The 55059-nt window shown below is 60.1% G+C and carries 58 protein-coding genes, 1 tRNA gene and 1 pseudogene (2 of these 60 running past the window's edge); 22 read left to right on the top strand and 38 right to left on the bottom strand.

Annotated elements, in window-relative coordinates:
- The 5 genes from NPS56_RS04020 to NPS56_RS04000 form a co-directional block, all read right to left on the bottom strand.
- Window positions 1-546 carry the start of an aldehyde dehydrogenase (NADP(+)) gene (locus NPS56_RS04020; protein ID WP_274073567.1) on the bottom strand. 1035 nt of this gene lie to the left of the window's left edge, so only the first 546 of its 1581 coding nucleotides appear in the window; the start codon lies at window positions 544-546; its stop codon lies off the left edge, out of view.
- A gap of 121 nt (window positions 547-667) precedes the next feature.
- Window positions 668-1663, bottom strand: a complete 996-nt coding sequence (gene araD1, locus NPS56_RS04015) for an AraD1 family protein (protein ID WP_274073566.1) — start codon at window positions 1661-1663, stop codon at window positions 668-670.
- 51 nt (window positions 1664-1714) lie between these two features.
- The gene (locus NPS56_RS04010; protein WP_274073565.1) at window positions 1715-2890 is read right to left on the bottom strand and encodes an L-rhamnonate dehydratase; all 1176 of its coding nucleotides are present in this window, start codon (window positions 2888-2890) and stop codon (window positions 1715-1717) included.
- Between the two features lie 320 nt (window positions 2891-3210).
- The gene (locus tag NPS56_RS04005) at window positions 3211-4215 is read right to left on the bottom strand and encodes a 4-hydroxythreonine-4-phosphate dehydrogenase PdxA (protein ID WP_274073564.1); all 1005 of its coding nucleotides are present in this window, start codon (window positions 4213-4215) and stop codon (window positions 3211-3213) included.
- On the bottom strand, window positions 4212-5168 hold the full coding sequence (locus tag NPS56_RS04000; RefSeq protein ID WP_274073563.1) for an amidohydrolase family protein: 957 nt from the start codon (window positions 5166-5168) through the stop codon (window positions 4212-4214). The genes NPS56_RS04005 and NPS56_RS04000 overlap by 4 nt, the downstream gene beginning before the upstream one ends.
- Before the next feature lie 582 nt (window positions 5169-5750).
- Between NPS56_RS04000 and NPS56_RS03995 the strand changes: the two genes are divergently transcribed.
- The 4 genes from NPS56_RS03995 to NPS56_RS03980 all read left to right on the top strand — a co-directional run bounded on the left by NPS56_RS03995 (window position 5751) and on the right by NPS56_RS03980 (window position 9890).
- Entirely contained in the window at window positions 5751-6767 is a 1017-nt protein-coding gene (locus NPS56_RS03995) for a Bug family tripartite tricarboxylate transporter substrate binding protein (protein ID WP_274073562.1), read from the top strand.
- Between the two features lie 52 nt (window positions 6768-6819).
- Window positions 6820-7353, top strand: a complete 534-nt coding sequence (locus NPS56_RS03990) for a tripartite tricarboxylate transporter TctB family protein (protein WP_274073561.1) — start codon at window positions 6820-6822, stop codon at window positions 7351-7353.
- A complete protein-coding gene (locus NPS56_RS03985) occupies window positions 7350-8879 on the top strand; it encodes a tripartite tricarboxylate transporter permease (protein ID WP_274073560.1) in 1530 nt (509 codons plus the stop codon). The genes NPS56_RS03990 and NPS56_RS03985 overlap by 4 nt, the downstream gene beginning before the upstream one ends.
- Window positions 8880-8948: 69 nt before the next feature.
- On the top strand, window positions 8949-9890 hold the full coding sequence (locus tag NPS56_RS03980; protein WP_274073559.1) for a LysR family transcriptional regulator: 942 nt from the start codon (window positions 8949-8951) through the stop codon (window positions 9888-9890).
- Window positions 9891-9998: 108 nt separating this feature from the next.
- Here NPS56_RS03980 and NPS56_RS03975 read toward each other — a convergent pair whose 3' ends face one another.
- The 6 genes from NPS56_RS03975 to cysK form a co-directional block, all read right to left on the bottom strand.
- Window positions 9999-10862 (bottom strand): DMT family transporter, encoded by an 864-nt coding sequence (locus NPS56_RS03975; protein ID WP_274073558.1) that lies wholly within the window; start codon window positions 10860-10862, stop codon window positions 9999-10001.
- A 350-nt stretch (window positions 10863-11212) separates the two neighbouring features.
- Window positions 11213-12091 carry a glucose-1-phosphate thymidylyltransferase RfbA gene (gene rfbA, locus NPS56_RS03970; RefSeq protein WP_274073557.1) on the bottom strand — a complete coding sequence of 293 codons (879 nt, stop codon included), beginning with the start codon at window positions 12089-12091 and terminating at the stop codon, window positions 11213-11215.
- A gap of 2 nt (window positions 12092-12093) precedes the next feature.
- A complete protein-coding gene (gene rfbD, locus NPS56_RS03965) occupies window positions 12094-12990 on the bottom strand; it encodes a dTDP-4-dehydrorhamnose reductase (RefSeq protein ID WP_274073556.1) in 897 nt (298 codons plus the stop codon).
- Window positions 12987-14057, bottom strand: a complete 1071-nt coding sequence (rfbB, locus tag NPS56_RS03960) for a dTDP-glucose 4,6-dehydratase (RefSeq protein WP_274073555.1) — start codon at window positions 14055-14057, stop codon at window positions 12987-12989. The genes rfbD and rfbB overlap by 4 nt, the downstream gene beginning before the upstream one ends.
- A gap of 332 nt (window positions 14058-14389) precedes the next feature.
- A complete protein-coding gene (locus NPS56_RS03955) occupies window positions 14390-15328 on the bottom strand; it encodes an aspartyl/asparaginyl beta-hydroxylase domain-containing protein (protein WP_274073554.1) in 939 nt (312 codons plus the stop codon).
- A 228-nt stretch (window positions 15329-15556) separates the two neighbouring features.
- On the bottom strand, window positions 15557-16531 hold the full coding sequence (gene cysK, locus NPS56_RS03950) for a cysteine synthase A (protein WP_274073553.1): 975 nt from the start codon (window positions 16529-16531) through the stop codon (window positions 15557-15559).
- Window positions 16532-16660: 129 nt separating this feature from the next.
- Here cysK and NPS56_RS03945 point away from each other — a divergent pair, with 129 nt between their 5' ends.
- Window positions 16661-17737, top strand: coding sequence for a DUF748 domain-containing protein (locus tag NPS56_RS03945; protein ID WP_274073552.1), 1077 nt, complete (start codon window positions 16661-16663; stop codon window positions 17735-17737).
- On the opposite strand, the gene NPS56_RS03940 is transcribed toward NPS56_RS03945, so the two are convergent.
- Window positions 17734-18234, bottom strand: coding sequence for a DUF2442 domain-containing protein (locus NPS56_RS03940; protein ID WP_274073551.1), 501 nt, complete (start codon window positions 18232-18234; stop codon window positions 17734-17736). The genes NPS56_RS03945 and NPS56_RS03940 overlap by 4 nt on opposite strands.
- Window positions 18222-18451, bottom strand: a pseudogene (locus NPS56_RS03935) (DUF4160 domain-containing protein). Before NPS56_RS03935 ends, NPS56_RS03940 begins: the two are co-directional and overlap by 13 nt.
- 231 nt (window positions 18452-18682) lie before the next feature.
- On the opposite strand from NPS56_RS03935, the gene NPS56_RS03930 reads away from it, so the two are divergent.
- Together NPS56_RS03930 and NPS56_RS03925 are read left to right on the top strand one after the other, a co-directional pair.
- Entirely contained in the window at window positions 18683-19528 is an 846-nt protein-coding gene (locus tag NPS56_RS03930) for an AAA family ATPase (protein WP_008055443.1), read from the top strand.
- Window positions 19529-19540: 12 nt separating this feature from the next.
- The gene (locus NPS56_RS03925; protein ID WP_046816791.1) at window positions 19541-20719 is read left to right on the top strand and encodes a vWA domain-containing protein; all 1179 of its coding nucleotides are present in this window, start codon (window positions 19541-19543) and stop codon (window positions 20717-20719) included.
- A gap of 87 nt (window positions 20720-20806) precedes the next feature.
- On the opposite strand, the gene NPS56_RS03920 is transcribed toward NPS56_RS03925, so the two are convergent.
- From NPS56_RS03920 to NPS56_RS03905, 4 genes are all read right to left on the bottom strand, one after another.
- The gene (locus NPS56_RS03920; RefSeq protein WP_274073550.1) at window positions 20807-21730 is read right to left on the bottom strand and encodes a biotin-dependent carboxyltransferase family protein; all 924 of its coding nucleotides are present in this window, start codon (window positions 21728-21730) and stop codon (window positions 20807-20809) included.
- Entirely contained in the window at window positions 21727-22431 is a 705-nt protein-coding gene (pxpB, locus tag NPS56_RS03915) for a 5-oxoprolinase subunit PxpB (protein WP_274073549.1), read from the bottom strand. The genes NPS56_RS03920 and pxpB overlap by 4 nt, the downstream gene beginning before the upstream one ends.
- Window positions 22428-23180 carry a 5-oxoprolinase subunit PxpA gene (locus tag NPS56_RS03910; protein WP_274073548.1) on the bottom strand — a complete coding sequence of 251 codons (753 nt, stop codon included), beginning with the start codon at window positions 23178-23180 and terminating at the stop codon, window positions 22428-22430. Before NPS56_RS03910 ends, pxpB begins: the two co-directional genes overlap by 4 nt.
- Before the next feature lie 73 nt (window positions 23181-23253).
- Window positions 23254-24540: an MFS transporter gene (locus NPS56_RS03905; protein ID WP_274073547.1), complete on the bottom strand. Its 1287-nt coding sequence runs from the start codon at window positions 24538-24540 to the stop codon at window positions 23254-23256.
- Window positions 24541-24687: 147 nt separating this feature from the next.
- On the opposite strand from NPS56_RS03905, the gene NPS56_RS03900 reads away from it, so the two are divergent.
- A complete protein-coding gene (locus NPS56_RS03900) occupies window positions 24688-25602 on the top strand; it encodes a LysR family transcriptional regulator (protein WP_274073546.1) in 915 nt (304 codons plus the stop codon).
- A 76-nt stretch (window positions 25603-25678) separates the two neighbouring features.
- Here the strand turns inward: NPS56_RS03900 and NPS56_RS03895 are convergent, their stop codons facing one another.
- The 4 genes from NPS56_RS03895 to ltrA form a co-directional block, all read right to left on the bottom strand.
- Window positions 25679-26221 carry a DUF2937 family protein gene (locus tag NPS56_RS03895; protein ID WP_130906676.1) on the bottom strand — a complete coding sequence of 181 codons (543 nt, stop codon included), beginning with the start codon at window positions 26219-26221 and terminating at the stop codon, window positions 25679-25681.
- Window positions 26222-26233: 12 nt separating this feature from the next.
- A complete protein-coding gene (locus tag NPS56_RS03890; protein ID WP_274073545.1) occupies window positions 26234-27010 on the bottom strand; it encodes a class II glutamine amidotransferase in 777 nt (258 codons plus the stop codon).
- Between the two features lie 32 nt (window positions 27011-27042).
- On the bottom strand, window positions 27043-27540 hold the full coding sequence (locus tag NPS56_RS03885; RefSeq protein ID WP_274073544.1) for an MFS transporter: 498 nt from the start codon (window positions 27538-27540) through the stop codon (window positions 27043-27045).
- 95 nt (window positions 27541-27635) lie between these two features.
- Window positions 27636-29333, bottom strand: coding sequence for a group II intron reverse transcriptase/maturase (gene ltrA / locus NPS56_RS03880; RefSeq protein ID WP_274073543.1), 1698 nt, complete (start codon window positions 29331-29333; stop codon window positions 27636-27638).
- 1235 nt (window positions 29334-30568) lie between these two features.
- Here ltrA and NPS56_RS03875 point away from each other — a divergent pair.
- Both NPS56_RS03875 and NPS56_RS03870 read left to right on the top strand, forming a co-directional pair.
- The gene (locus NPS56_RS03875; RefSeq protein ID WP_274073542.1) at window positions 30569-32623 is read left to right on the top strand and encodes a S9 family peptidase; all 2055 of its coding nucleotides are present in this window, start codon (window positions 30569-30571) and stop codon (window positions 32621-32623) included.
- 101 nt (window positions 32624-32724) lie between these two features.
- Complete coding sequence (locus NPS56_RS03870) at window positions 32725-33198, top strand: cyclic nucleotide-binding domain-containing protein (protein WP_274073541.1); 474 nt, start codon at window positions 32725-32727, stop codon at window positions 33196-33198.
- Here the strand turns inward: NPS56_RS03870 and NPS56_RS03865 are convergent.
- Window positions 33195-33485: a hypothetical protein gene (locus NPS56_RS03865; protein WP_274073540.1), complete on the bottom strand. Its 291-nt coding sequence runs from the start codon at window positions 33483-33485 to the stop codon at window positions 33195-33197. The two genes, NPS56_RS03870 and NPS56_RS03865, sit on opposite strands and share 4 nt — an antisense overlap.
- A 95-nt stretch (window positions 33486-33580) precedes the next feature.
- On the opposite strand from NPS56_RS03865, the gene NPS56_RS03860 reads away from it, so the two are divergent.
- From NPS56_RS03860 to NPS56_RS03845, 4 genes are all read left to right on the top strand, one after another.
- On the top strand, window positions 33581-34267 hold the full coding sequence (locus tag NPS56_RS03860) for a spermidine synthase (RefSeq protein WP_046816779.1): 687 nt from the start codon (window positions 33581-33583) through the stop codon (window positions 34265-34267).
- Between the two features lie 48 nt (window positions 34268-34315).
- Window positions 34316-34687 (top strand): YajD family HNH nuclease, encoded by a 372-nt coding sequence (locus NPS56_RS03855; RefSeq protein WP_110966870.1) that lies wholly within the window; start codon window positions 34316-34318, stop codon window positions 34685-34687.
- Between the two features lie 189 nt (window positions 34688-34876).
- Window positions 34877-35347, top strand: coding sequence for an RNA methyltransferase (locus tag NPS56_RS03850; RefSeq protein ID WP_046816778.1), 471 nt, complete (start codon window positions 34877-34879; stop codon window positions 35345-35347).
- 80 nt (window positions 35348-35427) lie between these two features.
- The gene (locus NPS56_RS03845) at window positions 35428-35805 is read left to right on the top strand and encodes a YgaP family membrane protein (protein WP_274073539.1); all 378 of its coding nucleotides are present in this window, start codon (window positions 35428-35430) and stop codon (window positions 35803-35805) included.
- Window positions 35806-35935: 130 nt separating this feature from the next.
- On the opposite strand, the gene NPS56_RS03840 is transcribed toward NPS56_RS03845, so the two are convergent.
- Both NPS56_RS03840 and NPS56_RS03835 read right to left on the bottom strand, forming a co-directional pair.
- Window positions 35936-37165 carry a hypothetical protein gene (locus NPS56_RS03840; RefSeq protein ID WP_274073538.1) on the bottom strand — a complete coding sequence of 410 codons (1230 nt, stop codon included), beginning with the start codon at window positions 37163-37165 and terminating at the stop codon, window positions 35936-35938.
- Window positions 37166-37201: 36 nt separating this feature from the next.
- Window positions 37202-37651, bottom strand: a complete 450-nt coding sequence (locus tag NPS56_RS03835) for a YcgN family cysteine cluster protein (RefSeq protein ID WP_020797823.1) — start codon at window positions 37649-37651, stop codon at window positions 37202-37204.
- 164 nt (window positions 37652-37815) lie between these two features.
- Between NPS56_RS03835 and NPS56_RS03830 the strand changes: the two genes are divergently transcribed.
- Window positions 37816-38409 (top strand): nitroreductase family protein, encoded by a 594-nt coding sequence (locus tag NPS56_RS03830; RefSeq protein WP_274073537.1) that lies wholly within the window; start codon window positions 37816-37818, stop codon window positions 38407-38409.
- 124 nt (window positions 38410-38533) lie between these two features.
- On the opposite strand, the gene NPS56_RS03825 is transcribed toward NPS56_RS03830, so the two are convergent.
- The 4 genes from NPS56_RS03825 to NPS56_RS03810 form a co-directional block, all read right to left on the bottom strand.
- Entirely contained in the window at window positions 38534-39466 is a 933-nt protein-coding gene (locus NPS56_RS03825) for a D-2-hydroxyacid dehydrogenase (protein WP_274073536.1), read from the bottom strand.
- Window positions 39467-39587: 121 nt separating this feature from the next.
- A complete protein-coding gene (locus NPS56_RS03820; RefSeq protein WP_274073535.1) occupies window positions 39588-39881 on the bottom strand; it encodes a YcgL domain-containing protein in 294 nt (97 codons plus the stop codon).
- The gene (gene rnd / locus NPS56_RS03815; protein ID WP_274073534.1) at window positions 39878-41011 is read right to left on the bottom strand and encodes a ribonuclease D; all 1134 of its coding nucleotides are present in this window, start codon (window positions 41009-41011) and stop codon (window positions 39878-39880) included. Before rnd ends, NPS56_RS03820 begins: the two co-directional genes overlap by 4 nt.
- A gap of 153 nt (window positions 41012-41164) precedes the next feature.
- A complete protein-coding gene (locus NPS56_RS03810; protein WP_274073533.1) occupies window positions 41165-42814 on the bottom strand; it encodes a phosphoethanolamine transferase in 1650 nt (549 codons plus the stop codon).
- 319 nt (window positions 42815-43133) lie between these two features.
- Here NPS56_RS03810 and NPS56_RS03805 point away from each other — a divergent pair, with 319 nt between their 5' ends.
- Window positions 43134-44312: a cyanate transporter gene (locus NPS56_RS03805; protein WP_274073532.1), complete on the top strand. Its 1179-nt coding sequence runs from the start codon at window positions 43134-43136 to the stop codon at window positions 44310-44312.
- A gap of 82 nt (window positions 44313-44394) precedes the next feature.
- On the top strand, window positions 44395-45330 hold the full coding sequence (locus NPS56_RS03800) for a LysR family transcriptional regulator (protein ID WP_274073531.1): 936 nt from the start codon (window positions 44395-44397) through the stop codon (window positions 45328-45330).
- Window positions 45331-45333: 3 nt separating this feature from the next.
- Here the strand turns inward: NPS56_RS03800 and NPS56_RS03795 are convergent, their stop codons facing one another.
- Both NPS56_RS03795 and NPS56_RS03790 read right to left on the bottom strand, forming a co-directional pair.
- Complete coding sequence (locus tag NPS56_RS03795) at window positions 45334-45699, bottom strand: 5-carboxymethyl-2-hydroxymuconate Delta-isomerase (RefSeq protein WP_274073530.1); 366 nt, start codon at window positions 45697-45699, stop codon at window positions 45334-45336.
- A 52-nt stretch (window positions 45700-45751) separates the two neighbouring features.
- A complete protein-coding gene (locus NPS56_RS03790; protein WP_274073529.1) occupies window positions 45752-46678 on the bottom strand; it encodes a LysR family transcriptional regulator in 927 nt (308 codons plus the stop codon).
- 243 nt (window positions 46679-46921) lie between these two features.
- On the opposite strand from NPS56_RS03790, the gene NPS56_RS03785 reads away from it, so the two are divergent.
- On the top strand, window positions 46922-47128 hold the full coding sequence (locus NPS56_RS03785; RefSeq protein ID WP_274073528.1) for a hypothetical protein: 207 nt from the start codon (window positions 46922-46924) through the stop codon (window positions 47126-47128).
- A 61-nt stretch (window positions 47129-47189) separates the two neighbouring features.
- On the opposite strand, the gene NPS56_RS03780 is transcribed toward NPS56_RS03785, so the two are convergent.
- The gene (locus NPS56_RS03780) at window positions 47190-47618 is read right to left on the bottom strand and encodes a hypothetical protein (protein WP_274073527.1); all 429 of its coding nucleotides are present in this window, start codon (window positions 47616-47618) and stop codon (window positions 47190-47192) included.
- Between the two features lie 319 nt (window positions 47619-47937).
- On the opposite strand from NPS56_RS03780, the gene NPS56_RS03775 reads away from it, so the two are divergent.
- Window positions 47938-48150 carry a hypothetical protein gene (locus tag NPS56_RS03775; RefSeq protein ID WP_274073526.1) on the top strand — a complete coding sequence of 71 codons (213 nt, stop codon included), beginning with the start codon at window positions 47938-47940 and terminating at the stop codon, window positions 48148-48150.
- A 97-nt stretch (window positions 48151-48247) separates the two neighbouring features.
- On the opposite strand, the gene NPS56_RS03770 is transcribed toward NPS56_RS03775, so the two are convergent.
- From NPS56_RS03770 to dapA, 5 genes are all read right to left on the bottom strand, one after another.
- Window positions 48248-48337 (bottom strand) — tRNA-Ser (locus NPS56_RS03770).
- 84 nt (window positions 48338-48421) lie between these two features.
- Window positions 48422-49135 (bottom strand): phosphoribosylaminoimidazolesuccinocarboxamide synthase, encoded by a 714-nt coding sequence (purC, locus tag NPS56_RS03765; RefSeq protein WP_274073525.1) that lies wholly within the window; start codon window positions 49133-49135, stop codon window positions 48422-48424.
- 28 nt (window positions 49136-49163) lie between these two features.
- Window positions 49164-49922 carry an MBL fold metallo-hydrolase gene (locus NPS56_RS03760; protein ID WP_274073524.1) on the bottom strand — a complete coding sequence of 253 codons (759 nt, stop codon included), beginning with the start codon at window positions 49920-49922 and terminating at the stop codon, window positions 49164-49166.
- Window positions 49923-49926: 4 nt separating this feature from the next.
- Window positions 49927-51042 (bottom strand): outer membrane protein assembly factor BamC, encoded by a 1116-nt coding sequence (gene bamC / locus NPS56_RS03755; protein WP_274073523.1) that lies wholly within the window; start codon window positions 51040-51042, stop codon window positions 49927-49929.
- A gap of 17 nt (window positions 51043-51059) precedes the next feature.
- A complete protein-coding gene (gene dapA, locus NPS56_RS03750) occupies window positions 51060-51938 on the bottom strand; it encodes a 4-hydroxy-tetrahydrodipicolinate synthase (RefSeq protein WP_110752523.1) in 879 nt (292 codons plus the stop codon).
- A gap of 330 nt (window positions 51939-52268) precedes the next feature.
- Between dapA and NPS56_RS03745 the strand changes: the two genes are divergently transcribed.
- Together NPS56_RS03745 and NPS56_RS03740 are read left to right on the top strand one after the other, a co-directional pair.
- A complete protein-coding gene (locus NPS56_RS03745) occupies window positions 52269-52829 on the top strand; it encodes a glycine cleavage system protein R (protein WP_008055980.1) in 561 nt (186 codons plus the stop codon).
- A gap of 10 nt (window positions 52830-52839) precedes the next feature.
- Window positions 52840-53313 carry a peroxiredoxin gene (locus NPS56_RS03740; RefSeq protein WP_274073522.1) on the top strand — a complete coding sequence of 158 codons (474 nt, stop codon included), beginning with the start codon at window positions 52840-52842 and terminating at the stop codon, window positions 53311-53313.
- Window positions 53314-53422: 109 nt separating this feature from the next.
- Here NPS56_RS03740 and NPS56_RS03735 read toward each other — a convergent pair whose 3' ends face one another.
- Window positions 53423-54493 carry an AI-2E family transporter gene (locus tag NPS56_RS03735; RefSeq protein ID WP_274073521.1) on the bottom strand — a complete coding sequence of 357 codons (1071 nt, stop codon included), beginning with the start codon at window positions 54491-54493 and terminating at the stop codon, window positions 53423-53425.
- 31 nt (window positions 54494-54524) lie between these two features.
- On the bottom strand, window positions 54525-54764 hold the full coding sequence (locus tag NPS56_RS03730) for a sulfurtransferase TusA family protein (protein ID WP_274073520.1): 240 nt from the start codon (window positions 54762-54764) through the stop codon (window positions 54525-54527).
- Window positions 54765-54862: 98 nt separating this feature from the next.
- Between NPS56_RS03730 and NPS56_RS03725 the strand changes: the two genes are divergently transcribed.
- Window positions 54863-55059, top strand: partial view of a M48 family metalloprotease gene (locus tag NPS56_RS03725; RefSeq protein ID WP_274073519.1) — the beginning only. The gene runs 1237 nt beyond the window's last position; the window shows 197 of its 1434 coding nt (coding positions 1-197); its start codon is at window positions 54863-54865; the stop codon falls past the right edge of the window.

Here is a 55059-nt window from a genome sequence, read left to right as displayed (position 1 = left end):
TACCGGGCATCCGGCGGCCAGGGCCGAGGCGGTATCGCCACCGGCGGTGGAGAACGCCAATGGAAAGTTGCTGGCGCCAAACACCGCTACCGGCCCCAGGGCGATGCGGTATTGACGCAGGTCCGGGCGTGGCAAAGGCTGGCGATCCGGCAACGCCCGGTCGATGCGCGCACCGTAGAAATCACCGCGACGCAGGACCTTGGCGAACAGGCGCAACTGGCCGCTGGTGCGAGCGCGTTCACCCTGGATACGCCCGGCCGGTAATGCGGTTTCGCGGCACACGGTGGCGACGAAGTCATCGCCCAGGGCATCGATTTCATCGGCGATGGCATCGAGGAAGGTCGCGCGCTTTTCTGCACTGAGATTACGGTAGATCGGGTACGCCGCGGCGGCGGCTTTGGCGGCGGCATCCACCTCGGCTTCGGATGCCTGGAAGAAGGTGCCGGGCAATGGCTCACCGGTGGTCGCGTCGAGACTTTGCAGGTGCAAGTTGCCGTTGGCGCTGCGGCGGCCGCCGATGTAGTTGTGTCCAAGTATCGTGGTCATTGCGGATTCCTTGATCGATTACAGACCTGTAGGAGCCGGCTTGCCGGCGAAGGCCACGGCACGGCAAACATCAACGTCGCGTGAAAAATCGCTTTCGCCGGCAAGCCGGCTCCTACAGGGGTTAAAGCGTGCGCACCTGACCGATTGCCAACGGCTGGGCACTTTCACCGATGCCGTTCACCAGCGGCGCTCCGAACTCATCGAGGCTGATCTGGAAGCGGTCCCCCGGCTGGGTCTTGATGCCATCGGCAAACGACAGCGTGGCGGTGCCGAAGTAGTGCACGTGCACATCACCGGGACGCAGGAACTGCGCGTACTTGAAGTGGTGGAATTCGAGGTTGGCCAGGCTGTGGCACATGTTGTCTTCGCCGCTGAGAAACTCCTTTTCCCAGATCGTCTTGCCATCGCGCTTGATGCGGCTGGTGCCCTCCAGGTGCCTGGGCAATTCGCCGACGCGCAGCTCCGGGCCATAGGAGCAGCAGCGCAGTTTCGAATGGGCGAGGTACAGGTAGTTGCGCCGCTCCATGACATGGTCGGAGAACTCATTGCCCAGGGCATAACCGACGCGATACGGCAGGCCGTCGTCGCCGATCACGTAGAGCCCGGTCAGCTCCGGCTCTTCGCCGGCGTCTTCGGCAAAGGGCGGCACCGGGAAGTCCGCGCCGGGACGCACGACGATGCTGCCGTCGCCCTTGTAGAACCATTCCGGCTGCGCACCGACCTGCCCGGCCGCGGGCTTGCCGCCCTCCAGGCCCCATTTGAAAATGCGCATGGTGTCGGTCATGGCGGTTTCGACGGCACCTTCCTGCTGGTGCATCTTGTCCCGCGCCGAGGCGCTGCCCAGGTGGGTCAGGCCAGTGCCGCTGATCAGGCAGTGGGCCGGGTCCTCGTGGTCCAGCGGTGGCAGCACCTGGCGCTGCTGCAACAGCTGGGCGTAGTCCGGGCCCGGTTCGGTGCCGCGCAGGGCGACTTCTTCCTGCAGGCTGCGTTGGCCGCGGATCGCCGCGAGTGCCAGTTCACGGGTGCTGCGGGTGCCTTTAAGCACCTGGACCTGTGCCCCGTCGACCAGCCCGACCTGGCGTTCCCCGGCAGTGTTTTCAAATTGAATCAGGCGCATGTCGCCTCCGCAAAGTCATGGACGGCGCCGCCGGATGACGGCGCCTCAAGGTCACTCGATGATGTTGAAGTCGCTCAAATACTCATCGGAGATTTCCAGGCCCAGGCCCGGCTTGTCGTCGTCGAGCTGGATGTAGCCGTTGACTGGTTGCGGTTCGCCCTTGAATACGTAGTAGAAGAGTTCGTTGCCGACTTCGACGTCGAACACCGGGAAGAACTCGGCCATGGGCGACGCCGTGGTGGACATGGTCAGGTGGTAGTTGTGCATCTGCCCGGCGTGGGGGATCACCGGCACCGACCAGGCCTCGGCCATGGCGTTGATCTTGCGCGCGGCGGTGATGCCGCCGACGCGGTTGGTGTCGTACTGGATCACGTCGATGGCGCGGCGTTCCAGCAGGTCCTTGAAGCCGTACGAGGTGAACTCGTGCTCGCCGCCGGAGATCGGCATGATGCCCATTTTTTTCAGCTCGATATAACCCTCGATGTCGTCGGCGATCACCGGTTCTTCCAGCCAGCGCGGCTCGAACTCGGCCAGTTTGGGCAACATGCGGCGGGCGTATTCCAGGGTCCAGCCCATGTAGCATTCGAGCATGATGTCGACGTCGGGGCCGGCCAGGTTACGCAGGGCGCGCACTTGTTCGATGTTCTTGCGCATGCCCGCCGGACCGTCTTTCGGGCCGTAGCCGAAGCGCATTTTCAGCGCGGTGAAGCCCTGGTTCAGATAGCCCTGGGCCTCTTCGAGGAACAGGTCGAGGTTGTCGTTGGCGTAGAGCTTGGAGGCGTAGGTCCAGATCTTTTCCTTGGTGCGGCCGCCGAGCAGTTTGAACACCGGCTTGTTGACCGCCTTGCCCATGATGTCCCAGATGGCGATGTCGATCGCCGAGATGGCCGCCATGCCGATGCCTTTGCGGCCCCATGCGTGGCTCTGGCGGTACATTTTCTGCCAGATGTATTCGTTGTCGAACGGGTCTTCGCCAATCGCGATGGGTGCCAGGTAGGTGTCGATGATTTCCTTGGCCACACGAGGCGCCAGGGCGCAGTTGCCGATGCCGACAAGACCGGTGTCGGTCTCGACTTCCACCACCAGCCAGCCGTGGAAACGGAACGAGCCCATGGCGTCGCCGCGCTCGAACAGGATGTCGCTGGCGTTGGTGCAGAAGTGCGCTTGAGGTGGGACGACTTTGCCTTTCCACTCGAATACGCGGGTACGGATCGCTTTGATTTTCATGAATACGGTTTCCTTGCGCTGCCGGCTTCTTGTCATTGTTGTGTCGCTGCGTGGAGCCGCTCGGTTGGCGGTTCCAGGCATTCGATGGAGCGACTGTAGCCAGCGCCCGAGGGTGCGGATAATCACTTATGCGTATCCGGCGATAACCTGGGGTGATAGGAAAAAGCAGTAATCCCCTAGATCGAGTTATCGGGGCAATACATAAAACTGTAGGAGCTGGCTTGCCAGCGAAAGCGGCCCGACAGGCACCTCAGGGGTGTCTGTCAGGCCGTCTTCGCTGGCAAGCCAGCTCCTACAGGGGTATTGCGTGTTTTTGAAAATCAGTAGCTGTTGCCACCCATCCGGCAAGCGATCTCGAACGCCTGGCGAGTCGCGCCGACATTCGCCTTGCCCTGCCCCGCGATATCGAACGCGGTGCCGTGGGCCGGCGTGGTGATCGGGATGGGCAGACCACCCTGGACCGTGACGCCACGGGAGAAGCCCATCAACTTAATCGCGATCTGCCCCTGGTCGTGGTACATCGTCACCACCGCGTCAAAGGCGCTGGCATCACCCTGGACCTTGAGGAAAATCGTGTCCCCCGGATACGGCCCTTCCGCCGCGATCCCCAATGCCTGGGCCGAACGCACGGCCGGGCCGATGATGTCCAGTTCTTCGCGGCCGAACGAGCCGTTGTCGCCGTTGTGCGGGTTCAATCCACAGACGCCGATGCGCGGTTTTTCCAGGCCGTTGCGCTTGAGCGCGGTGTCGATCAGTTGAATCGCTTCCACCACCCGCGCCTGGCTAAGCAGGCCCGGGACTTCAGCCAACGCCACGTGGGAGGTCACACGGGAAGTCCACAGATTGTCGAGCACGTTGAATTCGCAGAACGGCCCGTGGAAATCCAGCAACTCGGCGAACCAGTGCAACTCATCGTTGTGGGCCATGCCGGCCATGTGCAACGAAGTCTTGTTCAGCGGCCCGAACAATATCGCGTCGGTGGTCCCGGCCTCGGTCAGGCGCAGGGCGACCTCCAGGGTGTCGAGGCTGTAGCGACCACCAATGACACTGGATTCGCTGCGCGGGAATTCACCGACAGTGTCGCCGCGAAAATCGTAGAACAGCGGCGTGTCGTCCATGAATGACAGCTGCTCCAGCGACTCCACCCGGCGATAGGGAAACTCCACACCGGCGATGCGCATGCCGCGGCGCATTTCCGCTTCGTCGGCAATCAGGATCACATTCGCCTGGCTGCGTACATCGGGCTCTCCGAGCAAGCGTGCGATCAGTTCCGGACCGATGCCCGCGGGGTCGCCCAGGACCATCGCGATGGTTGTCTTGTTCATGCTTCACTCCTCAAGGATTCAGGCCGCGCCCGGTCAATGGCGCAAGGTTCGCAGCGGTAGATGCGCTGCGCGTTGCTGTAGAACAGTCGCTCCTGATCGGCCACTGGCAGATCGGCGACGATGGATTTGAAACCGTTGTAGATGTCGTTGAACGAGCCACACAGGCTGTCCACCGGAAAGTTACTGGCGAACATCGCCCGCTTGGTGCCGAACATCGCGATGATTTCGCGCACGATCCAGGCGTTGTCGATGGCGCGCCACGCCCGGCCCGCCTGGCCCAGGCCGGAAATCTTGACCTGCACGTTGGGCCACTGCGCCAGCCGCGCCATCGCGGCGCGCCAACCGGCCAGGCCTTCAGCGCTGCGGTCGCTGGGCAAGCCGGCGTGGTTGAGAATCAGGGTGATACCGGGGAAATCCCGGGCCAGTCGCTCAGCTTCGGGCAAGTTCCACCAGGGGGTTTGCAGATCGAAGTGCAGGCCCAGGCCCTCCAGCGCGGCATAACCGCGCCGCCAGTGCTCGTCGCTCATCAGGCTGCGCACCCGGCCGAACTGCGCGGGTGACGTCGGTCCGCCGGGCTTGTGCCGCACGCTGCGCACGCACTTGTGACTGGCCTGCTCGCGCAGCACGGCAATGGCGTCCGGGTGGTCGAGCCAGGCTTGCGCGACGATCGCATTCGGCACGCCGTAGCGGGCGGCCAGTTGCTCGATGAAACGGGTTTCGCCAATCGGGTCCTGCGGGTTCCATGCGGTCTCGACATACACCGTTTGCACGACTCGCTGGTCGCCGGCATCGGCGAAGTAATCGTCGGGCAAATAACGGCGCTTGATCGCGGAGTAATCGCCGTAGCGAAACGGGATGTTCGCCTCCGGCGCCAACCACGGATGGTCGTTGATCGTTGGGTCCCAGAAGTGATGATGGGCATCGATGATGGGACCGTTCCACAGTTCACCCATGGCGCACCTCGTCGAGACTGATGAACAACGTAGCCAGCACAAACACTGCCGAGCACACCGCGAAGAATCCCGGCACCGGGGCAAATCCACTGCTCATTTGCATAATCACACCGCACTGGTGACGAGCCATTGCGCGTCCCTCAATTTTTATTGTTGTACAGTTGCAGACTTCACCTGTGTCGCGTTTTTCACGGTGTTGATGAGCACTATCGAAGGCCCGGTGATAACCGTCTAATCAAAACTTGAAATCAGGCGATAGCTTCGGGTTATGGCACTCCGTGCTTTCAACGATCTTCAATGTTGGACCTTTCTTTTCTGTAGGAGCGAGCTAGCTCGCGATGATCGTCAACGAAAACGCGTGTTTCCTGAATTAGCGCAGCGCTCGTGAGTCCATCGCGAGCAAGCTTGCTCCTACAGAAGTCTTGCTTCGTTTGACTAGCTATAACCCCAGGCTATCGGTGTATGTATTGTTTTGACTAGACGCGGGGGCTGCCTCTTCCCACACTCACTCCAGGCTTGCGGCTTTACCGCTCAAACAAGTCGCTCATAACAATTACAAAAACACAGAAACGAGGCCCTCCCATGCGAAATGCATTCGTCCGTCGCACTTCCCGTCTGTTTCTTGGCTGCACCCTGATCGCCGCCGGCGCCCTTCCCGCGCTCGCTCAAGCCGCCTGGCAACCGGACAAGAACGTCGAAATCGTCGTCGCCGGTGGCCCCGGTGGCGGTACCGACCAACTCGGTCGCCTGATCCAGTCGATCATCACCACGCATAAACTGCTCGACGTTAATACCATCGTCCTGAACAAGGGTGGCGGCAACGGCGCCGAGGCTTTCCTCGACATGAAAATGAACAAGGGCGATGCCGAGAAGCTGGTGATCGGCACCAACAACATCTACCTGTTGCCGCTGGTGTCCAAGCTCGGCTATCAATGGCAGGAGCTGACCCCGATTGCCGCCGTGGCCGAGGATGACTTCATTCTCTGGAGCTACAAAGGCGCACCGTGGAAGGATGCGAAAAGCTTCTACGAAGCGGTCAAGGCCGACCCGTCGAAACTGCGCATGGGTGGCAGCCAGTCCAAGGATGTCGACCAGACCCTGACCCTGCTGCTGAACCAGACCACCAACAGTAAACTGGTGTACATCCCGTTCAAGAGCGGTAGCGAGGCCGCGACCCAGCTGGCCGGCAAGCACATCGCCGCCAACGTCAACAACCCCAGCGAAAGCATCAGCCAATGGCGCGGCGATCAGGTCGAACCGCTCTGCGTGTTCAGTAAGGAGCGCATGGCCTACACCGAAAAAGTCGCCGGCGACAAATCCTGGGCCGACGTACCGACCTGCCACGAACAAGGCCTGGGCATCGATCAATACCGCTTCCCGCGCACCGTGTTCATGCCTGGCGACATTTCCGCCGAGCAACGCGCGTTCTATGTCGAGCTGATGCGCAAGGTCACCGAAACGCCGGAGTTCAAGGCCTACGTCAAGCAGAACGCGCTGGTGCCGACCTTCCTCGAGGGCGAGCCGCTGACCGCCTACATCGAAAAAGACACCGCCCGCGTCACCCCGGTCTTCAAGGAAGCCGGCTGGCTGAAAAACTAAGTTGTCACGGCCGCTCGCCTGCGGGCGGTCGTCATCTGCTGGAGGTGTCTTCATGTCCCATTCTTCGGATTCACCCGCGCTGGTCGGCACCCGTTGGGTCGAGCTCGGCCTGACCCTCTTCACGGCGCTGATCGGCGTGGTGGTGATGTTCGGCAGTGTCGAACAGGGTATCGGCTGGGGCGATGCCGGCCCCGAGCCGGGTTACTTCCCCTTCTACATCGGCCTGATGCTGAGCGCCGCGAGCGTGGCCAACTTTGTGCTGATCCTGGTGCGCTGGCAAGCGCTGAGCGTTGCCTTCGTCAGTCGCAGTGCGTTCAGGCAAGTGCTGTCGGTGTTCATCCCGATTGCGCTGTTCGTCGCGGCCATGCCACTGACCGGCATCTATGTCGCCTCGGCGTGCTTCATCGCCTGGTTCATGTGGCGTGACAAGGACCGCGCCAAGCCTTACGGCAAACTGATGATTGCCTGTATATCCCTCGGCGCGGTACTCGCCAGCTACCTGATTTTCGCGCTGTGGTTCAAGGTCCCGCTGGATGCCGGCCCGTTGGGCGACTGGATTGCCCTGGCCGGGAGAAACTTCAAATGAGCGAATTCGATTCCCTGTTGCAAGGCATGAACCTGATCCTGACCCCAGGCCACATCGGCCTGATGGTGATCGGCGTGCTGCTGGGCATCCTGGTCGGCGTGTTGCCCGGCCTCGGCGCCCCCAATGGCGTGGCACTGTTGCTGCCGCTGACCTTCACCATGTCGCCGGTGTCGGCGATCATCCTGCTGTCGTGCATGTACTGGGGCGCTCTGTTTGGCGGCTCGATCACTTCGATCCTGTTCAATATTCCCGGTGAGCCCTCATCGGTGGCGACGACGTTCGACGGCTACCCGATGGCCCGCGAAGGTCGCGCCGCCGAAGCCCTGACCGCCGCGTTCAGTTCGGCGTTGCTGGGTGCACTGGCGGGAGTGTTGCTGCTGACCTTCCTCTCGACGAAGATTGCCGCCTTCGCCATGTCGTTCAGTTCGCCGGAGTTCTTCGCGGTGTACCTGTTGGCGTTCTGCACCTTCATCGGCATGAGCAAGAACCCGCCGCTGAAAACCGTGGTGGCGATGATGATCGGTTTCGCCATGGCGGCGGTCGGCATGGACACCGTGTCCGGCAACCTGCGCTTGACGTTCGATCAGCCGACCCTGATGACCGGCATCAGTTTCGAAGTGGCGGTGATCGGCCTGTTCGGCATCGGCGAAATCCTCTGCACCGTGGAGGAAGGCCTGGTGTTCCGTGGCGAACACGCGCGCATCACGCCGATGGTGATCCTGCGCACCTGGGCCAAGTTGCCGCGCTACTGGTGGACCATTGTGCGTAGCACCCTGGTCGGTTGCTGGATGGGCATTACCCCGGGCGGGCCGACCGCCGCTTCGTTCATGAGCTATAGCCTGGCGCGGCGTTTCTCGAAGAACCGCGACAACTTTGGCAAGGGTGAACTCGAAGGCGTTATCGCGCCGGAAACCGCCGACCACGCCGCCGGCACCAGCGCCTTGCTGCCGATGCTGACCCTGGGTATTCCCGGTTCCGCCACCGCAGCGGTGATGCTCGGTGGCTTGATGATCTGGGGCCTGCACCCTGGGCCAACCCTGTTCGTCGAGCAGCATGACTTTGTCTGGGGCCTGATCGCCAGCATGTACCTGGGCAACGTGGTGAGCCTGATCGTGGTGTTGGCCACCGTGCCGCTGTTCGCCTCGATCCTGCGCATTCCGTTCTCGATCATCGCGCCGATCATCATCATGGTCTGCGCCATCGGTGCCTACTCGGTACACAACTCGTTCTTCGACGTGGTGTTGATGCTCGGTTTCGGCGCGTTGGGTTATCTGTTCAAGAAACTCGGCTATCCGATTGCGCCACTGGTACTGGCGGCGGTATTGGGTGACAAGGCCGAAGATGCGTTCCGTCAGTCGATGCTGTTCTCTGACGGGCACCTGGGGATCTTCTGGTCCAACCCATTGGTCGGCAGCCTGACCACGGCGGCGCTGCTGATGCTGTTCTGGCCGCTGATTTCCAAGGCCCTGGCAGCCCTGATGGGCTTTCGTAAACCCCAGGTCGCCAAGCCAAAATCGGTGCTGTGACACAGCAATGCTGGCAACGCCTGACATTTGTTGTCAGGCTTGCCGCAGTCCTGATTGCGAGTGCGGCCCATGTCCCGAATTCCTGATGCCAATGTAATCCACAGTCGACTGAGGCTGCGCCAGCTGCGGCTGATGCTCGCGCTGGAGGAGTTCGGTTCTTTGCGCCGCGCCGCCGACCACATCGGCATGACTCAACCGGCAGCGACCAAGATGCTGCATGAGGCCGAGGACCTGCTCGGCGTCGAGCTGTTTGAACGGCTGCCTCGGGGCATGCGCTCGACCCCGTTCGGTGAAACCGTCATCTACTACGCACGCATGGTCTTCGCTGAGCTCAGCGGCATGCGCGAAGAACTGGTGGCGCTGCAATCGGGCAACCTGGGTCGGGTCGCCGTTGGCGCGATTCCGGCGCTGGCTTCCGGGCTGTTGACCCGCACCATCGCGACCTTGAAGCAAAGCCATCCACGCTTGTCCATGAGCATCCAGGTCGACACCAGCGACGTGCTGGTACAGGCGCTGTTGCAGGATCAACTGGACATCGTTTTAGGAAGGATTCCGCCCGGAGCACGGGCCGAAGAACTGCTGTTCGACAGCCTGGGCGAAGAAGCCCTGTGCGTGATTGCCGGTGCGCAAAATCCGCTGGCGCAGGAGAAGCAACTGGGTTGGGCAGAATTGCAGAACATGACCTGGGTGCTGCAACAGCAGCCAAGCCCGATGCGCGCGATCATCAATCAGGTGTTCCACAATGCGCGGGTCGACATTCCCAGCAGCATCGTCGAAACCACCTCGATCATGACCCTGCTCTCGTTGATCCAGCAGACCGATATGCTCGGTGTCACACCGGTGTCGGTGGTCGAGGATTATCCCGGTCGAGACCTGCTGGCGGTGTTGCCGATCAAATTCGAAGCACGACTGCCACCCTACGGCTTGATCACCCGCCGCCATCGCATTCAGTCCTCGGCGATGCAGGCATTCATGAACTCGGTGCGGGCCGAGCATGCGCTGAGCAAATGAAAAGGCCCCTGTAGGAGCTGCCGGAGGCTGCGATCTTTTGATCTTGCTTTTAAAAGGTCAAAAGATCGCAGCCTCGTTGCACTCGGCAGCTCCTACAGGGAAATGCGTTTACGCGGTTTTACGGAACACGAACACCAGGCCAACGATAATCAGCACCATGCCGAGGATACTCAACAGCGCCAGACGATTGCCGAAAATCAGGTAATCCATCACGGCCGTCACGGCCGGCACCAGATAGAACAGGCTGGTGACATTCACCAGGTCGCCCCGGGCGATCAAGCGGTACAGCAACAGGGTCGCCAGCACCGACACCACCAGCCCCATCCACAACACCGGCACGATGAAACCGCTGCCGTGTTCGAAATGAAACGGCTGGAACGGCACGAATATCCCGCAGAGCAACAACCCGGCCAGGTACTGCACCGGGAGCGTGCCGAGGGGATTATCGGTGATGCGTTTTTGCATGATCGAACCGAAGGTCATACTTGCCAGCGCCAGCAGGCCGAAGAGCATCCCGGCCAGCGACATGCCGGCCAGGCCGATGCCCTGATAGACCACCATGATCAACCCGGCCAGGCCCATCGACAGGCCGAACATGCGGCTGGCCGAGCGCTGGCGCTCCATGAGCACCACCGTGAGAATCGGTTGCACGCCCATGATGGTCGCCATTACACCGGGCGTGACCTTTAGGTCGAGCGCCAGCAGATAAAAAATCTGATACGCCCCCAGCAACACCACACCAGTCGCCATCGCATACAACATCGGCCTGCCGCCCTTGGGCAACTTCAGCTTCAGCAGCGGCATCAGCAACACCAGGCCGCACAACGCGATGACGAAGCGAATCAACAGAAAGGCAAAGGGTGATGCGTGGGCCAGCCCCCACTTGGAGAAGATCGCCCCGCTGCTCCACAGCAGAACGAACAGGCTCGTGGAAGCCGCCGCGAGCGCGGACTTTTTCGAAAGGACAAACATGAATACCACCTGTAGTCAGGCAAGAAGCCAATTCAGCCGAAGCTGAAATCCAGTAGTTTTTTCAAGCGGGCGCGTTTCGGAGAGGGTCAGCAGAGCAATGCTGATCAGCCCGAAATGCCAACACCCGGCGGTGATACGACTGCGTACACCGGCGTGCTACGGACAGGTGGGGGGTAATGACTGATCTGCACAGGCTGCTGGTTCCCGCACGGCACGACGCCAGCGTTGACCGCTGAATCGACTACCGCGTTGATGAGGGTTGCAGGCATTGGGCTGATCTTTTTCGAAAAGTTGAAAAGCAGGTCATGCAGACCTGCTTGAGCTGACTATAACCAGAGGTGTGGCAGGCATCAACTCTCTTGCAAAAGACGGTTGAGGTATTGGCCATAACCATTTTTTGCCAATGGCGCCGCCAGTTTCTGCAGCTGATCGGCATCGATCCATTTCTGCCGGAAGGCAATCTCTTCAGGACAAGCGACTTTGAGGCCCTGGCGACGCTCGAGCGTGGCAATGAACTGGCTGGCATCGAGCAATGAGTCGTGGGTTCCGGTATCCAGCCAGGCGTAACCGCGGCCCATGATTTCTACCGACAGGTTGCCCTGTTCCAGGTAGAGACTGTTGATATCGGTAATCTCCAGCTCACCCCGCGCCGATGGCTTGATGCTCTTGGCCATCTCGACAACGTCGTTGTCATAGAAATACAGCCCGGTGACCGCAAAATTCGACTTGGGCTTGAGTGGCTTTTCTTCGAGGCTGATCGCCGTGCCCTGGCTGTCGAACTCGACCACGCCGTAACGCTCCGGGTCATTGACGTGATAGGCAAAGACACTCGCCCCCGCCTGACGCGCCATGGCACTTTGCAGAATATTGATGAAGTCGTGGCCGTGATAGATGTTGTCACCCAGGACCAGGGCGCTGGGGTCGTTGCCGATAAAGTCTTCGCCGATGATGAAGGCCTGTGCCAGGCCATCGGGCGAAGGCTGCACCGCATAGGCAATGTTCAGGCCCCAACGGGTGCCATCCCCCAGCAGCTGTTCGAAGCGTGGGGTGTCCTGTGGCGTGGAGATGATCAGGATATCGCGGATACCCGCCAGCATCAGGGTGCTCAGCGGGTAGTAGATCATCGGTTTGTCGTAGACCGGCAGCAGCTGCTTGGAAATGGACAATGTCGCCGGATGCAGTCGAGTACCAGAGCCGCCGGCAAGGATGATGCCTTTACGATTGAGCATATTCATTTCTCCAGTATTTCTGCGAGCATCCGTGTCACGCCGACTTTCCAGTCAGGCAAGCTCAGCGCAAAGGCCTTTTGCAGTTTATGCGTATCGAGTCGGGAATTGCATGGGCGTCGTGCCGGCGTCGGGTACGCCTCGGTGCCGATCGCGTCGACCATTGCCGGGCCAACCTTGAGCTTCATGCCTGCCCGCTCGGCGTGCTCGAGTACAAAACGAGCATAGCGACACCAGGTGGTTTCGCCAGCGGCTGCCAGATGGTAGATCCCGCTCAACTGCGGGTCGGCCAGCAGGCTACGGATGGCATGGGCGGTCACATCCGCGAGCAATTCGGCACCGGTTGGCGCGCCGAACTGATCGTCGATCACGGCCAGGCGTTCACGTTCCCGGGCCAGGCGCAGCATGGTCGTGGCAAAGTTGTTGCCCCGAGCGGAATACACCCAGCTGGTACGCAGGATCAGATGCGCACAGCCGCTGGCGGCGATCGCCTGTTCGCCGGCCAGCTTACTGGCCCCATAGACACTCAATGGCGCGACCGGATCCTGTTCCTGCCAGGGCGTAACGCCAAGCCCTGCGAACACATAATCGGTGGAGTAATGCACCAGCAAAGCCTTGAGCCGTAACGCCTCGCGAGCCAGCACCGCCGGTGCATCGGCATTGACCCGATGGGCCAGTTGCGATTCGCTTTCAGCCTTGTCGACCGCGGTGTAGGCCGCTGCGTTCACGATAACGTCAGGTGCGAAGCGCTGCACGGTGGCGGCCAGCCCTGGCAAATCCGTCAGATCGCCGCAGTACTCCTGGCTTGCGGAGTCCAGCGCCAACACCTCGCCAAGGGGCGCGAGACTGCGTTGCAGCTCCCAACCCACCTGGCCGTTCCTGCCGAGCAATAGCAGTTTCATGCATTGCGCCCGGCATAGTTTTTCTCGACCCATTCGCGGTAGGCGCCGGACTGGATATTGCGTACCCAATCCTGGTTGTCCAGGTACCACTGCACGGTTTTGCGAATGCCGGTCTCGAAGGTTTCCGCCGGTTTCCAGCCCAGTTCACGCTCAAGCTTGCGGGCATCGATGGCATAACGTCGATCGTGCCCGGGCCGATCGGTCACGTAGCTGATCTGTGCATGGTAGGGCTGGCCGTCGGCACGCGGACGCAGCTCATCGAGCAACGCGCAGACGGTGTGCACGATCTCGAGATTGGTTTTTTCGTTCCAGCCACCGACGTTGTAGACCTCACCCACGTTGCCGGCCTCCAACACGCGGCGGATGGCACTGCAGTGGTCCTTGACGTACAACCAGTCGCGAATCTGCTGGCCATCGCCATAGACCGGCAATGCCTGGCCGGACAGCGCGTTGACGATCATCAGCGGAATGAGCTTTTCCGGGAAGTGATACGGACCGTAGTTGTTCGAGCAGTTGGTGGTCAGTACCGGCAGGCCATAGGTGTGATGGTAGGCGCGCACCAGGTGGTCGCTGGCGGCTTTGCTGGCCGAGTAAGGGCTGTTGGGTTCATAGGGGTGGTTTTCGTTGAACGCCGCTTCGTCCTTGGCCAGTGAGCCGTAGACTTCGTCGGTGGACACATGCAGGAAGCGAAAGGCCTGCAGCGCATCGGGCGCCAGCCCCTTGGCGTAGGCGCGCACGGCTTCGAGCAAGCGGAAAGTGCCGACGATGTTGGTGTCGATGAAGGCCTGCGGCCCGTGGATGGAGCGGTCGACATGGGACTCGGCGGCAAAGTTGAGAATGGCACGGGGCTGGTGCTCTTCGAGCAAGCGCTCGACCAGGGCACTGTCACCGATATCGCCCTGCACGAATATATGCCGGGTATTGCCCGACAGGCTGCTGAGGTTATCCAGGTTGCCGGCATAGGTCAGCTTGTCCAGGTTGACTACGGTTTCATCGGAGTGAGCCAGCCAATCCAATACGAAATTTGCCCCAATGAAGCCTGCACCGCCAGTTACCAGGATGGTCATTGATTCAGACCTTTTTTCAATAAGGTTGCGAGGATAGGGCCCAGGTTCTCAAAAGACGCATTACCCATTCAGACCGGCATGCTTGAAACCCGCGCAGCCCGGATAAAACCCAATGGCGTTACGGCCAAGGAAACTCTGCTGTCGCAAGGGTTTGAATAAGGTTTTGAACATTCAACCAGCGCATGCCAGCTCTACGACCGGCTCTGTATAGACTCCCCCGACGCCCTGAACGCCATTAACAGGCGACATTCGTAATATAGCTTAGCTCCCAAAAATAAAAAAAAAGATCGCCTGGTGGCGATCTTTTTTCCCGGCCTTTGGCCATCGGGTGCTCAACCTATCAGCCAATGGCCCAGTAACCCCAGCACGCCAATCGCCAAGATCGGCCGCATTGCCCGATACGCCTTGGGGTGACGGCGTTTCCACTGCTTGACCAGCCCGCTGAACCTGTCGCTGAACTGCTTGCTCCAGGCATAGGCCTGGTTGATCCCGCCCACCCGCTCATCCGCAAGGTTCTGCGGCGCGGTGGCGCGCCCCAGCAGGCGGCTGATCCAGCGGTTGATGCCGGTGATCAAGCGGTTACTGAGCGGCCGCTCGATGTCGCAAAACAGAATGACCCGGGTCTTGTCAGTTTCGTTCTTGACCCAGTGCACATAGGTTTCGTCGAACATCACGTCTTCACCATCACGCCAGGCGTAGGCCTGACCGTCGACAAAGATGCGACAAGCGTCGCTGTTGGGCGTCGACAGCCCCAGGTGGTAGCGCAAAGAGCCGGCAAATGGATCGCGGTGCGGATTGAGATGACTGCCCCCCGGCAGCAGGGCAAACATGGCCCCCTTGACGTTGGGAATCGCGCTGACCAGCGCTACGGTCTGCGGGCACAGCAACTCGGCCGAGGGCAAGGGTTGGTCGTACCACTTGAGGTAGAAGCGCTTCCAGCCCTTCTTGAAAAACGAACCGAAGCCGGCATCGTTGTTTTTTTCCGCGGCGCGGATGTACCCCTCATCGAACAGGTGCAGCGCTTCTTCGCGGATAACTTGCCAATTGTCCTTGAGCACATCCAGCTCGGGAAACCTGCTGCGGTCCAGGTAGGGTTTTGAAGGCACGCCGGAGAACAGATACATCAAGGCGTTATAGGGGGCGAACAGGGCCGAATGGTTGACGAACTGACGCAAGACCGGCAAGCGCGCCTTGCCACGCAAATGTACATAGAGGGTACTGCCCAGAAACAGCAGCAACAACGACGCTTTCGCGGCAACCGAAACGCTCATTTACAACTCCTTGATCGATAATCTACGCAACGCCATTCCTCGACGCGGCCGTTGGCATGATAAACATTACCAATCGCGGGAAAAACCCGTGTAACCCGACATACAGTGTTAAGGAATGCGCAACAAAGCATGTCTTAACACAAGGTGCCTGAACGCTTGCTGATCCGCGTCAGGACACCTGATGGAGAAGGGGACTCCCCTTCTCCATCATCCAGCCTTCCCTACCCGTTACTGCTGGTTCTCCTGCTCGGTAAACAGATCGCTGAACAGCATGCTCGACAAATAACGTTCACCGGAATCCGGAAGGATCACCACAATGGTCTTGCCCTGCATCTCCGGGGTCTCGGCCAGGCGTACCGCCACGGCCATCGCGGCGCCGCAGGAGATGCCGCACAGGATGCCTTCTTCCTGCATCAAGCGCAGCGCCATGGCCTTGGACTCCTCGTCGGTGACCAGCTCCACCCGGTCGACGATCGACAGGTCGAGGTTTTTCGGCACGAAACCGGCACCGATGCCCTGGATCTTGTGCGGGCTCGGCTTGATTTCTTCACCGGCCAATGCCTGGGAAATCACCGGTGATACCGCTGGCTCCACCGCCACCGAGACGATCGGTTTGCCCTGGGTATTCTTGATATACCGTGAAACGCCGGTAATGGTTCCGCCGGTTCCGACACCGGCCACCAGGACATCCACCGCGCCGTCGGTATCGTTCCAGATCTCGGGCCCGGTGGTTTTTTCGTGGATGGCGGGGTTGGCCGGGTTGTCGAATTGCGCCGGCATGAAAAAGCGGGCCGGATCACTGGCGACTATTTCCCCGGCCTTCTCGATCGCGCCTTTCATGCCCTTGGCCGGCTCGGTCAGCACCAGTTCCGCCCCCAGCGCCTTGAGTACCTTGCGGCGCTCGATGCTCATGGATGCCGGCATGGTCAGCATCAATTTGTAGCCACGGGCGGCGGCAACGAAGGCCAGGCCGATGCCGGTATTGCCGGACGTCGGTTCGACGATGGTCATGCCCGGCTTGAGCCTGCCTGTGCTTTCGGCGTCCCAGATCATGTTGGCGCCAATCCGGCACTTGACCGAGTAACCGGGGTTGCGCCCCTCTATCTTGGCCAGGATGGTAACGCCACGCGGCGCGATACGGTTGATCTGCACCAACGGCGTGTTGCCGATGGAATGGGCATTGTCAGCGTAGATACGGCTCATGGCTGGGTCCTTAACGACAGCATTGAAATAGGGCATCAAGGTAAGCCTCTTGCCCCTGGGCGTCCAGTCAGGTCGAACGTCCGGATGTAACCGCAGTCAATGGTTTTAGAACGTCAGAGAATTACCACCATGAAACGTCGATACCGCTGGCCGTTGTGGAGCTTCGCCGGCCTCCTTGTGTTGCTGATTGCCCTGCACTTCGCCCTGCCCTACCTGGTGCGCGACTACCTGAATGACCGGTTGGCGAACATGGGCGATTACCGTGGCCAGATCACCGACGTGGACCTGGCCCTGTGGCGCGGTGCCTACAAGATCAACGGCCTGAAAATCGTCAAGGTCGAGGGCAAGGTGCCTGTGCCCTTCGTCAATGCGCCGCTGATCGATCTCTCGGTCAGTTGGCATTCGCTGTGGTACGACCACGCGGTGGTCGCCCAAGTGACGTTCCTCAGGCCCGAGGTCAACTTTGTCGACGGCGGGGCCAACAAACAGAACTCGCAAACCGGCGAAGGCACCGACTGGCGTGCCCAACTGGGGAAATTGCTGCCGATCACCCTGGATGAAGTGCGGATCGACGATGGCAAGATCAGCTTTCGCAACTTCAATTCCAAGCCACCGGTGAACATGAATGCCACCAAGGTCGACCTGAGCATCTACAACCTGACTAACGTGGTCGATGCCAAAGGCAAACGCGACGCCCGCTTCGAAGGCAAGGCGCTACTGCTGGGTCACGCGCCCCTGGAAACCACGGCCACCTTCGACCCCCTGAGCAACTTCGAAGATTTCGAATTTCGCATGCGGGCCCGGAACATTGAGCTCAAACGCATGAATGACTTCGCTTCGGCCTACGGCAAGTTCGATTTCAATGCCGGCCATGGCGACGTGGTCATCGAAGCCAAGGCGAATAAAGCCAAACTGACTGGCTATATCAAACCGCTGCTGCGGGATGTCGACGTGTTCAACTGGCAACAGGATGTGGAAAACAAGGACAAGGGGATCTTTCGTTCCATCTGGGAGGCTATCGTCGGCGGCTCGGAAACCGTGCTGAAAAACCAGGGCAAGAACCAGTTTGCCACCCGGGTCGAGCTCAGCGGCAACGTCCATCAAAAAGATATCAGCGCGTTCCAGGCGTTTTTGCAGATTTTACGCAATGGTTTCATCCAGGCATTCAATGCGCGCTATGAACGACCCAAGCCGGAGGCCGATTAATCTTTACGCGTGACAGTGTAACGCCCGGTGTCTTCGGCTGCCCGTAGCGGATTGGCTTGCTGTTGCAGGAAATCCCATCCCAGGCAGGCCAGGGCCAGTGACCGCGGTACCGCCTCTCGACCGCTGCTGTAGCGGCTGATGCTGCGGGCGCTGACGCCCAACGCCTCGGCGGCCTGATTCAGCGGCAATCCGGTTCGAGCGCGCCAGTCGATGAAAATCCGGGTATTTTCGTCCGACGCGTTTTGCGCCAGCGCATCCAGGTACAGGGTGTCGGCACCGATCTGGATGTCCTGCTCAGGCCACTCCACGCACCAGCCATCGTCACCCAGCATGGCCCCCTCGAACGCACTGCCACGCAAAGGCTGCAGGCCGGCAAAAACCTGCAGGTCGCGACTCAGGTCCAGGGTCAGTTGTTGACCGTCGATGAACGTCAGCGCCAGGCAATAATCCGGCAGTACTTCCACTGCTGATAGTCGTGGTCGCTTCATGGGTAACATCGTTTCCAATCCTCCAGCAATTGCGCCTGATGGGCTCTGATCCGCCCGAGCGCTTCTTGATAATCAGCGGCGGTGCCTTGCCTGCCATCACTTCGACGGTTTCCAGGCTCAGCATGACATCCAGCCCTCCACCGGTCAGGTGAACGTGGTGCGGCGGATGGTCCTTCTCTCGCAGCTGAATGCGATACGTATCTCGAAATCGGTATTTAGTAGACATGCCCGGCAAGCTATCGCCAAAATGGCGATATCTCAATACTGGCCAGCCACCGAGACTGAGTCAAGATGTGACGCTCCATTCAGAGACTGAATAAGCCGTCTGCGTTCACAGCCGACCGGACACCGCGTTATAGTCGGGGCTGACCATTTTATTGCACCTTTTATTGCACCTTTCATTGCACCCCTGCGCCCTGCCTCGCTCAGGCCGGCGTTACCGTTCGAGGATTAGCAGATGAAGTTCGAAGGCACCCAGGCCTACGTCGCCACCGATGACCTGAAGCTGGCGGTCAACGCCGCCATCACCCTGGAGCGGCCGCTGCTGGTCAAGGGCGAACCTGGCACCGGCAAGACCATGCTCGCCGAACAACTGGCCGACTCCTTTGGCGCCAAGCTGATCACCTGGCACATCAAGTCCACCACCAAGGCTCACCAGGGCCTCTATGAGTACGACGCGGTCAGCCGCCTGCGCGATTCGCAGCTCGGCACGGAAAAGGTCCACGACGTTCGCAACTACCTGAAAAAGGGCAAGCTCTGGGAAGCCTTCGAATCCGAAGAGCGGGTCATCCTGCTGATCGACGAAATCGACAAGGCCGACATCGAGTTCCCCAACGACCTGCTGCAAGAACTCGACAAGATGGAGTTCTACGTCTACGAGATCGACGAGACCATCAAGGCCAAGAAGCGCCCGATCATCATCATTACCTCCAACAACGAGAAAGAGCTGCCGGACGCCTTCCTGCGCCGCTGCTTCTTCCACTACATCGCGTTCCCGGATCGCACGACCATGCAGCGGATCGTCGACGTGCATTACCCGGACATCAAGAAAGACCTGGTCAGCGAAGCGCTGGATGTGTTCTTCGACGTGCGCAAGGTGCCGGGCCTGAAGAAAAAACCATCGACTTCCGAACTGGTGGACTGGCTGAAGTTGCTGATGGCCGACAACATCGGCGAAGCGGTGCTGCGCGAACGCGATCCGACCAAGGCCATCCCGCCGCTGGCCGGCGCTTTGGTGAAGAACGAACAGGACGTGCAACTGCTGGAGCGTCTGGCGTTCATGAGCCGTCGCGGCAGTCGATAAGAGGCTGATGCCATGCTGCTCAACCTGTTCAATGAAATGCGCGCAGCCAAGGTGCCGGTCTCGGTGCGCGAGCTGCTGGACCTGATCAACGCGCTGAAACAGCGCGTGACCTTCGCCGACATGGACGAGTTCTATTACCTGTCCCGGGCGATCCTGGTGAAGGACGAAAAGCATTTCGACAAGTTCGACCGGGCCTTCGGGGCCTACTTCAATGGCCTGGAAAAGCTCGACGATCACCTCCAGGCCCTGATTCCGGAAGACTGGCTGCGCAAGGAATTCGAGCGCTCGCTGACCGATGAAGAGCGGGCGGCGATCCAGTCCCTTGGCGGCCTCGACAAGCTGATCGAAGAATTCAAGAAACGCCTGGAAGAACAGAAGGAACGCCATGCCGGCGGCAACAAGTGGATCGGCACCGGTGGTACCAGCCCGTTCGGTTCCGGCGGTTTCAACCCGGAAGGCATTCGGGTCGGCGATGCCGGCAAGCGCCAGGGCAAGGCCGTGAAAGTCTGGGACCAGCGCGAGTACAAGAACCTCGACGATTCAGTCGAGTTGGGCACGCGCAACATCAAGGTCGCCCTGCGCCGCTTGCGCAAATTTGCCCGTCAGGGCGCGGCGGAAGAGCTGGACATCGATGGCACCATCGACCACACCGCCAAGGATGCCGGCTTGCTGAACATCCAGATGCGACCGGAGCGACGCAACACGGTGAAGCTGTTGCTGCTGTTCGACATCGGCGGCTCGATGGACGCCCACGTGAAGATCTGCGAAGAGCTGTTCTCGGCCTGCAAGACCGAGTTCAAGCATCTGGAGTACTTCTATTTCCACAACTTCATCTATGAGTCGGTGTGGAAGAACAACATGCGTCGCACCTCCGAGCGCACCTCGACCATGGACCTGCTGCACAAGTACGGCGCCGACTACAAAGTGATCTTCATCGGTGACGCCGCCATGGCGCCCTACGAAATCACCCAGCCGGGTGGCAGCGTCGAGCACTGGAACGAAGAAGCCGGTTATGTGTGGATGCAGCGGTTCAAGGAGAAGTACAAGAAGCTCATCTGGATCAATCCGTATCCGAAGGACACCTGGGGTTATACTTCGTCGACCAATATTGTGCGGGATTTGATCGAGGACCAGATGTATCCGTTGACCCTGCGGGGGTTGGAGGAAGGGATGCGGTTCCTGTCCAAATGATCGGGTGACGGTCTAAAAGATCGCAGCCTGCGGCAGCTCCTACAGAGATCGGTGTAGGAGCTGCCGCAGGCTGCGATCTTTTGATCTTCAAACAGTAAAACGGTGCAAATACTCGACCTGCTCGCGATGGGCGACATCCTGCACCACCGGCTTCAACCGCACCTGCGCCCCCGGCAAACACTGCGCCAGCCGCGCCAACGCCAACGGCGTCAACGCCCCCAGCCGCGGATAACCGCCAATGGTCTGCCGATCATTGAGCAGCACAATCGGCTGCCCGTCCGGCGGCACCTGCACCGCGCCCAGCGGAATACCTTCGGAGATCATCGGTTTTCCCTGGTACTGCAAAGCTGTGCCCAACAAACGAATGCCCATGCGATCGGCACGGCTGTCCAGGCTCCAAGTGCTGTTGAACGCATCGAACAGGCTCTGCCCGCTGAATTCACCGATCTGCGCACCGAGCACCAGGTCCAACGGGGCCTTGAGGTTCAGGTCCGGCCGCTGGTCTGCGGTCAACTCTCGCAGCAACATCACTGAGTTACCCGAATAGCTCAGGCACGCGCCTTTGCCCAGCGCACGCCCCATGCCATCCTGGCCGCCGAGCTCCTCGCGAACCACCGTCGCGCTGCTACCCAACACCTTCGGCGCATCGAAGCCACCCGGCGCGGCCAGATAGGCTCGGGCGCCAAGCAATGGCTGGGTGAATTGCAGACGCTGGCCCTTTTGCAGCCTGAAGCTGCGCCACGGTGCCAAGGGTTCACCGTCCACGTGCGCGCCAAGATCGGCCCCGGCCAGCGCCAGCACGCATTCGTCCTCGGCCACTACGGTGAACCCGCCGAGGGTGATTTCGATCACCGGCGCATCCAGCCCGTTACCCAGCAACCAATTGGCCCAGGACATCGAACGCCAATCAGCCGCGCCACCCTGGGTCACGCCCAGGTGCCGCACACCAAAACGACCAGCGTCCTGCAACAGGCACAGCGGCGTACTCGCTTCAATCGTCAGACGGCTCATACCTGGGCCTCCACCGGCGTGTCGTCACCGCCCAAATTGATGAATTCGGCATGGCCGACCGCTTCGAAGCGCACGGTGTCACCCGGTTGCATCAGGCTGTAGCCGTCTCGGTTGCGGTCAAACAATTTGGCCGGCGTGCGACCGATCAGGTTCCAGCCGCCCGGCGATACCACTGGATAGGCGGCCGTCTGCCGTTCGGCGATGCCGACACTGCCCGCGGCGACTTTCTTGCGCGGTGTACTCAGGCGCGGTGCGGCGAGTACTTCTTCCACCAGGCCCATGAAGGCGAACCCCGGGGCGAAGCCCAGGGCGAACACCTGGTACTCGCGCTCGCTGTGACGACGAATCACCTCTTCCACCGCCAGCCCACTGCGTTGCGACAACAGGCTCAATTCCGGACCGACACTCAAGTCGTACCACACCGGCAGCACATGGCATTTGCCTCGAGTACGCGCGTTGGGCGACAAGTCGATCAACGCCTCGGCGATCAATTCCCGGGCCTGCACCGGATTCAGCGCAGTCAGGTCGTAATGCACCATCAAGGTTGTGTAGGACGGTACCAGATCGATCAGCCGGTCACCGAACGCTGCCCGCAGGCTTTCGCTGGCGGCGAGCATCCACGGCATGTTGGCTTCGGCGATCTCATCGAACAGACGCACCATCAGGCAATCGAGCGCGACCACTTCTACCCGCAGTTTCATGACGCGCCCTGCTGGTTCAAGGCTTCACGGATGCGCCGCACGGCGGCCACTGAACTGGCATTGTCGCCGTGCACGCACAGGGTGTTGGCCTGCAGGTGCAAGGCGCTGCCGTCACTGGCGGTGAGGTGATCGCCACGGGCAATGATCAACGCCTGCTCGATGATTTTCTCCGGTTCGTGATGCACCGCCCCCGGCAGCTGCCGCGACACCAGCATGCCGGCGCTGTCGTAGGCGCGGTCGGCGAAGGCTTCGAACCACAGGGTCACGCCGTATTCCTCGCCCAACTGCTGCGCGGCGCTGTTGTCGCGGGTGGCCATCAGCATCAACGGCAGGTTGCGGTCATAGGACGCCACCGCTTGCAGCACGGCGCGCAGCTGAGCCGGGTTGGCCATCATGTCGTTGTACATGGCGCCGTGGGGCTTGACGTAGCTGACCCGACCGCCCTGAGCCCGGCAGATGCCGTCGAGGGCGCCGATCTGGTAATGCAGGATGTCCTGCAGTTCCTGGGTGGCATAGGCCATGGAGCGGCGGCCGAAACCGACCAGATCCTGATAGGCCGGGTGGGCCCCGATCTGCACGCCGTGGCTGAGGGCCAGGCTGACGGTCTTGCGCATGATGCTCGGGTCCCCGGCATGGAAACCGCAGGCGATGTTGGCGCAATCGATGAAGGGCATGACTTCGGCGTCCAGACCCATGGTCCAGTTGCCAAAGCTTTCGCCAATGTCGCAGTTCAATAGCAGGCGGCTCACGCTGAACACTCCTGTAGGCTTTATTCTTTTTAGCTGTGGGACATATCCGTATGACACGCCCGCAGATTACCAGTTACTGGGCGTCGAGTTGCTTGCCACGGGTTTCCGGCAAGCTCAGGGCCGCGAGGATCACCACGCCGTAGGACACCGCCGCAAAGGCACCGATACCGACGCTCAGCGGCACCGTCTGGCTGAGCAGGCCGATCAGCAGCGGGAACAACGCCGCCAGCGCGCGGCCGATGTTGTAGCAGAAGCCCTGGCCCGAACCCCGAATGCGCGTCGGGAACAACTCGGTCAGGAAGGCGCCCATGCCACTGAAGATACCCGAGGCAAAGAAGCCCAGCGGAAAGCCCAGCCACAGCATCACACCATTGCTCACCGGCATTTGCGTGTACAGCAGCACAATGGTGAAGGAGCCGACGGCGAACAGGATGAAGTTCTTCTTGCGGCCGAGGATGTCGGTCAGATAGGCGCTGATGACATAGCCGACGTAGGAACCGACGATCACCATCGCCAGATAACCGCCGGTGCCGAGTACGCTCAGGCCGCGTTCGTTCTTCAGGAAGGTCGGCAGCCAGGAGGTGATGGCGTAGTAGCCACCTAATGCACCGGTGGTCAGCAACGAAGCGCGAATCGTGGTGAAGAGCATGCCGGGCGCGAAGATCTCGTAGAACTTCGACGGGTTGCTGGGTTCCTGTTTGGCTTTGGCTTCGCGGTAGATTTCCGGGTCCTTGACCAGGCGGCGGACGAAGATCACGAAAATCGCCGGCACGATGCCGAGGATGAACAGCGCGCGCCAGGCGTCTTCCGGCGGCATGATCGAGAACAGCAGCGCGTACAGGATCGCGGTCAGGCCCCAACCCAGCGCCCAGCCCGATTGCACCATGCCAACGGCCTTGCCGCGGTCCTGGGCACGAATCACTTCGCCGATCAGCACCGCGCCGGCGGTCCACTCGCCGCCGAAACCGAAGCCCATCAGGGTCCGTGCAATCAGCAGTTGTTCGTAGTTTTGGGCGAAACCGCAGAGGAAGGTGAAGAAGGCAAACCACAGTACCGTCAGTTGCAAGGTGCGCACCCGACCGATACGGTCGGAGAGAATCCCCGCCACCCAGCCACCGATGGCCGAGGCGATCAGCGTGCTGGTGTGAATCAGCCCGGCCTGGCCGGTGGTGATGCCCCACATGGCGATCAGCGTTGGCACCACGAAGCTGAGCATCTGGGTGTCCATGCCATCGAGGCCATAGCCGATCTTGCAGCTCCAGAAGGTGCGGCGTTCCTGCTGATTGATGTTGCGATACCAGTCGAAAGGTCCCGGGCGAGCCGTGGCTTTCGGAATGGCGGTGGTGTCGGGCGCACTCATGGCAAATCTCCGCGCTGATTTTATTGGTATTGTTCTGAGCCCCGACGACGCCTATCGTGGGAACCGGATGTGTCGATTTTTGGACGCGCCAGCGCTCTGCGTCCAACTAATAAAAACCTGCCCTAGCCATAAGAAAAACTTGATCACATGAACCTGAAGTTTCTCGAGACCTTCGTCTGGGTCGCCCGGCTCAAGAGTTTCCGCCTCACCGCCGACAAGCTCTTCACCACCCAGGCGTCGATTTCCAGCCGCATCGCCGTGCTCGAAGGCGAGCTTGGGGTGAAGCTGTTCCTGCGCGACTCACGGGGCGTGAGCCTGACGCCGGAAGGCTTGAAAGTGCTCGAATACGCCGAGCAGATGATGGACACCATGCAAGCGCTCAAACAGTCGATCGAGACCCGCTCCTGCAAGGCCGGTCGCGTGCGCATCGGCGTGATGGACACGGTGATCCACACCTGGCTGAGCCCGTTGGTGGCGCAGATGACCGATCACTACCCGCTGGTGGAAATCGAACTGGTGGCCGATACCTCGCTGAACCTCTGCGATCAGCTGCAAAAAGGCTTTCTCGACGTGATCCTGCAAACCGACCTGCTGCGCCAGGAAAGCGTGCGCAGCCTGGAACTGGCCAGCCACCCCATGGGCTGGATCGTCGCCAGCAATTCACTCTACAACCGCGACTACTCAGGCATCGCCGACCTGGCCAATGAGCGGATCATTACCTACTCGAAAAACTCCCATCCCCATCAGGAAGTGCTCGCGCTGATGCAGGCCAACGGCGTCATCGCGCCTCGGCTGAACTGCGTGAACTCGGTCTCGGCGATCACCCGCCTGCTGCGCGACGGCTTTGGCATCGGCGCATTGCCACCGGTGCTGGTGGCCGAGGAACTGGCGCGGGGTGAATTGACCTTGCTGGACATCGACCAGCGACCACCGGACCTGCAAGTGGTGGTGTCGTGGCGGGTGGGCGTGGAATGGGTCGAGGAGATTGTGGCGTTGTGTCAGCAGGTGCTGGAGGGCTATGCGCGCCGGGTGGGGGAGAATTACATCGTTTTGCAACGTTGACCTGTAGGAGCTGGCTTGCCAGCGAAGGCGCAATGCCTGACACACCGCATCACTTGATTCGCTGGCAAGCCAGCTCCTACAACCCGCGCAAATCCCGCTCTTCGATCGGCCGGCTCTGGCGCAGACGCTTGCCGCCCAACACCACCCAATCGATCAGGCGGAACAGGCACTCGATCCCGAATGACAGCAGCAACGCCCCGCTCATGCCCCAGATCATCGCCTCCGGGGTCAGCAGGATCTGGTAGCTGTAGCCATTCCAGGTTTCCTTGCGAATGTCCGGATCAGCGGCCAGCACCACTTGCAGGAAGCGGATGTACCACGGCCCTTGCATCGCCTGGAATTGCTTGTCCAACGCCACCTGGCGGCTCAGCAGGTTGCCCAGGCTGTCGGCGTCGCTGCGAAAGATCGGGTCTTCACTGGCACGATAGTGGGCGACCAGGGCCTGCATGTCGCCCTTGAAGAATTGATTGGCGGTGTTCTGGAACCCGCTCAACCCGGCCTGCGCTTCGATCAGGTGGGCTTCGACCCGCTTGGCGTAATCATTGATGAACCCCGGCACCTGGACACCGATCAACAGGCCCGCCGCGAACAACACCAGCCGTAGATAACTGAGCAACATGGGGGATGATCCTTATTCGGTCCTGCCCTGGCTGACGCATTCGCCGCGTCGCCACAGGCTCCATTGGCCTGGCTCGTAGCGGGTCCAGGTTTCATTTTCGGTCAGGGGTTCGGTGGCGATCACCGTGACCACATCGTTGGGCGTGGTTTCGGCCTGGAAGTCGACGATCACATCGACGTCCTTCAGGCGCGCCGGGCCGAACGGGGCACGACGGGTGATCTGCGCCAGCTTGGTCGAGCAATAGCAGAACAGCCAGTCGCCATCGCTGAGCAGGCAGTTGAAAACACCCTTGCTGCGGTATTCGGCGCAGGCGGCGACCAGGTCCGGCAGCAGTTCCTCGACCTCCACCGGCTCCGGAAACGCTGCCCGCACGCGGTTGAGCAAGTCACAGAACGCCGCCTCGCTGTCGGTATCGCCAACGGGGCGGTAGAAGCTGGTCGTGGGTTGAAAATCCGCCAACTGGCCATTATGGGCGAAGCACCAGTTACGCCCCCACAACTCGCGCACGAAGGGATGGGTGTTGGACAGGCAGACCTTGCCGACGTTGGCCTGCCGGATATGCCCGATCACCACTTCGCTCTTGATCGGGTAGCGCTGCACCAGGTTCGCCACTTCCGACTCGCAGCTCGCCGCCGGGTCCTGGAACAGGCGCAAACCCCGGCCTTCGTAAAAAGCGATGCCCCAACCGTCACGGTGCGGCCCGGTACGCCCACCACGCTGCATCAGCCCGGTGAAGCTGAACACGATATCGGTCGGGACATTGGCGCTCATGCCCAATAACTCACACATGCTTGGACTCTCGCTTCATGGCAGGGGCACGGTTACAGACGGGGTTCGACGCGCATCCGCTGGGGATTGCCCGGCACAGGCGGACGACCGTAACGATCATCGCCGGCACCGCCGAAGGGGTGATCCTCTTCCGGTTCGTCGGCACGAAGAGCAGCCTGGGCGGCGGCGGCCTGTTCCTTGCGGGCCCTGGCGCCACGTTCGAGGATAAAACGCGCCCCGGCGAACACCAGGTAGATGCCAAAAGCGATCATGCCGTACATGAACAGGTCGGAAATCGCCCGCCATGCGTTGTTGCCGACCTTGAACAACAGGTCAAGGGCCGTGATGGCAAGGGCCGGGGCCACTTTTTCCTTCACCGGGTCGATGATGGTCGGGCTGAACAGCAGTACCGCCACCAGTAAACGCAGGGGCTCGCGCAGCCAGCGCCACATCCAGCGGGTGATGCGCATCCACACCAGCAGGCAGCCCAAAGCGGCAAAGGCGTAGAGGCCCCAAGCGATCAGATAGTCGTTCTCGGTCATGGTGTCCATGGCAAGGCAGGCAAGTCGGGTAGAGACAGGCCATTACTGGCCTGCCTCCCCCTAAGAACCGTACGTGCGCCTTTCAACGCATACGGCTCAAGTCTTTAGAAAGCCCCTTGCGGAGCCGGTTTGTTCACTGTCAATCCACGGCTGTGAAGCTGTTGGTGACAAATAGGATGCAATAGTACCCGGTTATCCAGGGTGTCTCTACCGCCATGAGTGCGGTGGATAATGTGATGGTCATGCCATCCCGTTTCCTTCGTAATCGGTTGTTTGCACATCAGACACAGTCCTTTCTGGCTTTGATAGAGACTGAGAATCTGTTTGCGATACTTCAGCTTTTTCAGCATCTGTGCCGTCCGCAGCTTCTCGCCCATTTCTTCCATGGAAGGGTCGAAGGGGTTGTACTCCCCACTAACCTTCCTGTGTCGTTCGATCGGTGTACTCGCAAGCGAATACAGAGCGACCTCCTTTTTTGTCCCGTTTTCCTCCAACATCGTGGTGGCAAACACCCAACTTCTGCTTCCTTGAGTTCGGAAATACTTCTTCCCGATCCATTGCAGTGACTTGTTCGGGTGCCGCCGCTTTGCCCAACGCCATAGAGCATAAAACAACAAATTATCCATGCGGCTGTAGGCCTGCTTGGCTACTACAGGCTGGTGATACAGCGCCCAGCCTTTCAAGATGGGATTGAGCAATCGAATCAAATACTCCTGCTTCGCCATCTTGTTGGCGTCGATGACCTCCTTCACCTTGTGATAGAACGCCTTGACGTTCTTCTTACTCGGTTTGATCAGAAGCTTCCCGTCGTACTTACGGAAATTCCAACCCAGAAAGTCGAAGCCTTGATCGGTATGGACGATATGTGTTTTCTCAGGGGATAACTGCAACCCGCGTACTGCCAGGAATTGCTCCACCCAAGGTCTGATTTCGCTTTCCAGTACCTCTTTCGAGTTTCCAGTAATCACAAAATCATCCGCATACCGCACCACGTTGATCTTCAGCTTTCTGGCCCTTGTCACGCCCAGATACTGCTTGAGCTGTGTTTCCAGACCATCGAGCGCCATATTTGCCAAGGTAGGCGAGATAATCCCGCCTTGTGGCGTACCAGCATCCGTTGCCTGTAGCTGGCCTTTATGAATCACGCCAGCCTTCAACCATTTCCGAAGAATCGCTTTGTCCGTAGGGACGTTGTCGAGCATCCAGTCATGATTAATGTGATCAAAGCAGCCTTGTATGTCCGCCTCCAGTATCCATTGGGCCGAAACCTTCTTGGACAGGCAAACAAACAACTGTCCCATCGCATCCGCCGTAGAGCGTTCGATCCTGAAGCCGTAGCTGTTCGGATCGCCCTTGGTTTCTGCAATGGGTGCCAGAGCTAGCAAATACAGCGCCTGCATAGCCCTGTCAGTCATGGTTGGGATACCCAAAGGGCGTTCCTTCCCATTCGACTTCGGAATGAACACACGCCGTAAAGGTCGTGGTTTATATCCGTGACGCTTCAACCCATTTGCCGCTTTCCATTTTGCGTCGGGTGTATCCCAGAGCACGCGGTCGACTCCCGCCGTGCGCTTACCCTGGTTTTCAGTGACTCGCCGTACGGCCAAGTATCTGGCCGATCGAGAGCGGGTCAGCATCCGTTGCAGGGCTTTCACCCTGCGCCATTTGCCTTCCCGACAAGCCTTCGCAATCCGCACCTGCATTGCCCGAACATTCCGCTGAACACGACACCAATCGATGTCATGCCATTGTTGCGGAGTGCCGGAAAGCGCAGACACGGCCATTTGGCTGTGCTCTATCATGCTGCCTTCCTCTCAAGTTTCCCCGAGCAGAAGACGTACGCATCCCCTGACGGGAATGGACGCTCCCGTCAGGGTTGGATTAGTAGGAGGCCCAATACTGCGGGTCTCTAAGATCATTGAGACAGGTTCAGTCAGAGTTCATGCGACGAAAGACCACGCAGAAGTCTGCCCGGTTTCCCGTGAGGTAATGTCCCAACCCCTATCCGAGCCATTACAGCCCGGCTTTCGCTTTCTCTGCGATCCCATACCCGCACAGCCAACAGATCCCCTTGCGGTTCACCTGCCCGAAGGCGGCCATACGGGCTTACCACGTTCCCTGCCTATCACACGATTGGTTTAGGGCCTGCCTTTTCACCGATGGTCCTATGACGACGTACCTCAAGCCTCTACAGAGGTATCCGACCACGTGCCTTTTGGCTCAAGCCTGACAGCAGTTTTGGCTTGTTCATAATTACGGCGTTTATCAGCAGTTCACTTACGTTACCCATACCAACCAGCCTAGCGTCTCAACCCGGCACTGCTCCGAGTATCTATGCTTTACCTCGCGGCAAAAGCACACCCTGACGGGGACTACATTGTGAGAAGAGCTTCACACCTCACCGTTATCAGTGACGCATGTCTTCCTAGGCTATCGTTGGTCGCACAACGAGTCCGCTGCCACCTTGCGAGCAAGGTAGATGGACAATGACAGACAGAGCTTTCGCTCATGTCTCCGGTTTGATGTGAGCAGGGACTGCCGAGGCAGCATGCCCAAAGAAATTGTTACCTCCTGTTTCAAAAGCAGGAGGGAACCCCAGCGGGGATTCTCTCCCGCATGGGTTTAGCCCTGAACAGGGCTGATGTGTAGTAGGCACTCCAGTACCGGAAAATCTGGTACTGCGGTCGAGCTACCGAGCGCTAATCGACCTTGAGTTTGCCACCGCCGCTGCGGCAAGTCCTTGAAGGCATTGGACTTCTGGGAGGGTTTTGTTTCTTGGGGTTGGGTACCCAAGCTCTTGGCTTCCTTTCGGAAGCCCTTCAAGATGACTCTACACCTCGAAGTCTTGGAGACACGCTACGCGTGTCGCACAGAGGCGCTTATGATAACGGCTTTTCGTCCATCAGGCTCTTTCATGTAGGAGCTGCCGCAGGCTGCGATCTTTTGATCTTGAAAAAACAAGATCAAAAGATCGCAGCCTGCGGCAGCTCCTACAGGTTGCGCCCCCCCTATTCAGTATCTTGTTCGAGAGACCTTCATGCCCCTATCCGCCAACGTTTCCGACGCCCCGATTGCCCGCAAGGCCGAAGGATCCGACCCGTACGCCTGGCTGCAGGAGCGCGACAGCGCAGCGGTGCTCGACTACCTCAAGGCTGAAAACAGTTATCAGGAGGCGCAAACCGCCGATCAGGCCGGGTTGCGCGAAACCCTGTTCGAGGAGATCAAGGGCCGGATTCTCGAAACCGACCTGTCCCTGCCCTCGCCGTGGGGACCCTACCTGTATTACACGCGCACCACGGCCGGTGACGAATACGCCCGTCACTACCGCTGCCCGCGTCCGGCCGACGACAGCCTGGTCCTTGATGAAAGCCGGGAGCAACTGCTGCTGGACCCGAATGAACTGGCCCAGGGCGGCTTCTTTTCCCTCGGCGCGTTCAGCATCAGCCCCGATCACCAGCGCCTGGCCTACAGCATCGATTCCACGGGCGACGAGATCTATACGCTGTTCGTGAAGGAATTGTCCGACGGTCGCGTCAGTGAGCTGGAGTTCCAGGACTGCGACGGCAGCATGACCTGGGCCAACGACAGCCTGACCCTGTTTTTCGGTGAGCTGGACGACACCCATCGCCCGCACAAACTGTTGCGCTATCGCCTGGACGGCACGGCGGCCGAAGAAGTGTTCCATGAAACCGACGGCCGCTTCTTCATGCACTGCTACCGATCGAGCTCCGAACAGCAATTGCTGCTGTCGGTGGGCAGCAAGACCACCAGCGAAGTCTGGGTGCTGGATGCCAATCACCCGCAACGGCCCTTTACCTGCGTCGCGCCGCGCCAGGAAAACCATGAGTATGACCTTGACCACGGCGCGCTCGACGGCCAATGGACCTGGTTCATCCGCACCAATCGCGACGGCATCAATTTTGCCCTGTACACCGCCGTCGACAGCGGCGTGGCGCCGACCGAAGCCGACTGGCAGAACCTGATCCCTCACAGCGACACGGTGATGATCGATGGCATGAGCCTGAACGCCGGGGCCATGACCCTGAGCCTGCGGGTCGGCGGCTTGCCGGTGATCGAAGTTCACCCCCAGGACCTGCCGAGCTATCGGGTGCAACTGCCGGACGCGGCCTACAGCCTGCACGTGCAGAACAGCCTGGAATTCGTCAGCGAGCGGATTCGCCTGCGCTACGAAGCGTTGAACCGTCCGGCGCAGATCCGCCAACTGGAACTGGTCAGCGGTGCGCAGCAGGTGCTCAAGCAAACCCCGGTGCTGGGCCCGTTCGACGCCGACGCCTACGTCAGCCAGCGCCTGTGGGCCACGGCGCCCGATGGCACGCAAGTGCCGATCAGCCTGGTGGTCAAGCGCGAAGCACTCGGCAAGCCGGTTCCGCTTTACCTGTATGGCTATGGCGCCTATGGCGAAAGCCTCGACCCGTGGTTCTCCCACGCGCGCCTGAGCCTGCTCGATCGCGGCATGGCGTTCGCCATCGCTCACGTGCGCGGCGGCGGTGAACTGGGCGAAGCCTGGTATCGCGCCGGCAAGCAGGAGCACAAGCAGAACACCTTCAGCGACTTCATCGCCTGCGCCGAACACCTGATCGCCAATGGCCTGACCACCGCGCCACAACTGGCGATCAGCGGCGGCAGTGCCGGCGGCCTGTTGATCGGGGCGGTGCTTAACCAGCGACCGGAGCTGTTTGGCGCCGCGATAGCCGAGGTACCGTTCGTCGATGTGCTCAACACCATGCTCGACCCGGAGCTGCCATTGACCGTCACCGAATACGACGAGTGGGGCAACCCTGAAGAGCCGGACGTGCACGATCGGATCAAGGCCTACGCGCCGTACGAAAACGTCAGCGCCCAGGCTTATCCGCCGACCCTGGTGATCGCCGGCTACAACGACAGCCGTGTGCAGTATTGGGAAGCGGCCAAATGGGTGGCGAAATTACGCGCCACCAAGACCGACACCAACCCGCTGCTGCTCAAGACCGAACTGGGCGCGGGGCATGGCGGGATGAGCGGTCGCTATCAGGGATTGCGTGACGTAGCGCTCGAATATGCATTTTTGTTCAAGGTATTGGGTGTTGCCTGAGGAACTTGGCGCGGTGCTCCGGTCTTAATGCCGGACACCGCAAGCCGATACAACACTGCCCGCTCCCACAGGGTTCCGTACAACAAAAAAGACCGCACGACATGTCAGAACCCACCTTATTGAACAACGAAATCCGCAACTGGCTGATGGACTGCGGCCTGTTCAACCAACTGCTGCCGGCGGAATTCGCCGCGGCTTCGGGCTATTTCAGCCTCAGCACCATTGTCCAGGGCGAAGAAATCTTCCACGAGGGCGATGCCGGCAGCTTCATGTGCATCATCCATACCGGCCAGGTGGCGGTGCAGAAGACCACCAGCGACGGCCAGCAGGTGACCATCGCGACCCTGCGCAGCGGTCGCTCGTTCGGCGAAATGGCCGTACTCGACGGCGAACGCCGTTCGGCCAGTTGCGTGGCGGCGAGCAACTGCCAGTTACTCAACCTGGGCAAGGATTCGCTGGAAAAGATGCTCAACGAGGCACCGAAAATCGCCGCCAAGATCATCCGCGCCCTCGCCGTCTCGCTCTCCAAACGCTTGCGCATGGCCGATGGGCAACTGCTGTCGCAGCACGTCTAACCGCCGGGCGACTTGACCTTCGGCGGGTTCTGCTCGATCCCCGGCACCGGCTGGTCCTTGGTCGGCGGGCTCGGCATCTCGATCGGCACCAAGGGTGGCCCGCCACTGCCCGGGCCTACTTTCGGCAGGGGTGCCGGGCTGATCTGCGGATACGGCGTGGGCGTTGCGGTGCCCGGCGAACCGGGCATTGGCGCGGGACTGATCGGCATGGTCTGCAACTGCTGGGCCTGCACTGCAGTTATCGAGAGCGCGGTCAGGGCAATGGCCGTTAGAATGGTGCGCTTCATCAATGGCTCCGTTGGCCTTGTGGTCGATTGCAGGCTACTCCCAACTGCGCCGGTTTGCCTTCCCCTGTGCTGCCATTTTTCCTCAAGTGAGCCCCATGAAACGTTTTGTTCTGCTCGATACCGCCCCTATTCCCGAGAACGGCGGTGCCCTGTGCCTGTTCGAGTACGGCGAGGATTTCGTCATCAAGATCCAGGGTGGTGACGGCGGACAATTGATGAATACGCGCATGCACGGCTCCGAGGATGCCCTGGCCGAGATCCCCTGCCGCAAGGTCGCAGGAAGACCGAACTCGCGGGTGTTGATCGGTGGCCTGGGCATGGGCTTCACCCTCGCCTCGGCGCTCAAGCACCTGGGCAAGAGCGCTGAAGTGGTGGTCGCCGAACTGGTGCCCGGCGTCGTGGAGTGGAACCGCGGGCCGCTGGGCGAGAAAGCCGGCAACCCGCTGCAAGACCCGCGCACGGTGATCCGCCTGGAAGACGTGGCCAAGGTCCTGCAGGCAGAGCCGCAAGGTTTCGACGCGATCATGCTCGACGTCGACAACGGCCCCGAAGGCCTGACCCAGAGAGCCAACAGCTGGCTCTACTCCGCCGGCGGCCTGAGCGCCTGCGCCAAGGCCCTGCGACCAAAAGGCGTGCTGGCGGTCTGGTCGGCCAGCGCAGACCGGCAGTTTTCCGACAAACTGAAGAAAGCCGGTTTCAAGGCCGAGGAAGTGCAGGTCTTCGCCCACGGCAACAAGGGCACCCGCCACACCATCTGGATTGCCGAGAAGCTCAAGGGCTGAGCTAAACTGCGTGTATACCGTCATTAGTCATTCAACAAAGGTGAACCCATGAGTTCGTCCACCCCGACCAACACTTCGAAGCTGGACCGCATCCTGGCCGATAACCAGCGCGACAAGGAAATGGGCTATCGCGACAAGGCCCTGAAGATGTACCCGCACGTGTGCGGCCGCTGCGCCCGTGAATTTTCCGGCAAGCGCCTGAGCGAACTGACCGTGCACCACCGCGACCACAACCACGACAACAACCCCCAGGACGGTTCGAACTGGGAATTGTTGTGCCTGTACTGCCACGATAACGAACACTCGCGTTATACCGACCAGCAGTATTTCGGCGAGGGCTCGCTGAGCACGCCAAAAATCGCCAAGGCGACGCACAACCCGTTTGCGGCGTTGGCGGGGTTAATGAAGAAGGACGAATGATCTTCACCGCCTGACCCGGCCTCATCGCCAGCAGGCTGGCTCCCACACTGGATCTCTGGTGCACTGAAAATCCCCTGTGGGAGCCAGCCTGCTGGCGATGGCGGCCGCGCCTGCACCGTCAATCTCCAATCTGACCGCAGCTCCTCAATCCCCGTATAATCGCGCTTTTTCCTGAAAGGCGCTTCGCTCGTGGCAGACAAACGGTACAGCTGCATTGGTTTGTATAACCCCAAATCACCGGAGAACGTCGGTTCGGTGATGCGCGCCGCTGGCTGTTACGGCGTGGCGTCGGTGTTCTACACCGGCAAACGTTATGAACGCGCCGCCGACTTCGTCACCGATACCAAGCGCGTCCACTACGACATCCCGCTGATCGGCATCGACGACCTGAAGAAAATCCTGCCCCTCAACTGTGTTCCCGTTGCCGTGGAACTGGTCGACGGCGCCCGCCCGTTGCCGGAGTACACCCACCCGGACCGCGCGCTCTACATCTTCGGCCCGGAAGACGGCTCGCTGGATAAAGAGATCCGTGACTGGTGCGAAGACGTGGTCTACATCCCGACCACCGGCTGCATGAACCTCGCTGCCACGGTCAACGTCGTGCTCTACGACCGCATGGCCAAGGGCCTCAACACTCGCTCGGGGCCGAAATTCCGCTGAATCGCCGCACATCCGATGGAACAAGTGGCCTGCTCCGGCAGTCAGCTTATCTATCCACTACTCAAGCCTGGAGTCAGATCATGAGCGAACTCAAACGCGTAGAGCGCATCGAATCCACCCCGTTCCAGACCCCTTCCGAGCAGAATGTCCATGGCTGGGAACGCATCGGTTCATTGGCGGGTGGCGTGGTCATGGTCGGCAAGGGCTTGCGTCGTGGCGGCCTGTTCGGCCTGATTCAGGTGGCCATCGGCGGCGTGGCCCTGGCCCGCGGCATCACCGGCCACAGCTCGGCGAAAAGCCTGCTGGAAAAAAGCCGCCAGGACATGAACAACGTGCGGGCGAAGATTCAGCGCGCGGGCGAAGAGTTGAACCGGCTGAAAGCCAATGCCGAGGCAGCGACCAACACCGCGACCGTCACCGGCAACGATTCCTTGAAGTCGCCTAAAACCGGGGTTTGATCGGGAATTTGCGCTAAGGCTTATGGCCTCATCGCCAGCAGGCTGGCTCCCACAGGGGATCTTCTTTGTTGCGCAGATTGTGTGAACAGCGAAGATCACTGTGGGAGCCAGCCTGCTGGCGATGGCGGTGTTACTGAAGCAACCCGGTGTCCAGGACCTTGGAAGACTCACCAAGCACGCTCTCACTGAGCTGTACGAATTCCTTGGTATCAATGCTCCCCAGATGCATCGCCCCGCGCAGCACATCATCCAGCGAACGCTTGTTGCGCGTCTTCAGGCGAATCTCGCGATCCAGTTCCTGTAGCAACAACACCGCCTTGGCCACCTGCGCCGCACTGATCTGCTCGCCGCGCAAGCTGGTGACTTTCTGGCTGTCCTTGACCAGCTTCCCGTGCAAGCCCTCATACCGCTCATCACTCATGCCACCGGCCCGGCGCACCAGTTCGATGGCGTAGTATTCGGCAAAACCTTCACTGATCCAGTCGCTGCGCTGCTGATCGTTGATTCGCCCGAACACCTGGGCCAACTCGCGCACAACCGGGCTGGTCCCGCTTTCGCTGACCAGCGGCAGGCGACTATTCAGGTAGATCGATTCGTGCGCCGACAGGCTGCCGCGCCACATCGGATCGTTGGCGCCGACAATCAGCAACTTGGTCGGGTGACGAGGAAACACCGCCTGTACCTGGGGCCAGACAAACGTCAGCAGCGTCAGCACATCCATGCGCCGCATGCCCTGGCCACGCGGTGAAGCGACGGTGACTTCGGTTTCGCCCAAGCGGGTGCGACGGCTGCCGAGATGCCCGGCGAGCATCCAGCCTGTGGGCCGGTCGAACAGCCGGGAAACGTTATCGATGCGGAACTTGTTCTTGCCGATGCGCGGCCAGGCGGTTTCGACGCTTTGCCAGCCAGTGGGCAACTCGAATTCAAGGCGTGAAACCAGCTCGATGCCGTCCTGCTGATCGAGCCTGGCTGGCGGCACCAGATCGTCACCGCGCATCAGTGCCCAGGTCGGGGTCATGCGGGTGTCGAAGCTGCCGCTCTTGCGCCCGTGACTGATCTTTACCCGCCAGGTCAGGCTGGCCTTTTCGGCCGCCGGGCGCCACACGCCGCGGGCCGGCTTGCCCTCGGTCAGCTGCCATTGGCCGTCGGCCTTGAAATCGCTGTAGTGACTGCCGTCGCCGAGGTCGAAATCCAGGCTGCGGACCGCCGCGCCCTGGGCCAGGGTCAGGCGTACTTCAGCCTGGTCGCTTTGCGGCAACAGGCGCACGTGGTAATCCAGATCGACTTTCTTCGCCGCCCACACGGGCGCGCTCAGGGCGCACAACCCAACGACCAGCGCCCGCCGCCATCCCACAGCCATACACACTCCTTCGTGAAATCTTGAACTGCGCTGCGCTTAACCTGCGCGGAAAATCAGATGGTCTTCCCAATCCTCTTCGGCCACGCTGCCTTCGGCGAGCATGCGCCCGGACTGGGAAATACGTTCGTGGTGCACCGCGTCGCGATCACCGCACACCAGGTGATGCCACAGCGGCAGGTCCTTGCCCTCGCTGACCAGGCGATAGCCACAGGTCGGTGGCAGCCATTTGAACTCGTCGGCCTTGCCCGGTGTGAGCTGGATGCAATCCGGCACCGAGGCGCGACGGTTGGGGTAATCGCTGCACTGGCAGGTTTTCAGGTCCAGCAGTTTGCAAGCGATGCGCGTGTAATAGACGCTGTTGTCGTCTTCGTCCTCGAGCTTTTGCAGGCAGCACAGGCCACAGCCGTCGCACAGCGATTCCCATTCCTGCTGATCAAGTTGATCGAGGGTTTTGCGTATCCAGAACGGTTCTACTTTGGCGGCCATGGTTCGAGCATCGACATCAGGTGGTGAAAAGGCCGCCAGTCTAGTGCCCGCAGCCCCGCGGGCCAAGCATTGGCGACTGCCGGTAGAACACGCTTGTCAGTTATCGCGCCGCCAAGTAGGGTTTTGCGTCGCTCCCACTTTCAAACGTAGCCAGGAATCTCTTGATGAGTGCCAACCCACGCGTTGCCGATTATGTCATTCACCCTCAGTTCACCGATCGCTGGTCGCCCCGCGCCTTCACCGGCGAAAGCATTCCTGAAGAAACCCTGCTGAGCTTCTTCGAAGCCGCGCGCTGGGCACCGTCGGCGTACAACTCGCAGCCTTGGCGGTTTCTCTATGCGCGTCGCGATACGCCGAACTGGGAGCGTTACCTGGGCCTGCTGAATGAATTCAACCGCAGCTGGGCGCAACACGCCTCGGCACTGGTGATCGTGATCTCGAAAACCACCTTCACCGCGCCTGGCGCCAGCGAAGAGACCCCGGCGCTGTGGCACACCTTCGACACCGGTTCCGCCTGGGGCCACCTGGCGCTGCAAGCCAGCATCAGCGGCTGGCACACCCACGGCATGGCCGGTTTCGATCAGGAACTGACCCGCAAGGAGCTGAACATTCCTGAAGGCTACGCCCTGCATGCGGCCGTGGCCGTGGGCAAATTGGGGGATAAAGCGACGCTGGCGGATTACCTGCAGGCGCGTGAAGAGCCGAGCCCGCGGCGTCCGCTGAGCGAGTTGGCGGCTGAAGGCGACTTCACCCTCTAAGCCACAACGCATATCTACTGTAGGAGCCGAGCTTGCTCGCGATAGCGGTGTCACAGTCAACGATGATGTTGAATGTGATGGCCTCTTCGCGAGCAAGCTCGGCTCCTACAGGTTTAGCGTCAACTCAGTATCCGCGATTGAAATCCACTTCCCCGCGCAACGCTTCACCCGCCTGATACGCCCGCAGGTTCGCGACAAACAGCTCCACCATCAGCGACGGTGAGGTGGGCGCCGAGCTGTGGCCCGTCAGCAGCAGGCCAAAGGCCGTCCAGAACGGATGACGTTGCGGCAGCGGCTCCTGGCGACAGACGTCGATCACGGCGCCCACCAGATGGCCTTCCTTCAAGGCTTCCACCAGATCCGCATCCACCACCGCCACACCGCGCCCGACGTTGATGAACAAGCCGCTCGGCTTGAACTGCTTGAACAGCGCCGCATCGTAGATATCGTGGGTGTTCGGTGTATTTGGCAGCAGGTTGACCACATAATCCACTTCACCGACCAAGCGTGGCAGATCCGCCAGCGAACCGACTTCGATAAAGGGGGCCTGCTCACGGGCCTCACTGGCGATGCCATACAACTGCACACCAAAAGGCACGAGGAACTGCGCCACCGTCTGCCCGATATCACCGGTGCCGACGATCAATACCTTGCGCCCCGCCAGGCTCTGGCCATGACGACTGTCCCATTTGCGCTCGACCTGGCTGACCAGCCGCGCCAGCACTTCACGTTCGTGGCCGAGCATGTAGGTGAGCACGTATTCGGCCATGACCTGACCGAAAATCCCCACCGCGCGGGTCAGGCGATAGTGCCGAGGCAAGCCGTCGGCCAGCAGCGGCGTGATGCCCGCCCAGGTCGACTGCAGCCATTGCGGCTGATGGCCCTGACGCAGCAGGGTCGCCAGCAAGTCGGGCTGGCCGAGCCAGACCGGGCAATCGGCCGCCAGGCGTGCCAGTTCGGCGGAATCGCCGCTGGTCAGTACTTCCACATCAGGCGCCGTCTCTTGCAACAGTCGGGCGTACACCGGGTGGTCGTGTTCAGCAATCAGGACGCGCATGCTTCAAACCTTTCGAAAAACAGTGCAGACGGCCGCCGACAGAGTCCTGCTCCGTCCGTGCGGCCATCGCCAAAATCATTCCAGTGTTGATCAAGGCTTCGAACCGAAGCCCGTCTGTCGATCACATGGGATCGTTGCGTCGCAGCAATTCTTCCGGCAAGTGTTCGATGTATTCCTCTTCCGCCGGCGGCATTTGCAGGTGGTAGCCCTGCTTTTCGAGGTTATCCAGCACGACGGTGATGTCCTCGCGCGACAATTTGCGCTCGGGGCTCAACACCAGGTCGAACGCGTGGATAGCTTTGCCGAAGGCGGCCATCAAGGGTTCCGGTACACGCTCCAGGGCATCGCTCTTGAGCACATAGAGGTACATCTCGTTTTTCTTCGAACTACGGTAGATCGAGCAAATACGTTTCAAGGCTGTTCTCCGGCGGTGGCCAGGCTGTCGAGCAGCGCCTGGCCCATCAATTCGCGGCGCCAGCCACGCAATGAATCAGGCAATTGGTAGGGACCATTGGGGAAGCCGCTCTTGAGCAGCGCTTCCAGGGTTTTCTTGCGCAGCATCACCTCAGGCGCGATGTTCAGGCGTTCGCCCTCGGCCTGGCCGATGGCCTTGAGCCGCTTGAGCAGCGCGGCGGCGTCCACCGGCAACGGTTCAGGCACGGCGGGCGGCCATTGCTCCGGCGACACACTGCCAGAGCGCTTGATCAGATCAAGCAGAAACTCGCCGTCCTGACGCACGGTACGCGGGTGCATGTCTTCGATTTTCGCCAGTGCACCGAGGTTGTCCGGCTGGGTGCGCGCCAACGGCCACAGCGAATGCTCGCGGATGATGCGGTTGCGCGGCAGGTCGCGGGCACGCGCCTCCTGCTCGCGCCAGGCGCACAGCTCACGCAACACGGCGAGTTGCGCGCGGGACAGCTTCCAGGCCAGCTTGGCGTCGCGATAGACCTCGTACGGGTCGATCTCGCGGCGCAGGTTGGCCACCAGCTCCGCTCCGTCTTCCAGGACCCAGGCGTATTTGTCGTCCGAGAGTTGCGGGCGCAACTTGACGAAGACTTCCGCCAGGTGCACGGCGTCTTCGGCGGCATAGCTGATCTGGGTTTCGGAAAGCGGACGTTGCAGCCAGTCGGAACGGGTTTCGCCCTTGGGCAGGTCGATGCCCAGCACTTCCTGCACCAGCCGCGAATAGCCCATGGAGAAACCCAGGTTCAGGTAAGCGGCGGCCAGTTGGGTATCGAACAGCGGCGCCGGCAGGCTACCGGTCAGGCGCAGCAGGACTTCGAGGTCTTCGCTGCACGCATGGACAACCTTGACCACCGCCGGATTTTCCAGCAAGGCGGCCAATGGCTGCCAGTTGTCGATGGTCAGCGGATCGATCAGGTAGGCACGTTCGCCATCGCCGACCTGCAGCAGGCCTGCGATCGGATAGAAGGTGTCGACCCGCATGAATTCGGTGTCGAGGGCAACGAACGGCAGCTGCTGCCACTCGGTGCAAAACCGACCGAGGCTATCGTTGTCGCGAATCCAGTGAATATCGATGGCCACACGGCTCTCCCTTGAAGAATGGCGCGCAGTATATATCGCCCTCGACGATTTCCGCGCATTCACTGAACAAGAGCTTTAGCGAAAATGCCTTCCTGATCGTAAGAATAGTCCGGCAAACAAGGCCTAACCGACCTTTCCCAGCCATCTAAACTCTCACCCCTTGGCCAGCACGCCATCGATTGCGGCTCTGCGGCACCCGGCAAACATATCCAGGTCCTGGTTATAAACTTGGCTGTTGACCTCCAGCAGCCCCAGCATCGAATGGAACAGGTTGTCCTGGCTCAAGGGCTTTTCACGACTCAGTTGCAGGCAATGGGTGTCCACCGAGAACGACTTCTGATAGCTGTCGGAGAACCAGGCCAGCATCGCCACATGTTTCTGTTGATCCGGTGCAAGCATGTAAGGCGTGCCATGCAGGAACAGGTTGTATTCGCCCAGGGATTCGCCGTGGTCCGACAGATACAGCATCGCGGTATCGACTTTGTCCTGGTTGCTGCGCAGCAGATCGATCAGGGTCGACAACACATGGTCGGTGTACACCAGGGTGTTGTCGTAGCCGTTGATGATGCTTTCGCGGCTGCAGTTGTTCAGTGCATTGCTCTTGCAAACCGGAGTAAAGCGTTCGAATTCCTTTGGATAACGTTTGTAGTACTCCGGACCGTGACTGCCCATCTGGTGTAGTACCAGTACCGTGTCCTTATCCAGGGTGTCGATAAAATGCTGCAGGCCTTGCAGGAGGATTTCATCGCGGCATTCACTGTTGGCGCACAACACCGGGTTTTTCAGGTTGCTGAGGTCGTCGAGGGTGACCCGATCGCAAGTCCCCTTGCAGCCAGACTGGTTGTCACGCCAGATCACGTCGAGACCGGCACGCTTGAGCACATCCAGCAGGCCTTCTTCGTTCCTGGCCTTGCTCGCGTTGTAATCCTTGCGTCCCATGTTGGAAAACATGCAGGGCACCGACACCGCTGTTTCAGTGCCGCATGACTTCACGTCGGTAAAGGCGATGAGCCCGGCTTCCTTACCCAGCATCGGTGTGGTGTCGCGGTTGTAGCCCAGAATGCCGAAGTTCTCTGCCCGGGCACTCTCCCCCACCACCAGGACCGTCAGCGACTTGCGAGCATGGGATTGCCAGGCAGAATCGCGCCGGGCATCTTCACCGACTTTGACAAAGGGCTGGCGTGCCGAGGCGACCTGCTCGCGCAAGTAACCGGCGGAGGCACCAATATAGTTGCTCGGAACCACCATCAGGCGCAGTTCGTGGTGATTGCGAAACAATGAAGACAGGCCCTGATAGTTAACCAGTGCAACACCACCAATGACCGCCGCCGAGGCAACAGTCACCAGTGCCTTGCTTAATAACTCCCGATGCCAGCGGCGGTAATTAACCGGCGTTTTCCACAACAACCAGGACGGCAGCACACCAAGAAAAACAATATAAGCCAGCAACTTCAAAGACAATAAGTCGCGCACTTCCGTGGCATTGGTTTGAGCGAAGTTGCGCAACATGCCAATGTCGATCAGGACACCGTATTGGCCCATGAAATAAGCGACGCCGGCACTGATCATGAACAGCAGGGTAAGCAGGGGTTTGAGCACCGGCCGGAAAGCCAGCAAGGTCAGGACAATGTTGAAGGCCGCAAGGATCATCGCCCCGAACGCCACGCGCAGGACGATGCCTTTACCGTCAGCCGTGGTGATATCGAAGAGGTGCTGCCACAAGACAACATTGAAGGCGGTCAGTAAAAAGGCGCTAGCAATCAGTGTCACCCATTCCGGGTGCACGGCTTTAATCTTCAACATGATTTTCGGCTGTTCCTGAAAAGAAGTGCCGTCAACAAATGTGAAAATTTCATTTATCGCGGCGACACTAACTGTAGGTAGCCGACCATCAATTTTTCGTGAAAAAGAAGCCAACGATTAGTTGCCTCTCCTACACTCGATGAAACTTTCCGCTTATTTGAGAATGGTTCAGTTTCGGTTCAGCAAGAGCTAAGGTCCGAACATCTGAAGAGGTCTCATCGCAGCAGTATTTAATTTCCCGATAAGGCCCGGGATTTTCTGATTTGCCGCCTGCGAATCACTCGCGCCTAATCGGCCCCTGATTCATCAAGGTCCGATCATGGAAAACATTCGCGCTACTTCTCGCCCTGCCCTGTGGTTGATGGCCAGCATCCTGCTGGTCGCCCTGAATCTGCGGCCCTCCATGGCTGCAGTCGGTCCTTTGCTGTCGGCGATTCGCGGCGACATCCCGCTCAGTTTCAGTCTCGCCTCGCTGCTGACCCTGCTGCCGGTCATGACCATGGGGCTGGCGATGTTCTTTGGACTGGCGATCAGCCAACGCCTTGGCGAGCGCCGCACGGTGGTGTTGTCGCTGCTGGTCATCGGCCTGGCCACTGCATCGCGATTGTTCCTCGATTCGGCGCTGGAACTGATCCTCAGTGCCGTATTGGCCGGCATCGGTATCGCGCTGATCCAGGCGCTGATGCCGACGCTGATCAAATCCCGCTTTAGCGACAACGTGGCCTTGTGCATGGGGCTCTACGTCACGTCGATCATGGGTGGTGCCGCCATTGCCGCCTCTTTCTCCCCCCTGGTGATGCTCCACACAGGCAGTTGGCGCATGGGCCTGGCCATCTGGGCGGTGCTGGCCGTGCTCGCGCTGCTGTTCTGGTGCAGTCAACGCGTGGGGGCACCGACGCCGGGTTCAACCAGCCACCGCTCCTTCTTCAGCCATCCTCGCGCCTGGATGCTCGCGGCGTTTTTCGGCCTGGGCACGGCGTCCTACACCTGCGTGCTGGCCTGGTTGGCGCCGTACTACGTGGAAAAGGGCTGGAGCGAACAGGATGCCGGATTGTTGCTTGGCTTCCTGACCGCCATGGAGGTGTTGTCCGGCCTGCTGGTTCCGGCCATTGCCAACCGCAGCCGTGATCGACGCCTCGTGCTGGTGGTGTTGCTGGCGCTGATCATGGTCGGTTTTTGCGGGTTGATTCTCAGCCCGGGAAACCTCGGCCTCCTGTGGCCGTGCCTGTTGGGGCTGGGAATCGGCGGGCTGTTCCCGATGAGCCTGATCGTGTCGCTGGATCACCTGGACGAGCCTCGGCAAGCGGGTGGGCTCACGGCATTCGTGCAAGGCATCGGCTACCTGATCGCAGGTCTCTCGCCGCTGGCGGCCGGGATGATCCGTGACCGGCTCGGCAGTTTCGAATGGGCCTGGTGGTCACTCACCGGGGTCATGGCGCTGATGATCCTGATGGCCTTGCGCTTCGACCCACGGCATTACGCCAGGCACATGCACTGACTCCGAATGCTTGCAGTACATTCTCCTGTTGCCTTCATTGCGCTAGGATCATTCGCTCAAGTTTGCACATGAGCCAGAAAGGATGCTGAACAGCAACGTGCTACGAAAGCTCGACATGCAGGACTTGATGGTGTTCGTCGCCGTGTACGAGCAAAACAGCGTCTCCGGCGTTTCCGAGACGCTGTGCGTCAGCCAGTCCACCGTGAGCTACTGCCTGAAAAAACTGCGCGCAGTGTTTGACGACGAATTGTTCATCAATACCCGCACCGGGATGCGCCCCACCTACAAGACCGACGGCATGTACCCCCACGTGCTGAAGATCCTCGACAGCATCAACCTGTGCCACGCCAGTGCCTCAAAGTTCGACCCCACCCAACAACCAACGATTTTCAACCTCTGCGCTCCGGAATACTTCGAGCAACTGGTGCTGCCGCGCCTGTTGAAGCGCTTCGCGTGCGCCGAGCTTGCGGTGGTGGTCAATGTGCATAAGCTCGAGACCGACATCCCGGCCCAGGCACTGCGTGATGGCAGCCTGGATCTGGCGATAGGTTTCGGTCCGGACTTTCATCGAAGCCACGCCGACTTCAAGGTGCGCACACTGCTGGAAGACGATTTCGTCTGCGTCTTCGACAAAGGCGCCACCCCGTCGCAACCACGCCTGAGCCTGCAAACCTTCATCGAGCGCCGTCATGTGTTCCCGACGCCCTGGACCTCCACCAGCAACATGGTCGACGGCTGGTTGGCGCAACAAACCCGCCAACGCCAGATCGTCGCACGGGCCAACAGCTACGGCGCAGCCCTGAAGATGATCAGCGGCACCGACTTCATCCTCACCCTGCCCCGGCGCATCCAGCAATTGCTGGCCGATGACACCGTCTTCGAGCGCCGTGAAGCGCCCAATGGCCTGCCGGGTTTCACCCTCGACATGCAGTGGAGCCAGGGCGCCGATCAGGACAGCGCGAACATCTGGTTACGTGAGCAAGTGATCGCGGCCTGCGCCGAACTGGACACGGCCTGAAACTCAGACGCCGACGGTAGTCTTGGCATAGGATTCGCGATCGATGTCGAGAATCTCCACGCACAACTGCACCTCCACTCCCGTCGGCCATTCGCACAGATCCTTGACCACGGCCAGCAGGCTGTCGGACAGCTGCTTCTTGATCTCCGCGGAGCGACCGCTCAGCACGGCCAGTTTCACATGCACAAACGCCCGCTCGGCCAATGCCGTGCCGACCTTGAACGTCTGGAGCTTCACCGCGCGACTCTTGATGTCGAATTCGGCACCGAATTGACCGGAGCCCACCAGCACATTGTTCATACGCATCAACGCCACGTCAGCGTTCAGATCAGGCAGGTTGGCGGTGTATTCCAGGTGCAGGTGAGGCATGGCGTAACTCCTGTAGGTTGGTGGAAAAGTTCATAGCATAGCGCTGCCTTGGTCAATGGGGCAGCGACAACAGATTTCGCTCGCCCATGAACGCTTCGAGTCGTGAGCGCAACCAGCGCTCGGCAGGGTCGCTGTCGACATGGCTGAGCCAGACCATGGACAACTCGAGGGTCGGCGTACTGAACGGAAACGGTTCCATGAACACCTGACCGGACGCCGCCATGGCCTCTGCCGTGTAATCCGGTAGGCTGGCAATCAGGTCGGTCCCGGCGAGCAAGGCTGGCAACGAACTGTATTGCGGCACCGAGAGCACCACCTGGCGCGTGCGGCCGATTGCTGACAGCCACTCGTCAGCGAAACCACTGACGTTGGCGATATGCGACACCAACACATGGGGGCGCGAGCAGTACTCATCGAGCGTCAGCGGTGTATCGCTGGCGTCGGCGCGTAAAACGCTGGGACGGATGTGCCGCAACAACTTGCGCTTGGCGTTGGCTGGCAGGCCGCGGGTCTGGGTGACGCCAACCGTGATGTCGCCAGACGCCAGCAAGTCGGGAATGCGCCAGTAGTCGACATTCTGCACCACGAACACCACCTTCGGCGCTTCCTGGCGCAGCGCCCGCAGCAACGGCGGCAACAGGCCGAACTCGACATCGTCCGACATCCCGATGCGAAAGGTCATGGTGCTGCTGCTCGGGTCGAAATCATGGGTCAGGCTCAACGCCACCGACAACGAATCCAGCGCCGGCGACAGATGCCGAAAGATCTCTTCAGCCCGCGCCGTCGGCTCCATGCGATGCCCGACGCGGATGAACAACGGATCGTTGAACATGGTACGCAAGCGATTGAGCGCCGAACTGATGGTCGGCTGACCGAGAAACAGCTTCTTCGCCACCTTGGTGACATTGCGTTCGAGCATCAGCGTTTCAAACACCACCATCAGGTTGATGTCGGCCTTGCGTAGTTCGTTGCGATTCATCCATTGACCCCGCGCTGTAAAACTATCGACAGTTTAGGGAGATGTAACAATCGGCGTCTATGCGACTGAACGAATGCCTCAAGTGATTTGTGTTTAATGCCAACAGGCTCACGCGACGGGTCCTACAGCCCCTTCCTGATTTCGTCGCACCCCTGGCGGTACAGCCTCGCGCCCCTAAGCTCAGGGGGCTTCGGGCAAAACCGGCCCGGACCTATAACCTTCGAACACAACAGGAGAGTTTCAATGGCTAGAGACAAAGCGAAAGACGACAAGCACTTCAACTGCACCCAAGCGCATGAAGCCGACTACGTCGCCGGGCTTTATCCTCACGCCAGGGACGAAGTGAAAAACTTCCTGGCATCGGCCTGCCAGGACAAATCCCTGCACAACTCAACCCACAAGGACGTCTACGACTTGATCAAGAGAAAACTGGGCCACTCGCAGCCGTAAGACTGCCCGGGCAACAGGAAGCTGCTCTTGACGAGCAGCTTCACCGACTTGCTCGATCAATTCAGCTTTTAACGCAATGCTCCATACCGTGACCGCCGCCACTGTATTCAGGACCATAATAATACTTGGTGAACGACACTTTCCCCTCCGGCGTTGAAACAACCTGTGCAACACCGACTCCATAATCCTTCAATGACGGATCGGTATGCGCAAAATAAATGGCCAGCGAGTCGGACGTGCCGGCAGCGAATCCGTCATACCTGGACTTGTCCTCCAGCGTCAGTACAAAGTTATAAGCGCCATACTTCCCGGTACTCTGTTCGGCATTGAGTGTCATGTCGACCACCCCTTTAAATCCCCCAATATGGCTGTCCTTGCCAATACATTCATAGCGCCCACTATAATCGGTACCGGTAAAGGACGCAGGGGCCTGGGCAGCCCACGCGGGAGCGGAAACAACCAGGATGGCAGCGGCAATGCTCCTGAGCATATTTGACCTCTTTGTAATTGTAGGAAATCATTAGATATTGCGTAGGAATATTCTGCAGCTTTGTGCGCAACAATCTCCTCACTGCCCACTACCATCAATTATAAATCCTGCTCTCAAAGTTTACTGGAGACATTTGAAACAGGGTCTTTCGCAAAAACAATTAACATCAACTTCCCCGCCCTGCGAACATAGAAGCCAAACATCGCGATACAGTCCAACGGGTGATAAACAAACACAGTTATTCCACAATCCGCTACGTCATCCCACGCGGATGACGGGAACACACACACCTATTTCAATTATCGCAAGGAAGCAATTCATGACCATGGATTTGAAACAACACCTGGACACTGCCAATCAGTACATCGGCCGGCAATACACCGAGGAGCTACGCGAAGAACTCGCCAACAAGACCGGCCTGGCAGTACGACCGCGGGGCAACGGGTTCATCATGACCAAGGACTACAACCCTGCACGGATCAACCTGCTGGTCGAGAACGAAATCATCACCCACGCCACCATGGGTAACTGATTCGTCCTGCGCACCCCGTGCGAATAAAAACCTGACAGTTTTTTGCGCAAACAAAAAAGCCCCGTAACTTTTCAGCTACGGGGCTTTTTCCATGTAATGGCGGAGAGATAGGGATTCGAACCCTAGGTACCGGTGAAGGTACAACGGATTTCGAATCCGTCCCATTCGGCCACTCTGGCATCTCTCCAACGGCGCGCATCATAACAACACTTTTGCCGAAAGCAAACCCTCTTTCGAAAATTTTTTCTGTGCTATCAGATGCTTGCGTCGATTAAAGCGGTACACCCAGACGATTGGCGACTTCTTCGTAGGCTTCGATGACGTCACCGAGGCCCTGGCGGAAGCGGTCCTTGTCCATTTTCTTCTTGGTGGCCTTGTCCCACAGGCGGCAGCCGTCCGGGCTGAATTCGTCGCCCAGGACGATGGAGCCGTCGTGGAACACGCCGAATTCCAGTTTGAAGTCGACCAGCAGCAGGCCGGCGTCGTCGAACAGTTTGCTCAGGACTTCGTTGACCTTGAGCGACAGTTCCTTCATGCGCGCCAGTTGCTCGGCAGTGCCCCAACCGAAGGCCACGACGTGGGATTCGTTGATGAACGGGTCGCCCTTGGCGTCGTCCTTCAGGAACAGTTCGAAGGTGTAAGGGTTGAGCTTCATGCCTTCTTCAACGCCCAGGCGCTTGACCAGGCTGCCGGCGGCGTAGTTACGCACGACGCACTCGACCGGGATCATGTCGAGCTTCTTCACCAGGCATTCGTTGTCGCCCAGCAGTTTGTCGAATTGGGTCGGTACGCCGGCTTCTTCGAGTTTCTGCATGATGAAGGCGTTGAACTTGTTGTTCACCATGCCTTTGCGGTCGAGCTGTTCGATGCGCTTGCCGTCGAACGCCGAAGTGTCGTTGCGAAACAGCAGGATCAAGCGGTTGGCGTCGTCGGTCTTGTAAACCGATTTGGCTTTGCCGCGGTAGAGTTCTTCACGTTTTTCCATGATGGGCTCCGCTTGCTAAGTAGGTGGGCTAGGCGATGTGTCGCCAGTCGAGCCCTGAATCTTGATCGGCCAGTTGCAGCCAGTCCGGGTCGCACCCGAGGGTGTCGACAAAACATTGCCGGGCCAGCCGCGGCAGGTTGTTCTTGCTGCTCAGATGGGCCAGGACCAGGTGTTGCAGGTCTTTCCAGCCCAACTCGGACACCAGGAATGCCGCCTGATGGTTGTTCAAATGTCCCAGCTCACCGCCCACCCGCTGCTTGAGAAAGTAGGGGTAATGACCGCGAGCCAGCATGTCCCGGCAATGGTTGGCCTCGATCATCAATGCATCGAGGTCGCGATAGCCTTCCAGCACCTTGTCGCAATACGAGCCCAGGTCGGTCAACAGGCCGAAGCGCCGCTCACCGTCACTGAACACGTATTGCGTCGGCTCCTGCGCATCGTGGGCCACGGCAATGACACCAATGCTCAGGTTGCCGATCTGCAGTTGTTCGCCACCGGCCAGGAAGCCCGCGGGTTCGACCGGTTTGCGCATCCCGCGCAGGGTGCCGCGACTGAGGTAGACAGGCAGATTGTAGCGCCGAGACAGCAAACCCACGCCATGCACGTGGTCGGCATGTTCGTGGGTCACGAGTATCGCGCTCAGCTGCGCAGGGTTCACACCCAGGCGCAGCAAGCGTTTTTCGGTTTCCCGCAGGGAGAAACCACAATCCACCAGCACGTACGTATCAGCGCTGGCTATCAGCGTGCCATTCCCTTGGCTACCGCTGCCGAGAACGGCAAAACGCATGTGATCAGCCCAGATTGTCCTGAATCACGCTCAACACTTTGCGCGCCACGTCAGCCGGCGCCACGGTGTTGATGTTTTTCTCGACGGTGACCTGGACACTTTCGCCGACCTTGCTCAGGCGAACCTGATAACGCTCGGCACGGGACTCGACTTCTTCCTTGCTCGGCGCACTGCCGAACAGGCTGCTGAAGAACCCGGGCTTGTCGTCTTTCTTCTCGGCTTTTTCAGCGAGGTTGATGTAGTACAGGCCCAGGCTGCGGTTGATGTCTTCAACACGCCATTCGCCCTGCTCCAGCGCACGGCCGACGCTCGACCAGGCACGATCCAGGTCGGTGCCGACGTTCAGCACCGGGTTGCCGCTGCCGTCTTCGCTCAGGCTGATGCGGCTTGGCGCGTCGAAATCGCGAGAAGCCAGCATGGAGACCGAACCGCCCTTCTCGGAGATGCGGCTCATGCTCGCCAGCATGTCGTCGACCAGTGCCGCGTCCAGGCCAGTGTTGACCGAACGGTTGGTGAAAGCGACGTCGGCCGTGCTGCCGGCAGGACGCTCGGCGGTGACCACGTAGATCTCACTGGTATTGCGCTGCACACCCGGCTCGATACGTACCCGGGCACGGATTTCGCTGTCAGAGGCGACGCCGGCTGCGCTCAGGCGCTTGGCCATGGCTGCGGACAGTTCGTCGGAACGCTGCCAGGTGGTGGTGAATTCGCCAGTCTGAGGGCGCTGTTCGTCCAGGCGGAAACCGTTGTCCTGGAAGAACTGTACGGCCACGGGCCAGGCTTCCGCTGGCGGGTTCTGCGCCAGGATCGAGCGCGTATCGCCGCTCTTTTGCAGCGAGTAGGCACTGGCGTCGGCGGCAGCGGTCAATGGCTGCGGACGAGGCACGATGTATTCGCCCTTGGCGGTGTCATCGGCGACGTTGCGCGGAATCGGCAACAGCGGATCCAGACGCTTGGCGGTGGTGATATCCGGTGGCAGTTGCATCGGTGCGGTCTGTTGCGCTTCCAGGTAGTCGCTACCACGGTCACGGAAATAACCATCCGGGCCCCACAGCCATCCACAGCCACTGGTGCTGGAGATGATCAAGGCAAGCGCGGAGAGTCCGGCCATTCGCTTCATGCGTTGTACTTCCTCAATTAAACCAGGACGCCGGACTGGCGCATGGCCTGCCGCAGCGGTTCGTGACATTCGGCGCTGAGCCAGGTGAGCGGCAGACGGATTCCGTCCGGCATCAGGCCCATCTCGTGCAGCGCCCATTTCACGGGAATTGGATTGGACTCGATAAACAGGGTTTTATTGAGTGGCATCAGTTTTTGGTGAATGGCGCGCGCCTTCTCGGCTTCGCCGTTCAGCGCGGCAATGCACAGGTCGGCCATGTCACGCGGGGCGACGTTGGCGGTCACCGAAATATTGCCCTTGCCGCCCAGCAGGATCAGCTCGACCGCGGTGGCATCGTCACCGGAAATGACCAGGAAGTTGCTGTCGACGCCGTCGATGATGGCCTTGGCGCGCTGCAGGTCGCCCGTGGCTTCCTTGATCCCGATGATGTTCTTGACGCTCGACAGGCGGATCACGGTCTCGGCCAGCATGTCGCAGGCGGTGCGGCCTGGCACGTTGTAGAGGATCTGCGGGATATCGACGGCTTCGGCGATCGCCTTGAAGTGCTGGTACAGGCCTTCCTGGGTCGGCTTGTTGTAGTACGGTGTGACCAGCAGGCAAGCGTCGGCGCCGGCGGTCTTCGCATTGGTGGTCAGCTCGATCGCCTCGCGAGTCGAGTTGGCGCCGGTACCGGCGATGACCGGAATGCGACCGTTGACCTGCTTGACTACGCGACGGATCACTTCGATGTGTTCGCTCACATCAAGGGTGGCCGATTCACCTGTAGTGCCGACCGCCACGATGGCGTGGGTGCCGTTTTGCAGGTGAAAGTCCACCAGTTTGCTCAGGCTGTCCCAGTCGAGACGACCTTGTGCATCCATGGGTGTGACCAGTGCCACCATACTGCCCGCAATCATGCAACCGCTCCTGCCGGAAAAAGAGAGCCGTAATGGTACTGGCGCCAAGATGCTTGTACAAGCGAAGTACTGCGCTGCCGCCATTCCCCTTGGCGCCGCTTTTCGCTACCCTTCAGACTTTGATCGATACTGCTAAGCTCGTATTTCGGGTTTGCGCCTCCACTTTCGACATCCCAAGCCCCCGATCCAGGGTTGCCACCCCCGCTCCTGCTACTCTGGAGCCACGTTGCGACCTTGTGCCCGAAGCTTTGGGAGTTCGCATGCGCAGGCTCGCTCCCGGCAAAACCAGCCGATAGAAGTACCGACCGCTCATCGCTTTAGGAATGCTGCATGTCCACCCCCACAGTTCGCGAACAATTCCTTGTCATCAGTGCCCTCGGCGCCAACCCCATGGAGCTGACTAACGTCCTGTGCCGCGCCAGCCATGAAAATCGCTGCGCCGTGGTCACCTCCCGCCTGACGCGTCATGGCGAGTGCAGTGCGCTGGTCCTCGAAATCTCCGGCAGCTGGGACGCCCTGGCTCGCCTGGAGGGCAGCCTGCCGACCCTGGCAAAACGCCACGCCTTCACCGTCAACGTGGTGCGCAGCGCCGCCCTGGAGAACCGTCCCCAGGCCCTACCCTATGTAGCCTATGTCAGCTCGGCCTACCGCTCGGACATCATCAACGAGCTGTGCCAGTTCTTCATGGACCACAACGTCGAACTGGAAAACCTGACCTGTGACACCTACCAGGCCCCGCAGACCGGCGGCACCATGCTCAATGCCACGTTTACCGTGACCTTGCCGGCCGGTGTGCAGATCAGCTGGTTGCGTGACCAGTTCCTGGACTTCGCCGACGCGCTGAACCTCGACGCCCTGATCGAACCGTGGCGTCCACAGAACCCAATGTAAGGAAGCATTCATGGCCGTTGCACTCGACCAACCGGTTGCCGACTTCGAAGCACCCGCCACCAGCGGGCAAACCGTGCGCCTCGCCGACCTCAAGGGCAAGCAGGTAGTCATCTACTTCTACCCCAAGGACAGCACACCGGGCTGCACCACCCAGGGCCAGGGTTTTCGCGACCAGCTGGACGCTTTCAAGGCGGCCAACACCGAAGTGTTCGGCGTGTCCCGCGACAGCCTCAAGTCTCACGAGAACTTCAAGGCCAAGCAGGCCTTCACCTTCGAGCTGATCAGCGACAAGGAAGAAGCGCTCTGCCAGCTGTTTGATGTGATCAAGCTGAAAAAGCTCTATGGCAAGGAATACATGGGCGTGGATCGCAGCACGTTCCTCATCGACAAGGACGGTGTGTTGCGTCAGCAATGGCGTGGCGTGAAGGTGCCGGGGCATGTGGATGCGGTTCTGGCGGCCGCCCAGACCCTTAACCAAGCCTGATTAATTGGGTGTCTGTTCTGACGCCTTCGCTGGCAAGCCAGCTCCTACAAGGTACGCGCGACCATTGTAGGAGCTGGCTTGCCAGCGAAGAGGCCCTCAGAGCCAGCATTCAAAGCAACGGCGCCACCACCGGCTCTTTACGCGGCCAGGCATCCAGCACGGCCTTGAACAGCGTCGCCAGGGGAATCGCAAAGAACACTCCCCAGAAGCCCCACAACCCGCCAAACAACAACACCGCGCAGATGATCGCCACCGGATGCAGGTTCACCGCTTCCGAGAACAACAGTGGTACCAGCACGTTGCCGTCCAGGGTCTGGATGATCCCGTAGACCGCCATCAGATAGATGAACTGATCGCTCCAGCCCCACTGGAACAGCGCAATCAGGAACACCGGCACGGTCACCACCACCGCCCCGACGTAGGGCACGACCACCGAAATGCCCACCAGCAAGGCCAGCAGCGCCGCATAATTGAGTTCCAGGACGACAAAGGCGATGTAGGTCACCCCGCCGCAAATGAAAATCTCGATGACCTTGCCACGAATGTAGTTGGCGATCTGCCGGTTCATTTCATGGGCGACACGGGTGATCAGCGCCCGCTCACGGGGCAGGTAGCCGCGCACCCACTCGCCGATCATTTGCCGGTCCTTGAGAAAGAAGAACACCAGGATCGGCACCAGTACCAGGTAGATCATGATATTGACCAGCAACGGCAGGCTCGACAGCGAAAACGTCAGCGCCCATTGACCGAACTTGCCGATCTCGCCCCGCGCCACTTCAATGGCCTGCAGCACCTGCTCGTCGGACACCAGGTGCGGATAACGCTCCGGCAACAGCAGCAACAGCGTCTGCCACTTGGCGAGCATGCCGGGCAATTCGTTGAACAGGGTGATCAGTTGGTGCCAGAGCAACGGCACCACGACCACGATGAACACCAGCAGCAGCCCCATGAACAGCGCGAAGACCAACCCCACCGCGACGCCACCCGGCACCCGCAGGCGCTCCAGGCTCACCACCAGACCCTGCATCAGGTAGGCCAGCACCATCCCGGCCAGCACCGGCGCCAGCATGCCGCCCAGGGTCAGCACCGCGGTGAACGCCAGGAACAACAGGACCGCCAGTACCACGGCTTCTTCGTCGGAGAAGTAGCGCTGAATCCAGTCGCGCAACACTTTGAACATCAATAATCCTTAGTAACGAACGCAGCTGGTTTCAGGCTTTTTTCAACCAGTAACGGTAAATGCCCGCTTCATCTTCTTCACGCAGCAGCGTATGACCGGCCAATCGGGCAAAGGTGCGGAAATCACGCTGCGAGCCTGCATCGGTGGCGATGACCTTGAGCACCGTACCACTGGACATCTTATTGAGTTCCATCTTGGCCTTGAGCAACGGCAAGGGACAATTCAGGCCACTGGCGTCCAGTTCAACGTCATGGGCTACAGCGTCGATCATTGCATCACTCCGGGTCAGGTGGCTGAGTTGCCTAGAATATCTGGTCGCAGGGCTGGTGTCCGGCTACAGTAAGCTCTTTGTCGACTAAGGCTTTGTGCATGACTTTTTTGCGCCCTACCCTGCTGACGCTCGCTTGCCTGCTTGCCTCACCGGGCTTCGCCGACGACCTGCCGTCACTCGGCGACGCCAGTTCTGCCATCGTCTCGCCGCAACAGGAGTATCAGTTGGGTCGCGCCTGGCTTGCCCTGTTGCGCAGCCAGGTAGCTCAGCTCAATGACCCGCAGCTCAAGGACTA

This window comes from Pseudomonas putida (assembly GCF_028682635.1).
GTDB classification, from domain to species: Bacteria; Pseudomonadota; Gammaproteobacteria; order Pseudomonadales; family Pseudomonadaceae; genus Aquipseudomonas; species Aquipseudomonas putida_AE.
This window is presented reverse-complemented; position numbering and strand designations above follow the sequence as displayed.

What these genes read in the sequence shown, in the direction of transcription:
- araD1 (WP_274073566.1), bottom strand. Translation starts at nt 1,663, where the DNA reads ATGCGCCTGATTCAATTTGAAAACACTGCCGGGGAACGCCAGGTCGGG.
- NPS56_RS04010 (WP_274073565.1), bottom strand. Translation starts at nt 2,890, where the DNA reads ATGAAAATCAAAGCGATCCGTACCCGCGTATTCGAGTGGAAAGGCAAA.
- NPS56_RS04005 (WP_274073564.1), bottom strand. Translation starts at nt 4,215, where the DNA reads ATGAACAAGACAACCATCGCGATGGTCCTGGGCGACCCCGCGGGCATC.
- NPS56_RS04000 (WP_274073563.1), bottom strand. Translation starts at nt 5,168, where the DNA reads ATGGGTGAACTGTGGAACGGTCCCATCATCGATGCCCATCATCACTTC.
- NPS56_RS03995 (WP_274073562.1), top strand. Translation starts at nt 5,751, where the DNA reads ATGCGAAATGCATTCGTCCGTCGCACTTCCCGTCTGTTTCTTGGCTGC.
- NPS56_RS03990 (WP_274073561.1), top strand. Translation starts at nt 6,820, where the DNA reads ATGTCCCATTCTTCGGATTCACCCGCGCTGGTCGGCACCCGTTGGGTC.
- NPS56_RS03985 (WP_274073560.1), top strand. Translation starts at nt 7,350, where the DNA reads ATGAGCGAATTCGATTCCCTGTTGCAAGGCATGAACCTGATCCTGACC.
- NPS56_RS03980 (WP_274073559.1), top strand. Translation starts at nt 8,949, where the DNA reads ATGTCCCGAATTCCTGATGCCAATGTAATCCACAGTCGACTGAGGCTG.
- NPS56_RS03975 (WP_274073558.1), bottom strand. Translation starts at nt 10,862, where the DNA reads ATGTTTGTCCTTTCGAAAAAGTCCGCGCTCGCGGCGGCTTCCACGAGC.
- rfbA (WP_274073557.1), bottom strand. Translation starts at nt 12,091, where the DNA reads ATGCTCAATCGTAAAGGCATCATCCTTGCCGGCGGCTCTGGTACTCGA.
- rfbD (WP_274073556.1), bottom strand. Translation starts at nt 12,990, where the DNA reads ATGAAACTGCTATTGCTCGGCAGGAACGGCCAGGTGGGTTGGGAGCTG.
- rfbB (WP_274073555.1), bottom strand. Translation starts at nt 14,057, where the DNA reads ATGACCATCCTGGTAACTGGCGGTGCAGGCTTCATTGGGGCAAATTTC.
- NPS56_RS03955 (WP_274073554.1), bottom strand. Translation starts at nt 15,328, where the DNA reads ATGAGCGTTTCGGTTGCCGCGAAAGCGTCGTTGTTGCTGCTGTTTCTG.
- cysK (WP_274073553.1), bottom strand. Translation starts at nt 16,531, where the DNA reads ATGAGCCGTATCTACGCTGACAATGCCCATTCCATCGGCAACACGCCG.
- NPS56_RS03945 (WP_274073552.1), top strand. Translation starts at nt 16,661, where the DNA reads ATGAAACGTCGATACCGCTGGCCGTTGTGGAGCTTCGCCGGCCTCCTT.
- NPS56_RS03940 (WP_274073551.1), bottom strand. Translation starts at nt 18,234, where the DNA reads ATGTTACCCATGAAGCGACCACGACTATCAGCAGTGGAAGTACTGCCG.
- NPS56_RS03930 (WP_008055443.1), top strand. Translation starts at nt 18,683, where the DNA reads ATGAAGTTCGAAGGCACCCAGGCCTACGTCGCCACCGATGACCTGAAG.
- NPS56_RS03925 (WP_046816791.1), top strand. Translation starts at nt 19,541, where the DNA reads ATGCTGCTCAACCTGTTCAATGAAATGCGCGCAGCCAAGGTGCCGGTC.
- NPS56_RS03920 (WP_274073550.1), bottom strand. Translation starts at nt 21,730, where the DNA reads ATGAGCCGTCTGACGATTGAAGCGAGTACGCCGCTGTGCCTGTTGCAG.
- pxpB (WP_274073549.1), bottom strand. Translation starts at nt 22,431, where the DNA reads ATGAAACTGCGGGTAGAAGTGGTCGCGCTCGATTGCCTGATGGTGCGT.
- NPS56_RS03905 (WP_274073547.1), bottom strand. Translation starts at nt 24,540, where the DNA reads ATGAGTGCGCCCGACACCACCGCCATTCCGAAAGCCACGGCTCGCCCG.
- NPS56_RS03900 (WP_274073546.1), top strand. Translation starts at nt 24,688, where the DNA reads ATGAACCTGAAGTTTCTCGAGACCTTCGTCTGGGTCGCCCGGCTCAAG.
- NPS56_RS03895 (WP_130906676.1), bottom strand. Translation starts at nt 26,221, where the DNA reads ATGTTGCTCAGTTATCTACGGCTGGTGTTGTTCGCGGCGGGCCTGTTG.
- NPS56_RS03890 (WP_274073545.1), bottom strand. Translation starts at nt 27,010, where the DNA reads ATGTGTGAGTTATTGGGCATGAGCGCCAATGTCCCGACCGATATCGTG.
- NPS56_RS03885 (WP_274073544.1), bottom strand. Translation starts at nt 27,540, where the DNA reads ATGGACACCATGACCGAGAACGACTATCTGATCGCTTGGGGCCTCTAC.
- ltrA (WP_274073543.1), bottom strand. Translation starts at nt 29,333, where the DNA reads ATGATAGAGCACAGCCAAATGGCCGTGTCTGCGCTTTCCGGCACTCCG.
- NPS56_RS03875 (WP_274073542.1), top strand. Translation starts at nt 30,569, where the DNA reads ATGCCCCTATCCGCCAACGTTTCCGACGCCCCGATTGCCCGCAAGGCC.
- NPS56_RS03870 (WP_274073541.1), top strand. Translation starts at nt 32,725, where the DNA reads ATGTCAGAACCCACCTTATTGAACAACGAAATCCGCAACTGGCTGATG.
- NPS56_RS03865 (WP_274073540.1), bottom strand. Translation starts at nt 33,485, where the DNA reads ATGAAGCGCACCATTCTAACGGCCATTGCCCTGACCGCGCTCTCGATA.
- NPS56_RS03860 (WP_046816779.1), top strand. Translation starts at nt 33,581, where the DNA reads ATGAAACGTTTTGTTCTGCTCGATACCGCCCCTATTCCCGAGAACGGC.
- NPS56_RS03855 (WP_110966870.1), top strand. Translation starts at nt 34,316, where the DNA reads ATGAGTTCGTCCACCCCGACCAACACTTCGAAGCTGGACCGCATCCTG.
- NPS56_RS03845 (WP_274073539.1), top strand. Translation starts at nt 35,428, where the DNA reads ATGAGCGAACTCAAACGCGTAGAGCGCATCGAATCCACCCCGTTCCAG.
- NPS56_RS03840 (WP_274073538.1), bottom strand. Translation starts at nt 37,165, where the DNA reads ATGGCTGTGGGATGGCGGCGGGCGCTGGTCGTTGGGTTGTGCGCCCTG.
- NPS56_RS03835 (WP_020797823.1), bottom strand. Translation starts at nt 37,651, where the DNA reads ATGGCCGCCAAAGTAGAACCGTTCTGGATACGCAAAACCCTCGATCAA.
- NPS56_RS03830 (WP_274073537.1), top strand. Translation starts at nt 37,816, where the DNA reads ATGAGTGCCAACCCACGCGTTGCCGATTATGTCATTCACCCTCAGTTC.
- NPS56_RS03825 (WP_274073536.1), bottom strand. Translation starts at nt 39,466, where the DNA reads ATGCGCGTCCTGATTGCTGAACACGACCACCCGGTGTACGCCCGACTG.
- NPS56_RS03810 (WP_274073533.1), bottom strand. Translation starts at nt 42,814, where the DNA reads ATGTTGAAGATTAAAGCCGTGCACCCGGAATGGGTGACACTGATTGCT.
- NPS56_RS03805 (WP_274073532.1), top strand. Translation starts at nt 43,134, where the DNA reads ATGGAAAACATTCGCGCTACTTCTCGCCCTGCCCTGTGGTTGATGGCC.
- NPS56_RS03800 (WP_274073531.1), top strand. Translation starts at nt 44,395, where the DNA reads ATGCTGAACAGCAACGTGCTACGAAAGCTCGACATGCAGGACTTGATG.
- NPS56_RS03795 (WP_274073530.1), bottom strand. Translation starts at nt 45,699, where the DNA reads ATGCCTCACCTGCACCTGGAATACACCGCCAACCTGCCTGATCTGAAC.
- NPS56_RS03790 (WP_274073529.1), bottom strand. Translation starts at nt 46,678, where the DNA reads ATGAATCGCAACGAACTACGCAAGGCCGACATCAACCTGATGGTGGTG.
- NPS56_RS03785 (WP_274073528.1), top strand. Translation starts at nt 46,922, where the DNA reads ATGGCTAGAGACAAAGCGAAAGACGACAAGCACTTCAACTGCACCCAA.
- NPS56_RS03780 (WP_274073527.1), bottom strand. Translation starts at nt 47,618, where the DNA reads ATGCTCAGGAGCATTGCCGCTGCCATCCTGGTTGTTTCCGCTCCCGCG.
- NPS56_RS03775 (WP_274073526.1), top strand. Translation starts at nt 47,938, where the DNA reads ATGACCATGGATTTGAAACAACACCTGGACACTGCCAATCAGTACATC.
- purC (WP_274073525.1), bottom strand. Translation starts at nt 49,135, where the DNA reads ATGGAAAAACGTGAAGAACTCTACCGCGGCAAAGCCAAATCGGTTTAC.
- NPS56_RS03760 (WP_274073524.1), bottom strand. Translation starts at nt 49,922, where the DNA reads ATGCGTTTTGCCGTTCTCGGCAGCGGTAGCCAAGGGAATGGCACGCTG.
- bamC (WP_274073523.1), bottom strand. Translation starts at nt 51,042, where the DNA reads ATGAAGCGAATGGCCGGACTCTCCGCGCTTGCCTTGATCATCTCCAGC.
- dapA (WP_110752523.1), bottom strand. Translation starts at nt 51,938, where the DNA reads ATGATTGCGGGCAGTATGGTGGCACTGGTCACACCCATGGATGCACAA.
- NPS56_RS03745 (WP_008055980.1), top strand. Translation starts at nt 52,269, where the DNA reads ATGTCCACCCCCACAGTTCGCGAACAATTCCTTGTCATCAGTGCCCTC.
- NPS56_RS03740 (WP_274073522.1), top strand. Translation starts at nt 52,840, where the DNA reads ATGGCCGTTGCACTCGACCAACCGGTTGCCGACTTCGAAGCACCCGCC.
- NPS56_RS03735 (WP_274073521.1), bottom strand. Translation starts at nt 54,493, where the DNA reads ATGTTCAAAGTGTTGCGCGACTGGATTCAGCGCTACTTCTCCGACGAA.
- NPS56_RS03730 (WP_274073520.1), bottom strand. Translation starts at nt 54,764, where the DNA reads ATGATCGACGCTGTAGCCCATGACGTTGAACTGGACGCCAGTGGCCTG.